Annotated in this window: 58 protein-coding genes (2 of these 58 only partly in view); 33 read left to right on the top strand and 25 right to left on the bottom strand. The window is 40.6% G+C overall.

Going from position 1 to position 57,109, the window contains the following annotated elements; all coding sequences use genetic code 11:
- The 4 genes in view from P2W73_RS15905 to P2W73_RS15890 are tightly spaced (at most 46 nt apart) and all read left to right on the top strand, a layout consistent with a single transcriptional unit that may run on beyond the window.
- Positions 1–1,115, top strand: partial view of a LutB/LldF family L-lactate oxidation iron-sulfur protein gene (locus P2W73_RS15905; RefSeq protein WP_276503061.1) — the 3' portion only. It extends 265 nt beyond the left edge of the window; only the last 1,115 of its 1,380 coding nucleotides appear in the window; its start codon lies off the left edge, out of view; it ends in the stop codon at positions 1,113–1,115.
- Positions 1,116–1,161: 46 nt separating this feature from the next.
- A complete protein-coding gene (locus P2W73_RS15900; protein WP_276503060.1) occupies positions 1,162–1,389 on the top strand; it encodes a type II toxin-antitoxin system HicB family antitoxin in 228 nt (75 codons plus the stop codon).
- Entirely contained in the window at positions 1,386–1,619 is a 234-nt protein-coding gene (locus P2W73_RS15895) for a type II toxin-antitoxin system HicA family toxin (RefSeq protein ID WP_276503059.1), read from the top strand. The genes P2W73_RS15900 and P2W73_RS15895 overlap by 4 nt, the downstream gene beginning before the upstream one ends.
- 6 nt (positions 1,620–1,625) lie before the next feature.
- Positions 1,626–2,927, top strand: a complete 1,302-nt coding sequence (locus tag P2W73_RS15890) for a polysaccharide deacetylase family protein (RefSeq protein ID WP_500691739.1) — start codon at positions 1,626–1,628, stop codon at positions 2,925–2,927.
- Positions 2,928–2,961: 34 nt separating this feature from the next.
- On the opposite strand, the gene P2W73_RS15885 is transcribed toward P2W73_RS15890, so the two are convergent.
- The 3 genes from P2W73_RS15885 to P2W73_RS15875 form a co-directional block, all read right to left on the bottom strand.
- Positions 2,962–3,969, bottom strand: coding sequence for a DMT family transporter (locus P2W73_RS15885; protein WP_276503057.1), 1,008 nt, complete (start codon positions 3,967–3,969; stop codon positions 2,962–2,964).
- Between the two features lie 114 nt (positions 3,970–4,083).
- A complete protein-coding gene (gene purH / locus P2W73_RS15880; RefSeq protein ID WP_276503056.1) occupies positions 4,084–5,649 on the bottom strand; it encodes a bifunctional phosphoribosylaminoimidazolecarboxamide formyltransferase/IMP cyclohydrolase in 1,566 nt (521 codons plus the stop codon).
- A gap of 51 nt (positions 5,650–5,700) precedes the next feature.
- Positions 5,701–7,794 carry a ComEC/Rec2 family competence protein gene (locus P2W73_RS15875; RefSeq protein WP_276503055.1) on the bottom strand — a complete coding sequence of 698 codons (2,094 nt, stop codon included), beginning with the start codon at positions 7,792–7,794 and terminating at the stop codon, positions 5,701–5,703.
- Between the two features lie 322 nt (positions 7,795–8,116).
- On the opposite strand from P2W73_RS15875, the gene P2W73_RS15870 reads away from it, so the two are divergent.
- The 3 genes from P2W73_RS15870 (at position 8,117) to P2W73_RS15860 (ending at position 10,773) form a co-directional block, all read left to right on the top strand.
- Entirely contained in the window at positions 8,117–8,593 is a 477-nt protein-coding gene (locus P2W73_RS15870) for a hypothetical protein (RefSeq protein WP_276503054.1), read from the top strand.
- 711 nt (positions 8,594–9,304) lie between these two features.
- On the top strand, positions 9,305–10,108 hold the full coding sequence (locus tag P2W73_RS15865; protein WP_276503053.1) for a sensor histidine kinase: 804 nt from the start codon (positions 9,305–9,307) through the stop codon (positions 10,106–10,108).
- A gap of 2 nt (positions 10,109–10,110) precedes the next feature.
- Positions 10,111–10,773, top strand: coding sequence for a response regulator transcription factor (locus P2W73_RS15860; protein WP_276503052.1), 663 nt, complete (start codon positions 10,111–10,113; stop codon positions 10,771–10,773).
- A 4-nt stretch (positions 10,774–10,777) separates the two neighbouring features.
- Here the strand turns inward: P2W73_RS15860 and P2W73_RS15855 are convergent, their stop codons facing one another.
- The 8 genes from P2W73_RS15855 to P2W73_RS15820 all read right to left on the bottom strand — a co-directional run bounded on the left by P2W73_RS15855 (position 10,778) and on the right by P2W73_RS15820 (position 17,638).
- Positions 10,778–11,248 carry a DinB family protein gene (locus P2W73_RS15855; protein WP_276503051.1) on the bottom strand — a complete coding sequence of 157 codons (471 nt, stop codon included), beginning with the start codon at positions 11,246–11,248 and terminating at the stop codon, positions 10,778–10,780.
- Between the two features lie 175 nt (positions 11,249–11,423).
- Positions 11,424–14,267: a carbamoyl-phosphate synthase large subunit gene (gene carB, locus P2W73_RS15850; protein ID WP_276503050.1), complete on the bottom strand. Its 2,844-nt coding sequence runs from the start codon at positions 14,265–14,267 to the stop codon at positions 11,424–11,426.
- A 264-nt stretch (positions 14,268–14,531) separates the two neighbouring features.
- Positions 14,532–14,738: a hypothetical protein gene (locus P2W73_RS15845; RefSeq protein ID WP_276503049.1), complete on the bottom strand. Its 207-nt coding sequence runs from the start codon at positions 14,736–14,738 to the stop codon at positions 14,532–14,534.
- Positions 14,739–14,876: 138 nt separating this feature from the next.
- A complete protein-coding gene (locus P2W73_RS15840; RefSeq protein WP_276503048.1) occupies positions 14,877–15,686 on the bottom strand; it encodes a TerC family protein in 810 nt (269 codons plus the stop codon).
- A gap of 38 nt (positions 15,687–15,724) precedes the next feature.
- Complete coding sequence (locus P2W73_RS15835) at positions 15,725–16,387, bottom strand: DedA family protein (protein WP_276503047.1); 663 nt, start codon at positions 16,385–16,387, stop codon at positions 15,725–15,727.
- A gap of 50 nt (positions 16,388–16,437) precedes the next feature.
- Positions 16,438–16,707: a TFIIB-type zinc ribbon-containing protein gene (locus P2W73_RS15830; protein ID WP_276503046.1), complete on the bottom strand. Its 270-nt coding sequence runs from the start codon at positions 16,705–16,707 to the stop codon at positions 16,438–16,440.
- 106 nt (positions 16,708–16,813) lie between these two features.
- The gene (locus P2W73_RS15825; RefSeq protein WP_276503045.1) at positions 16,814–17,200 is read right to left on the bottom strand and encodes a hypothetical protein; all 387 of its coding nucleotides are present in this window, start codon (positions 17,198–17,200) and stop codon (positions 16,814–16,816) included.
- Positions 17,201–17,371: 171 nt separating this feature from the next.
- Complete coding sequence (locus P2W73_RS15820) at positions 17,372–17,638, bottom strand: helix-turn-helix domain-containing protein (RefSeq protein WP_276503044.1); 267 nt, start codon at positions 17,636–17,638, stop codon at positions 17,372–17,374.
- A 159-nt stretch (positions 17,639–17,797) separates the two neighbouring features.
- Here P2W73_RS15820 and P2W73_RS15815 point away from each other — a divergent pair, with 159 nt between their 5' ends.
- The 6 genes from P2W73_RS15815 to P2W73_RS15790 all read left to right on the top strand — a co-directional run bounded on the left by P2W73_RS15815 (position 17,798) and on the right by P2W73_RS15790 (position 24,168).
- Positions 17,798–18,343, top strand: coding sequence for a hypothetical protein (locus P2W73_RS15815; RefSeq protein ID WP_276503043.1), 546 nt, complete (start codon positions 17,798–17,800; stop codon positions 18,341–18,343).
- Between the two features lie 558 nt (positions 18,344–18,901).
- The gene (locus tag P2W73_RS15810) at positions 18,902–19,810 is read left to right on the top strand and encodes a hypothetical protein (RefSeq protein ID WP_276503042.1); all 909 of its coding nucleotides are present in this window, start codon (positions 18,902–18,904) and stop codon (positions 19,808–19,810) included.
- 16 nt (positions 19,811–19,826) lie between these two features.
- On the top strand, positions 19,827–20,678 hold the full coding sequence (locus P2W73_RS15805; RefSeq protein WP_276503041.1) for a hypothetical protein: 852 nt from the start codon (positions 19,827–19,829) through the stop codon (positions 20,676–20,678).
- Between the two features lie 183 nt (positions 20,679–20,861).
- Positions 20,862–22,673, top strand: a complete 1,812-nt coding sequence (locus tag P2W73_RS15800) for a peptidoglycan DD-metalloendopeptidase family protein (RefSeq protein ID WP_276503040.1) — start codon at positions 20,862–20,864, stop codon at positions 22,671–22,673.
- 38 nt (positions 22,674–22,711) lie between these two features.
- Complete coding sequence (gene bcp / locus P2W73_RS15795; RefSeq protein WP_276503039.1) at positions 22,712–23,182, top strand: thioredoxin-dependent thiol peroxidase; 471 nt, start codon at positions 22,712–22,714, stop codon at positions 23,180–23,182.
- A 53-nt stretch (positions 23,183–23,235) separates the two neighbouring features.
- Positions 23,236–24,168, top strand: coding sequence for a DUF5777 family beta-barrel protein (locus tag P2W73_RS15790; protein ID WP_276503038.1), 933 nt, complete (start codon positions 23,236–23,238; stop codon positions 24,166–24,168).
- Between the two features lie 84 nt (positions 24,169–24,252).
- On the opposite strand, the gene P2W73_RS15785 is transcribed toward P2W73_RS15790, so the two are convergent.
- The 4 genes from P2W73_RS15785 to P2W73_RS15770 all read right to left on the bottom strand — a co-directional run bounded on the left by P2W73_RS15785 (position 24,253) and on the right by P2W73_RS15770 (position 27,529).
- Positions 24,253–24,630, bottom strand: a complete 378-nt coding sequence (locus P2W73_RS15785) for a c-type cytochrome (protein ID WP_276503037.1) — start codon at positions 24,628–24,630, stop codon at positions 24,253–24,255.
- Positions 24,631–24,724: 94 nt separating this feature from the next.
- Complete coding sequence (locus tag P2W73_RS15780) at positions 24,725–26,062, bottom strand: hypothetical protein (RefSeq protein WP_276503036.1); 1,338 nt, start codon at positions 26,060–26,062, stop codon at positions 24,725–24,727.
- 16 nt (positions 26,063–26,078) lie between these two features.
- Positions 26,079–26,660: an RNA polymerase sigma factor gene (locus P2W73_RS15775; RefSeq protein ID WP_276503035.1), complete on the bottom strand. Its 582-nt coding sequence runs from the start codon at positions 26,658–26,660 to the stop codon at positions 26,079–26,081.
- Between the two features lie 68 nt (positions 26,661–26,728).
- Positions 26,729–27,529, bottom strand: a complete 801-nt coding sequence (locus P2W73_RS15770; protein WP_276503034.1) for a biotin--[acetyl-CoA-carboxylase] ligase — start codon at positions 27,527–27,529, stop codon at positions 26,729–26,731.
- 136 nt (positions 27,530–27,665) lie between these two features.
- Here P2W73_RS15770 and rsfS point away from each other — a divergent pair, with 136 nt between their 5' ends.
- The 7 genes from rsfS (at position 27,666) to P2W73_RS15735 (ending at position 34,305) form a co-directional block, all read left to right on the top strand.
- Positions 27,666–28,070, top strand: a complete 405-nt coding sequence (rsfS, locus tag P2W73_RS15765; RefSeq protein WP_276503033.1) for a ribosome silencing factor — start codon at positions 27,666–27,668, stop codon at positions 28,068–28,070.
- A 67-nt stretch (positions 28,071–28,137) separates the two neighbouring features.
- A complete protein-coding gene (gene ftsH, locus P2W73_RS15760) occupies positions 28,138–30,225 on the top strand; it encodes an ATP-dependent zinc metalloprotease FtsH (protein ID WP_276503032.1) in 2,088 nt (695 codons plus the stop codon).
- Positions 30,226–30,326: 101 nt separating this feature from the next.
- Positions 30,327–30,962, top strand: coding sequence for a LutC/YkgG family protein (locus P2W73_RS15755; protein WP_276503031.1), 636 nt, complete (start codon positions 30,327–30,329; stop codon positions 30,960–30,962).
- A gap of 180 nt (positions 30,963–31,142) precedes the next feature.
- A complete protein-coding gene (locus tag P2W73_RS15750; RefSeq protein WP_276503030.1) occupies positions 31,143–31,565 on the top strand; it encodes a gamma-glutamylcyclotransferase family protein in 423 nt (140 codons plus the stop codon).
- 9 nt (positions 31,566–31,574) lie between these two features.
- On the top strand, positions 31,575–32,357 hold the full coding sequence (locus P2W73_RS15745; RefSeq protein ID WP_276503029.1) for a UDP-2,3-diacylglucosamine diphosphatase: 783 nt from the start codon (positions 31,575–31,577) through the stop codon (positions 32,355–32,357).
- On the top strand, positions 32,354–33,166 hold the full coding sequence (locus P2W73_RS15740; protein ID WP_276503028.1) for a hypothetical protein: 813 nt from the start codon (positions 32,354–32,356) through the stop codon (positions 33,164–33,166). The genes P2W73_RS15745 and P2W73_RS15740 overlap by 4 nt, the downstream gene beginning before the upstream one ends.
- Positions 33,167–33,216: 50 nt before the next feature.
- A complete protein-coding gene (locus P2W73_RS15735; protein ID WP_276503027.1) occupies positions 33,217–34,305 on the top strand; it encodes a mechanosensitive ion channel family protein in 1,089 nt (362 codons plus the stop codon).
- Between the two features lie 2 nt (positions 34,306–34,307).
- On the opposite strand, the gene P2W73_RS15730 is transcribed toward P2W73_RS15735, so the two are convergent.
- A complete protein-coding gene (locus tag P2W73_RS15730) occupies positions 34,308–34,820 on the bottom strand; it encodes a thioredoxin family protein (protein ID WP_276503026.1) in 513 nt (170 codons plus the stop codon).
- Positions 34,821–34,985: 165 nt separating this feature from the next.
- Positions 34,986–35,537: a MerR family transcriptional regulator gene (locus tag P2W73_RS15725; protein ID WP_276503025.1), complete on the bottom strand. Its 552-nt coding sequence runs from the start codon at positions 35,535–35,537 to the stop codon at positions 34,986–34,988.
- 263 nt (positions 35,538–35,800) lie between these two features.
- Between P2W73_RS15725 and P2W73_RS26530 the strand changes: the two genes are divergently transcribed.
- From P2W73_RS26530 to P2W73_RS15705, 6 genes are all read left to right on the top strand, one after another.
- Entirely contained in the window at positions 35,801–36,109 is a 309-nt protein-coding gene (locus P2W73_RS26530; RefSeq protein WP_369127528.1) for a rhodanese-like domain-containing protein, read from the top strand.
- Complete coding sequence (locus P2W73_RS15720; protein WP_276503074.1) at positions 36,034–36,195, top strand: rhodanese-like domain-containing protein; 162 nt, start codon at positions 36,034–36,036, stop codon at positions 36,193–36,195. The genes P2W73_RS26530 and P2W73_RS15720 overlap by 76 nt, the downstream gene beginning before the upstream one ends.
- A 263-nt stretch (positions 36,196–36,458) precedes the next feature.
- Positions 36,459–36,668: a rhodanese-like domain-containing protein gene (locus tag P2W73_RS26525; protein WP_369127529.1), complete on the top strand. Its 210-nt coding sequence runs from the start codon at positions 36,459–36,461 to the stop codon at positions 36,666–36,668.
- 22 nt (positions 36,669–36,690) lie between these two features.
- Positions 36,691–37,008, top strand: a complete 318-nt coding sequence (locus P2W73_RS15715; RefSeq protein WP_276503024.1) for a rhodanese-like domain-containing protein — start codon at positions 36,691–36,693, stop codon at positions 37,006–37,008.
- Complete coding sequence (locus P2W73_RS15710) at positions 37,009–37,218, top strand: hypothetical protein (protein ID WP_276503023.1); 210 nt, start codon at positions 37,009–37,011, stop codon at positions 37,216–37,218.
- A 441-nt stretch (positions 37,219–37,659) separates the two neighbouring features.
- On the top strand, positions 37,660–38,184 hold the full coding sequence (locus P2W73_RS15705; RefSeq protein WP_276503022.1) for a TlpA family protein disulfide reductase: 525 nt from the start codon (positions 37,660–37,662) through the stop codon (positions 38,182–38,184).
- 37 nt (positions 38,185–38,221) lie between these two features.
- On the opposite strand, the gene P2W73_RS15700 is transcribed toward P2W73_RS15705, so the two are convergent.
- Positions 38,222–38,914, bottom strand: coding sequence for a thioredoxin domain-containing protein (locus P2W73_RS15700; RefSeq protein ID WP_276503021.1), 693 nt, complete (start codon positions 38,912–38,914; stop codon positions 38,222–38,224).
- A gap of 234 nt (positions 38,915–39,148) precedes the next feature.
- Here P2W73_RS15700 and P2W73_RS15695 point away from each other — a divergent pair, with 234 nt between their 5' ends.
- The 3 genes from P2W73_RS15695 (at position 39,149) to P2W73_RS15685 (ending at position 42,372) form a co-directional block, all read left to right on the top strand.
- Positions 39,149–39,322 carry a hypothetical protein gene (locus tag P2W73_RS15695; RefSeq protein WP_276503020.1) on the top strand — a complete coding sequence of 58 codons (174 nt, stop codon included), beginning with the start codon at positions 39,149–39,151 and terminating at the stop codon, positions 39,320–39,322.
- 190 nt (positions 39,323–39,512) lie between these two features.
- Positions 39,513–40,499: a c-type cytochrome gene (locus P2W73_RS15690; RefSeq protein ID WP_276503019.1), complete on the top strand. Its 987-nt coding sequence runs from the start codon at positions 39,513–39,515 to the stop codon at positions 40,497–40,499.
- Between the two features lie 58 nt (positions 40,500–40,557).
- On the top strand, positions 40,558–42,372 hold the full coding sequence (locus tag P2W73_RS15685; protein WP_276503018.1) for a bifunctional metallophosphatase/5'-nucleotidase: 1,815 nt from the start codon (positions 40,558–40,560) through the stop codon (positions 42,370–42,372).
- A 12-nt stretch (positions 42,373–42,384) separates the two neighbouring features.
- Here P2W73_RS15685 and P2W73_RS15680 read toward each other — a convergent pair whose 3' ends face one another.
- Positions 42,385–43,356 carry a M23 family metallopeptidase gene (locus P2W73_RS15680; RefSeq protein ID WP_276503017.1) on the bottom strand — a complete coding sequence of 324 codons (972 nt, stop codon included), beginning with the start codon at positions 43,354–43,356 and terminating at the stop codon, positions 42,385–42,387.
- Between the two features lie 233 nt (positions 43,357–43,589).
- On the opposite strand from P2W73_RS15680, the gene alaS reads away from it, so the two are divergent.
- From alaS to P2W73_RS15660, 4 genes are all read left to right on the top strand, one after another.
- Entirely contained in the window at positions 43,590–46,325 is a 2,736-nt protein-coding gene (gene alaS / locus P2W73_RS15675) for an alanine--tRNA ligase (protein ID WP_276503016.1), read from the top strand.
- A gap of 535 nt (positions 46,326–46,860) precedes the next feature.
- On the top strand, positions 46,861–47,862 hold the full coding sequence (locus P2W73_RS15670) for a PDZ domain-containing protein (protein WP_276503015.1): 1,002 nt from the start codon (positions 46,861–46,863) through the stop codon (positions 47,860–47,862).
- 105 nt (positions 47,863–47,967) lie between these two features.
- On the top strand, positions 47,968–49,416 hold the full coding sequence (gatB, locus tag P2W73_RS15665) for an Asp-tRNA(Asn)/Glu-tRNA(Gln) amidotransferase subunit GatB (protein WP_276503014.1): 1,449 nt from the start codon (positions 47,968–47,970) through the stop codon (positions 49,414–49,416).
- A gap of 40 nt (positions 49,417–49,456) precedes the next feature.
- On the top strand, positions 49,457–50,638 hold the full coding sequence (locus tag P2W73_RS15660; protein WP_276503013.1) for a TlpA disulfide reductase family protein: 1,182 nt from the start codon (positions 49,457–49,459) through the stop codon (positions 50,636–50,638).
- 95 nt (positions 50,639–50,733) lie between these two features.
- Here P2W73_RS15660 and P2W73_RS15655 read toward each other — a convergent pair whose 3' ends face one another.
- From P2W73_RS15655 to P2W73_RS15630, 6 genes are all read right to left on the bottom strand, one after another.
- The gene (locus P2W73_RS15655; RefSeq protein WP_276503012.1) at positions 50,734–51,279 is read right to left on the bottom strand and encodes a hypothetical protein; all 546 of its coding nucleotides are present in this window, start codon (positions 51,277–51,279) and stop codon (positions 50,734–50,736) included.
- A gap of 174 nt (positions 51,280–51,453) precedes the next feature.
- Positions 51,454–52,041 carry a hypothetical protein gene (locus tag P2W73_RS15650; RefSeq protein ID WP_276503011.1) on the bottom strand — a complete coding sequence of 196 codons (588 nt, stop codon included), beginning with the start codon at positions 52,039–52,041 and terminating at the stop codon, positions 51,454–51,456.
- 178 nt (positions 52,042–52,219) lie between these two features.
- A complete protein-coding gene (locus P2W73_RS15645) occupies positions 52,220–53,530 on the bottom strand; it encodes a DUF4302 domain-containing protein (protein ID WP_276503010.1) in 1,311 nt (436 codons plus the stop codon).
- Positions 53,531–53,564: 34 nt separating this feature from the next.
- The gene (locus P2W73_RS15640; RefSeq protein WP_276503009.1) at positions 53,565–54,470 is read right to left on the bottom strand and encodes a zinc-binding metallopeptidase; all 906 of its coding nucleotides are present in this window, start codon (positions 54,468–54,470) and stop codon (positions 53,565–53,567) included.
- A 17-nt stretch (positions 54,471–54,487) separates the two neighbouring features.
- Positions 54,488–55,972: a RagB/SusD family nutrient uptake outer membrane protein gene (locus P2W73_RS15635; RefSeq protein ID WP_276503008.1), complete on the bottom strand. Its 1,485-nt coding sequence runs from the start codon at positions 55,970–55,972 to the stop codon at positions 54,488–54,490.
- Between the two features lie 15 nt (positions 55,973–55,987).
- Positions 55,988–57,109: the final stretch of a SusC/RagA family TonB-linked outer membrane protein gene (locus P2W73_RS15630; RefSeq protein ID WP_276503007.1), read on the bottom strand. 2,250 nt of this gene lie beyond the right edge of the window; 1,122 of the gene's 3,372 nt are visible here — the last part of the coding sequence; its start codon lies off the right edge, out of view; it ends in the stop codon at positions 55,988–55,990.

The raw sequence follows: 57,109 nt of genomic DNA, 5'->3' as shown, positions 1-57,109 counted from the left end.
AGCAGGCTTTGGAAGAAATTGGCAAGATCTGCGAAGAAAAAAATTGTAAGACCATTGTCAAGAGCAAAAGCATGGCCACCGAGGAAATTCATCTCAATAATTTCCTTGAAAAAAAAGGAATTGAAAGTATAGAAACGGACCTGGGAGAATATATACAGCAACTGGCTGGTGAACCACCTTATCATATTGTTACACCGGCCATGCATAAAAGCAAAGAAGATATCGCACAACTCTTTGCCGAAAAACTCGGGACCGATCCAAAGCTCACACCTGAGCAACTAACTCTTGTTGCCAGGGATATTTTGCGGGAGAAATATCGCCAGGCGGAAATAGGAATCACGGGTGCCAACTTTCTCATTGCTGATATTGGTGGCATTGCTATTACGGAAAACGAAGGCAATGGACGATTGAGCTGCTCTATGCCCAAAACACATATCGTGGTGGTGGGTATTGAAAAAGTAATTCCTTCCATGACAGATCTCGGTTTGTTTTGGCCATTATTGGCTACTTATGGAACTGGCCAGCGTATTACTTCATATAATACGATTGTTACCGGCCCCAGGCAACCGGGAGAATCGGATGGCCCGGAGGAGATGTATGTAATCCTGATGGACAATGGCCGCACCAACATACTAGCCAATGAAAAGGCAAGGGAAAGCCTGTATTGTATCCGCTGCGGTGCTTGTCTGAATGCCTGCCCCGTATATAAAAATATTGGCGGGCATACCTATGCGTCTACCTATAGTGGCCCCATCGGCGCCGTTATCACTCCACATCTTAAGGACATGGGTGAATGGAAACATTTAAGTCATGCCTCATCTTTATGCGGCAATTGTACCGAAGTGTGTGCAGTAAAAATAAACCTGCATGAGCTATTATTGGAAAACAGGCATGAAGCCGTAGAAGAAGGTGCAGTCGATTTTTCAGAAAAAATGGTTTGGAAAATGTGGAAGCAAGCGATGCTTCGCCGCTCCTGGATGAACATGTCAAGTGGCGGCACCAAAAGCTGGTTCATTAATAAAGTAGCAGGGGCGTGGACCAAGCATCGCGGTAAGCTTGAATTTCCCAAAAAATCATTTAACCAGCAATGGAAAGAAAAGAATACAGAGAATTAAAAAATGCTTGCATTGGTTTTTTGTAACTTTAGGTCAAAGCGGTTTTATGAAGATATTTCAATTCACAGCACATATTGAAAAGGATAGCGATACAGGCCAGTACATTGGAATTATTCCTTCTGTTCCGGGAGCGCATACCTATGCCAATACCCTGGATGAGTTAAAAAAGAATTTACAGGAAGTAGTAGAACTTTGTCTTGAGAATATGACTGAACAGGAGATAAAAGATATTCCGGAGTATATCGGAACACAACAAATCTCGGTTTCTGTATGAGCAGACTTCCCGTGATTAAATCTTCAAAGCTCGAAAAAATTTTACTTCATCTTGGTTTCGTCTTTCAAAGACAAAAGGGCAGTCACGCTTTTTACCGTCACCCTGATGGAAGATATACGACCATCCCACATCACCCAGGACAAGATTTACCAAGAGAATTATTAAGAACGATTTTAAAACAAATAAATCTTTCAACTGAAGAGTTCCTGGATTTATTGAAGCTGTTTTAATGGGATATGCTAATTTATGTTCAATCTGATAGTTCCCGCCTAAGATACATAGCTGATTTTTTGGGTAAAGAAATCACCGGTAGACCATTTGAAATAACAACTGACAAAAAATTTTATTTAGAAAGTGAAACCGAAAAGCTCAATTATACTTCGGAAAAAGTTTTAGCCAATGAGTTTTGGATAAATCCACACAGTTTGCTATTTGAAAATAAGATTTCAGGACAGTCAATCGAATGTTTTGAGACAAACGGGCAAAAAGGTTTTTTTAAAACCGAAGGCGATTATCCTTTCGATATTTTTGCCGCTTCTTTTTATTTGCTAAGCCGATATGAAGAGTATCTTCCTCATCAAAAAGATATCTATGGCCGCTATGCCCATGAAAACTCTTTGGCTTTCAAAGAAGGATTTTTAGATAAGCCGTTGGTCAATCTTTGGATAAAAAGCTTCAAAGAGAAACTAAAAAAGAAATTTCCCTCACTCATCCTTCAGCATTCAACCTTTACATTTCTTCCGACTTATGATATTGATATTGCCTGGTCCTATAAATATAAAGGATGGCGGCGCAGTTTGGGTGGCTTGTTGCAGTCACTCATTAAAGGTAATTGGAAGCAGGCGAAAGAAAGAATTGCAGTGCTTCGGGGTAAGGTAAAAGATCCTTTTGACTCTTATGGCTGGCTACACCGCCTGCACGAAGAAAATCGGGTGAAGCCGGATTACTTTTTTTTATTAGCAGAGAAGAATGGCAGGTACGATAAAAATATTTTACCCCAACAAAAAGCCTTGCAGGCATTGATCGGCGATCATATCATTCGTTATCCTGTCGGTATTCATCCTTCGTGGCGAAGCGGGGATGAGCATGAGTTGTTGGAAAAAGAAATGAATATTTTATCAAACGTTACAGGTAATAAAATTCTTTCGTCACGTCAACACTATATTCGTTTCAGTTTGCCGGAAACTTTCCGGCGGTTGATTGATAGTGGTATCCAGTTTGATTTTTCAATGGGCTACGGTAGCATCAATGGTTTCAGGGCCTCTGTCGCCACAGCTTTTTATTGGTATGATTTGGAAAAAGAGCAAACAACGAATTTGATGCTTTTTCCTTTCTGTTTTATGGAGGCAAACTCTTTCTACGAACAAAAGTATTCGGCCCAACAGGCGTTGGATGAAATGAGATACTACTATAATGAGGTCAGATCGGTGAACGGCACTTTCATTATGATCTGGCACAACCACTTCCTGGGAGCCGACAAACTCTTTACCGGGTGGAAAGAAGTGTATGAACAGTTTATTAAAGAAACAGGAAAATAGTTTACGCTGAAATTCCCCTTTAGGGGATAGGGGTTCAAACTCCCTCAGCTTCCGGCATTGTTGATACCGGTACCTTATAAGCCTGATTAACCAGGTACACGCCAAGTAACGTTACCAGGCCACCTGCAATCATAAATATGGTAAGGGTTTCTGAAAAAATAATCCAACCCAATAGTATGGCGACGATGGGATTAATATAAGCATACAAGGATGCTTGTTCTGTGGACAGCCTTTGCAGTGCGTATAAATAGGCCATAAAAGAAATAACAGAGCCGAATACTGCCAGGTAGATGATAGCGGCCCATGCTTGCCAGGGAATGGAAACAATCGGCATTGTCTGACCAGTGCCATACGCAATACCGGATAATGTAATTCCTGAAATCATCATTTGCAATCCAATGCTGAAATAAGGATTAAAACCCGCGGCATGTTTTTTTGTATAGATCGTTCCAAATGCCCACGCCCAGGTAGCAGCCAGCGACAACAGAATTCCAAATCGAAAGTCGGCGACAAAGAAATCCTGTAAGTGCTGATAGAAAATAATGCAGATCCCAACAAATCCAAGTGACAAACCGGTAATAGCCTTACCCGGAATTCTTGACCTTGCAGAAAACAATCCAATCACCACGATCCATAATGGAAAAATGGAACCGATGATCGCTCCAAGTCCGGCCGATATATATTTAACACCCCAGGTGCTTAACCCGTTTGCCAATAAAAAATTTAAGAAGCTTAATACCAAAATAGATTGCCATTCTTTCCCTCTTGGCCATCTTTCGCCCTTAGCAACAAAATATAAAACATAAAAGAGCCCGCCGAGTGTTTGACGGATGCCGGCTAACTGCAATGGCGGCATATAACGTACTCCTTCTTTGGAACCGATCCATGTTGTACCCCACAGCAAGCACACAAGCGCAAGACAAAAAATGGCCTTTGCCCTTGTTCCTTTTTTATGAATAGTAAGGGGATTCAGCGCCGACATTGTCTTTAGTGATTTGCCGGCTGGCTTTAAAATAACTTTATTGAGATCCCAAAAAGCCATCTTGTAGTTCGGGAGTTAATTTTTTTTCCAGGAATCCAGTTTACAGCGATTGAAACAGTTGTCCGCTGCCTTATCCACCTAATCCTTTTAATCCTCCCAAATCCAGGTTCACACCTAATGTTTAAAATGCCGCATGCCCGTTATCACCATCGCAAGATTATGTTCTTTGCAATAATCAATGGAATCTTTATCCCTGATAGAACCACCGGGTTGAATAAATGCAGCGATGCCTGCTTCATTTCCTAATTGTACACAATCATTAAACGGAAAAAATGCATCACTGGCCATCACAGCTCCCTTTAGGTCAAATTTGAATTGTCTTGCTTTTTCAACTGCCTGGCGCAAGGAATCGATACGACTTGTTTGTCCGCAGCCTTTACCCACCAGTTGTTTATTTTTTACCAGTGCGATCGCATTTGACTTTAAATGTTTGCAAACTATGTTGGCAAATTCGAGGTCAGCTTTTTCGGCAGCAGTTGTTTCTCTTCCGCCAGCTTCGTTCCATTCTTTATAATTTCCTTCATCAATTCCCTGCACCAACACACCATTCAAGACTGATTTATATTGTTCCTTTCCGGCTGGTCGCGATTTTAATTGCAGCAGTATCCTGTTTTTCTTCGATTTTAAAATTACTAATGCGTCGTCATCAAATGATGGGGCTATCAACACTTCAAAAAATATTTCATTAATGGCTTCCGCAGTTGCTTTATCGACGGTGCCGTTTGTAACCAATACGCCACCAAAGGCACTTTCCGGATCTCCGGCCAATGCAGCATCCCAACTTTCTTTAGTAGTAGCCCTTTGGGATACACCACAAACATTGGTATGTTTAATGATCGCAAAAACGGGCTGGCTTTGTGCGTTTGCTAAGCCTCTCCGCCAGTCGGCGGAGGAGGTTTGGTGGGGGCCAAACTCACCAATCAATTGCACCGCCGCATCTACATCAACCAGGTTGTTATAAGAAAGTTCTTTGCCGTTTAACTGGGAAAATAATTGATCAAGATTGCCGTAGAAAACACCTGACTGATGTGGATTTTCACCATAGCGCATTGTTTTTGGATCCGTAATCGATTCTAAAAAATACAATGATTCAGCAGGGTTAAAATATTTTGCGATCGCCACATCGTAATGCGCAACTGTTTCAAATGCTTTGGCAGCAAATGCTTTTCGTTGTTCGGGTGTTGTCTCGCCTTTTTGATCTTTTAGTAATTGTTCTAAAGCAGCATAGTCTTTTTTTGCAGCGACCACTACTACGTCTTTAAAATTCTTAGCCGCTCCACGAATCATGGATGGACCACCAATGTCAATTTTTTCAATAATTGCTTTTTCATCTGTTGTAGACGCAACTGTTTCCTCAAATGGATAGAGATCGACGATTACCAAATCAATTTCAGGGATATTGTATTGTTTCATTTCCTGCACATGGGTTTCATCCTCTCTTTTTCCTAAAATGCCGCCAAAAACGGATGGATGCAATGTTTTTACCCTGCCGCCTAAAATAGAAGGGTAAGAAGTAAGGTCCTCAACAGGCACTACGTTGATCCCCAATTTTTCAATAAACGATTGCGTGCCCCCGGTTGAATAGATAGTGATGCCCAATTCAGACAATGTCTTTACAATTGGCTCAAGACCATCTTTATAGAAAACAGAAATAAGTGCAGATTGAATCTTTTTTGTCATAACCAGTAATTAAAAAAGGCGGGCAAATCGCTAAAGAGCCGCAAAAGTAGTTTAATTCAGGTTCATCACAAAAGCCCCTTTCTCCGTGACATCATGATAAGGAATGTTGAGTAAGTCGCAATCTTTTTTCCAAAAATTTACCCGCCGGGGTTGAAGCGAGCCGTCGAAAACTACCTGTTTTATATCGAAGGAATTGTGAAGCTGGGAAATATACAATTTGGGATTTTTTGAAATGATCAAAACATCAATTGGATGTTTGGGACCGGCTTTGCTGTAGCGTACGGTGCTGTCAAGCAGCATAATTTTTTTGCCGCCAAGGGAGAAGTAATGACCTTGAAAATTGAGATTATCTATCTCCGAAGCCGGTTCAATTCTGTGCAGAATTCGTGACGGTTTCAAGTGAAAGTTTCTGACGAAGTCGTCTTTCAACAAATCGCTGTCACCACAAAAAATAAACTGGCGCCCTGTTATAAAATCAATAGCCTGTCGTTGCGGCACGTTATAGACAATAAGCTTTTGTTGATCAACAGCCTGCCAAAATGAAATACTGCGGATGGTAAAAAATAGAAGCAAACCAATAAGACCTGTTATTAATCCCGGTTTCTTTTTCTCCAACAACCAATAGCTAAAACCAGCTATGGAAATAAAGAGAACGAGGACCTGCATGATATTTACCTGTAATCCATCCCACAAGGAAAAAGGTAATGCCTCTATTCGTTCCACCCAGCCATTCATTAGCCAAATAAGCCAGGATAAAAGTTTGCCGATAAGTGAAGCGACAAACGGGATAAACGATAAGACGCAAAGAAAAATTTCACCAATCAGTATGGCACTGGATAACGGTACCGCCACGAAATTAGTAAGCAGGAAATGCATAGGAAACTGATGAAAATGGTAAATACTGACTGGTAGTGTTAGTATTTGTGCTGCAATCGTAACAGCATTGATCTTCCAAATAAAATCAAGCGCTTTATTCTTCACATAAAACCATTGGTAAACAGGCTTCATGAAAACAACAATGCTTAAAACGGCGGAGTAGGAAAGCTGAAATCCGACATCCCAAAGCCAATAAGGATTATAACAAAGCAATAGAAAGGCCGAAAAAGCCAATGTATTGTAAATAGAAGTTTTTTTGACAAGGCTATCTCCCAATGCCAGGCAGGTAAACATCATTGCGGACCGGAGAATGGACGGCTGTGCTCCTGCTAAAAAACTAAACAACCATAATCCACTAATAACAATAACCGGTTTCAACCACTTATAATAAGGTCGCTTTTGCAGTGGTTTTAATAATAATAGCAGCAACCAATATATCAGTCCCAGGTGAAGCCCGGAAATAGCAATAATATGTACGACGCCGGTATTGGTATAGGATTGAACAAGCGTTTTATCAAGGTCATCTTTATAACCAATCAATAACGCTTCTGCCAGGCCCAGCTCTTTTTCACCCTTGATAGTGGACCGGAGAATATCCAGCACGTTTTCTCTTGATGCATATATAAATTCCTTCCATTTTTGCTTCTTCTTTTCATTGAGTACCACAAATTCTCCGGCTTTAAGGTATACCTGGTGTGTTATACCATGGAATAGGGAATAGCGCTTGTAATCAAAACCGCCGGGGTTTCCGGAATTTTTAATTTCCTGTAATGATTTCCTGAAAAGGATCTGTGATCCATATTTCAGCGCGGATATGGATGAATCTTTTTGGAAATAGATAATTGTTTTGCCTTTAACAGGGACCGCACTTCCATTTTTTATCAGTGATGATATCGTTGCTTCAGCTTTGAATGATTTGGTTTTCTCCGCCAGGGGTTCTTCAATTGTTGCCACCACGACATCCTGTTCATAGTATTGATGACCGATCCAATTTGGATTGTTCCTGATATCGTGACGAACGACAAGAATGGCTCCCAGTGATAAAAATGGAATCATAATAAACAAGCCATTTAAAGCACCAAGATGGTATCGCTTAAAAAGCGGGAGGTAAAAAAATGCAAGGATGGCCAGAAAAGAGACAGCAAATAAAATCAACCAGGTCGCTATCGGTACCTGACAATACCATTGCAAGACAACACCAATTATCAGTGCCAGCAGCAGCCGGATAAAGGGTGCTCTTTTTAGAAAGTAATGGTTGGACGATGGCATGGGAGAAGCTACTTCAAATCTTTAAATCCAGCAACACTATTTGGTTCCGGGTGCATGGGTTATTAATGGAAAAAATCAGTTTTATCACCCCGACAGCCTTCATTTTTACACGGTCGAATTATTATTTTTTTCACGGGTAATCTTCGATCTTTTCACGGTTTTTTTTTCATAAAATCATCGCTAATATTTGACAATCTAAATGTTATAAATTAATTTAATTTATAATTGTTTGCTTTTTTATAGTTTATAAAAAAGATTGTCATGCCCTCCTTAATAGATTTACCCGACAAACAATTTTACGATCATCTTAAAAATTAAGGCCATGACAAAGACTCAAAAAAAATCGCTAATATCCGGGAAGCAGGTTGACACAAAGCATGTCGATACTGTCGTTAAAAATTACAAACAGGAGCGATGGGTACACAACTCCAGGCGTTTGGGAAAAGAGGATTCCCTGAGCGTTTGGTATAGTATTGAGGAACTGGAGTATTTTATTGAGAAAAGCAAGGAGTATGGAGCCGATGGTATCAAATTATATTTTGGGGCGTACGACCACGATTATAAAGACCAGCCCTTATATGCCGGCAGACAAACAATTGTCCTGGTGGCCACGAAACATAAAGTATCAGAAGCCGGTGAATCAAACAAAGACATATACATTAATACAGAAAAAGGATCAACTGTTTTGGCATGGAATGCAGGATCGGTATGTCCTCCTTTCTGTGGCACCAAAGATGATTTCGGGGAAATTGGAATTACAATCATTGATAAAGGAGAAGACGGAATCATTGTAGCCTAAATTGAAAACCATATAAACCTTTCCTTAGTACCTCCTGTAAAAGGGAGGTATTTTTATTTATAGTGTTAATTTTAGTGTCTTAAGAAATGTGATGTTTTCTTTCCCTTTATATATATACTTTATTGGCATCAGCTTTTTATTCAGCCTGACGGTCTATTTAAGCAGGCGACAGACGCCCCTTTACCTGTTGCTATTTCCGCCTTTTCTACTACTCACCTTAACTGTCGAGATAATAGGTGCCAGTTTATCGCACCGGCAGCAGCCCAACGTCTGGTTATATAACTTCTTTACTGTATTTGAATTTTGCTTTTATCTTCTCCTGGTAAGCTTTATTATTAGTAATCATAAAATGAAACGTATACTGCGTTATACCCTATTACTGTATGCCGCGGCGGCTTCATATAATATAATTTTCATTCAGCGGATAGGCGCTTTTCATACGTTTACGTATTCGATCGGATGCTTGTTGATAGTGGCAGCATGTGTTTATTATTTTTTTGAGTTATTCAAAATGCCACAAGCCATTAAGCTAACGAATACTCCGGCATTTTGGATTTGTTCCGGGCTGTTATTTTTTTATTGTTGCGGCTTTCCATTATTTGGAATGTTTAATTTTCTGCGTGGCATATCGAATCTTATTATCAAAAATTTCTACGCCATCATTATCATCTTAAATATATTTTTATACTCGCTATTTACTATTGCATTTTTATGCCGACTCAAAACCAGGAAATATATTTCGTAACGATCATAGGCATCATCCTGGGTCTGTTGCTGGTAGGCTTTATTGTTACCATCCTTTTTTTGTATCAACGCAGACAGCAACGGCAGGAACAGGAGTTGGAAAAGATACGGGCAATCTATGAAAAGGAAGCGTTGCGGTCGCAACTGGAAATCCAGGAAAACACTTTCAAATCCATTGCCCAGGAACTGCATGATAATATCGGCCAGATGTTATCAGTGACTAAACTTACTTTATCCATCTTACCAATTGAGAAGGGCCATCCTGCTGCGGAGCCGCTTCATCATTCGCAGGAAGTCTTAAATAAAGCGATCGTAGATCTTTCTAATCTCACTAAGGGGCTTCACACCGACCGCATTGCCCAGGTGGGCCTGGCCGAGTCTATCCAGTTTGAATTATATGCATTAAAAAATGCAGGTATATTGCAGGTTCATTTTCACCGGGAGGGTACTGAAATAGCGTTTAATGAAGAAAAATCCATTTTCTTGTTTCGTATTTTCCAGGAAACAGTCAATAATATTTTAAAACATGCCAGGGCAAGCGAAGTGGGTGTCAATTTGGACTATCAGCCGGACCTTTTTTGCCTGGAGATAAAAGATAATGGTATTGGATTTAACGTGGCGGAAAAACAACAATCCACCACTTCTTATAAGGGTGTCGGATTAAAAAGTATGTTTAACCGGGCACAACTGATCGGCGCACAAATAGCCATCGACAGTAAACCCGGGAGTGGAACCAAAACAACGATCAGGCTTCCCCTGAATGCAGAATAAAGATGACCAGAATAAGTAAAAATATACAGGTAGCAATCGCAGATGATCATAGTTTGCTGCGCAGCGCATTGGCAAAACTGATCAACACCTTTGAGGGTTACAGCGTAATAATGGAAGCGGATAACGGTAAAGACCTGTGCGACAAAATCACAAAAAATATACTACCGGATATTGTTCTGCTCGACATAAATATGCCCGAGATGGATGGATTTGAAACCACGCAGTGGCTGTATAAAAAATATCCGCAAATAAAAGTGTTGACGCTTTCCATGCTTAGTGATGAAAAATCAATTATTAAGATTTTCCGGCTGGGAGCAAAAGGCTACTTGTTGAAAAACGCCAGTCCGCAAGAGCTAAAAGAAGCTCTCGATACAATCATGAATAAAAATGTTTACTTATCTGAATATGTTTCGGGTAAGCTAATTAGCGGACTGCATAATGACGTGGTGAATGTAGAGGAAAAGGAAATAGTGTTAAACGAAAGGGAGAAAGAGTTTTTAAAATGGACCTGCTCCGAGCTATCTTATAAGGACATTGCAGAGAAGATGTATGTCAGCCCCCGTACTGTAGATGACTACCGGCAAGCGCTGTTTGCTAAACTCAAAGTCCACAGCCGCGTAGGGCTGGTGATGTATGCGATAAAAAATAAAATTATCGAATTGTGATTTTTCAGGTTAACAGTTTTGCCGCATAGGCTATTTGACCCAGATGATAAATGTTATGCTGGATCAGGCCATTTAACAAAAAACGAAAATTATATTGCCGATAATCCACTGTTTCGCTCAAAAAGAATTCATCCTTTGTTTGTAAAAGTGCAATGATTTGTTGGTGGGTGGCAATAAAGGCGGCCAATCCTTCGTCCCAATCATGAACAGCCGGATCTATTTGCCGCCAGTCTAATTTTTCAAAAGCAGCGAGATCCTGCGAATTATCTTTTTCTATTCGTTTGAGTGTAAATTCTGCCCACGTTAACATATGATACAAAAGCTCAGCCAGGGAATGAGAATTAGGTGATGGCTTTTTATATACGATCGATGGATCAATTTCACGCAAGATGCTATAGACAGGACGACCATACCATGGAGTTCCATCCAGCGTATTTTCAAGGTTGCTGATAATTGACTGAAGTTCTTTTTTCATACAAAAAAGTTACGAAAACAATTAAAGCTTTGCTTCTTCTTTACCTTTCTTTCTGGTACGAACGATAAGGTATCGGTTGAACATTTAGAGCTACTTCGACACCTAAGATGTGTTAAAAACAAAAGGATTATGGGAAGCTCCTCATAATCCTTTTTAATCTTCTTAATCGTTGTTCTTACTTACTCAGGTACATACTCCTGTCCTTATAAAGCTGCCTGAAATAAGGGTCACGAAGGTCTTTGATAAAACGTATTGCCTCACCGGTTGATTTCATTTCGGGTCCGAGTTCTTTATTTACACCGGGGAATTTGTTGAAGCTGAACACCGGTTCTTTAATGGCAAACCCGTTTAGCTTTTTCTCAAACTTGAAATCCTTCAGTGTATGAGTGCCCATCATCACCTTGGTTGCTACATTTAAATAGGGGATCTGGTAAGCTTTGGCGATGAATGGTGTTGTTCGGGAAGCCCTTGGATTAGCTTCTATCACATGCACTTTACCATCTTTTACCGCAAACTGAATATTGATCAAACCTTTAATATTGAGTTTACGTGCAATTTTTTCTGCATAGTGCTCCATGGTAGTTACCACCATCGGTGTCAGGTTAAAGGCAGGTAAAACCGCATTACTGTCTCCACTATGAATACCAGCAGGCTCAATATGTTCCATCACTCCCATGACATGAAAATTCTCTCCATCAAAGATGGCGTCGATCTCAGCCTCCTGGCAACGATCCAGGAAATGATCGATCAGTATTTTATTTCCGGGAATATGTTTCAATAAGCTCACTACAGCTTTTTCAACCTCCTCGTCATTGATCACAATCCGCATTCTTTGACCACCTAATACATAGGAAGGACGAACCAACACGGGATAGCCCACTTTATTAGCAACTTCCACAGCTTCATCTACATCGTATGCAGTACCATAGTCAGGATAGGGAACTCCCAGCTCTTTCAGCATGTCAGAAAAACGGCCCCGGTCTTCAGCTATGTCCATACTGTCATAAGAAGTACCGATGATCTTGATTCCTTTTTCATGTAAGCGTTCGGCCAGCTTCAGCGCAGTTTGTCCACCCAATTGAACAATTACTCCTTCTGGTTTTTCATGCTCAATTATTTCCCACAAATGTTCCCAGTACACCGGCTCGAAATATAATTTGTCGGCCATATCGAAATCTGTACTTACCGTTTCAGGATTACAGTTTACCATAATGGCTTCATACCCTGATTCTTTAATAGCCAATAAACCGTGTACACAGCAGTAGTCAAACTCAATTCCCTGGCCAATCCTGTTGGGACCAGAACCCAGTACAATTATTTTCTTTTTAGCCGAAACCTTTGACTCATTAGAAAGAGTGTCATTACCCGCAGGCTGGTTTTCAAAAGTAGAGTAGAAATAAGGAGTCTTCGCCTCAAATTCTGCAGAACAGGTATCTACCATTTTAAAAACTCTCCTGATTCCGGCAGCCTTTCTTTTTTCATACAGCTCATCTTCTTTTCCGTCATTCATGATGCGGCAAAGTTGCTCATCGCTAAAGCCCATTGTTTTTGCTTCACGCAGCAGTTCCAACGGAATGGTAGCAAGTTTATATTTCGCAATTTCTTTTTCGAGGTTTACGATCTTCTGTATTTCATAAATAAACCAGCGATCGATGCCATTGGTTGCTTTTGAAATGGAGCTGACGGAAATACCCGCCATCAAAGCATCTTTAATCCGGAACAGCCTGTCCCATTTTGGCACTTTGATGTATTCCAAAATCTCTTCGGCATGCATCAGGCTTTTTCCATAATAACCGAGACCTACAGCATTATTCTCCAGGCTCTGACAGGCTTTTTGAATAGCTTCAGTAAAACTTCTGCCAATGGCCATTACTTCACCTACACTCTTCATTTGCAAACCCAGTGTATCGTTGGCGCCTTTGAATTTATCAAAATTCCAACGGGGCACTTTTACGATTACATAGTCAAGAGCCGGCTCGAAATAAGCGGATGTTGTTTTTGTGATCTGGTTTTCGAGTTCATCCAGGTTATAACCGATAGCAAGTTTAGCCGCAATTTTTGCAATAGGATAACCGGTTGCTTTTGACGCCAGCGCCGATGATCGGCTTACCCGTGGGTTTATTTCGATCGCAATGATTTCTTCTGTGGCCGGGTTCAATGCGAATTGCACATTACATCCGCCAGCGAAATTTCCGAGATCCCGCATCATCGTAATGGCTGTGTTCCGCATGAGCTGCATAGCTGTATCGCTAAGTGTCATGGCGGGGGCAACAGTGATAGAGTCACCGGTATGCACACCCATGGGATCAAAATTTTCAACCGTACAAATGATACAGACATTGTTGGCGCTATCCCTTAATAGTTCCAGCTCAAATTCCTTCCAACCTAATACCGCCTTTTCCACCAGCACTTCATGTATTGGTGAAGCTTGCAAGCCACGGTTTAAGGCCTCATCCAATTCGGATTTATCATGCACAAAACCACCGCCGGTTCCACCTAGTGTAAAGGAAGGTCGAATTACCAGCGGAAACCCAATTTCCTGTGCAAATTCTTTTCCCTCCAAAAATGAATTTGCTGTTTTGGCAGTAGCTACCGGTACTTCCAGTTCAATCATCCACTGGCGGAATTTTTCCCTGTCTTCTGCTTTATCGATAGCTTTAATATCTACACCAATCAATCTTACGCCAAATTTCGCCCAGATTCCAAGATCCTCTGCTTCTTTACATAAATTAAGCGCCGTTTGTCCCCCCATGGTCGGTAACACTGCGTCAATCTGGTTTTCCTCCAGGATTTGCTCAATACTTTCTACTGTAAGCGGCAGCAGGTATACTTTATCCGCCATCATCGGGTCTGTCATGATGGTGGCCGGATTGCTGTTAATAAGGTAAACCTTAATACCCTCCTCACGAAGGCTGCGGGCCGCCTGTGTGCCTGAGTAATCGAATTCGCATGCTTGTCCAATAATAATAGGCCCTGAACCGATGATCAGGACCGACTGAATAGAAGTATCTTTTGGCATTTTCTTTTATAAGATGGCCGCCCTCCTGAACACTACGAAGGAAGCGAACCAGTCCCGTCCGAAGGCGGGGTTTTGAAGCGGTTAAAGAAATTGCGCAAAACTAAGGGAATCCATCCGGTTTGAAGTGCTATTGTGAAAAAATGTTGGCAGTATCAGAACAGGACAAGAACATAAAAAAAGGAACCAGTTTTTTAACTGGTTCCTTTCTATATATAGACGTACAATCGTTAGGTTAACTTCCTATAACGATTGCCTGGATTGATGTTAGCTATGGTAAGTAGCCATTTCAATTTCATCAAGCACTACCTCACCTTGTGGTGTTTCTGCTACGCTGTTCGATCTTCTTTCTTCATGCCTGGTCTTCATTTTACTCACCCACCTGTTACGAACTTCCTGCCCTTTTACCATTCCGATAAACAAGCCTGCTACGATGATCGAACTAAACAATAAAGTGGAAATAATTCTTTTCATAACCCACCCATTTAATTATCAATTGTGCTATACTGTTAAAATATCGTGCCAGAAATATATGGCCTGAATGATTAACAATATTACAATATGAAGGTTGGCTATCAGCATTAAAAAACTGTTAACTCCTTGTGATTATGCTTAACTCTTGCCATCCTCAACTTGAGTTACCTGGTTATCCAACGGCTGATTGGGCAGGGCAGTTTCAGCCCGCTTTCTTAGCCTGATGTTTAACATTTCTACTGCCAATGAAAAGAACAGACATGAATAGATGATACTCTTGCTTACTTCCTGGTGAAGACCACTGGCGATCAAAACAACACCAATGACGACAAGGAATGAGAGCGCCAACATTTGTAGTGTCGGATGCTGGTTAATAATCCTGGTCACTGGCCCGGCAAAAAGCATCATAATACCAATTGAGATGATCACGGCAATGATCATGATAATGACATTGTCGACCAGGCCAACGGCTGTGAGAATGGAATCGAAAGAGAAAACAGCATCCACCAAAACGATTTGAAAAATAACTGAACTAAAACCCAGATTTTTTCGGCTCTTTTTTTCATCCGATGTGGTGGGTAGTTGAAATTTATGATGAATCTCTAATGTGCTTTTGACGATAAGGAAAATACCACCTGCAATCAGGATAAGATCTTTAAAGCTTAAGGCCAGGCCGTTTTCGGAAATACCGGGGAGAGACGGTATGGTTAGCACCGGGTCTTTTAAACTGATGATCCAATTGATACTAAGTAATAAACCTACTCTGAAAAGCATAGCCAGGGCTAATCCAATATTGCGGGCCCGTCGTTGTTGATCCTTAGGCAACTTGCCGGCAACGATGGAAATGAAAATGATATTATCAATACCGAGTACAATTTCAAGAAAGCTAAGCGTAAGCAGGCTTATCCAGACGCCCGGGTTGGAAAAGTCGGGAAAGACAAAATCCATAACGCTGAAATTTTAATAAATAAGATTGAGTAGTACAATTAACCGGCCAGTGAATTTGCCGGGGCCTTCTTTTTTCTTCCCATCAGCATCTTTAGTATAACAGGCGCAGTGGTCACTACCACAATACCGATAATGATCTTTTCCAGGTTTTCTTTTACCCATTCATTTTCGCCTAATAAAAAGCCAGCCGTTACAATGCTGCCGGCCCATAAAAAGCTGCCCACAATATTGTACAGGGCAAATTTTCCCGGATTCATTTTTACAATACCGGCTACAATGGGCGCAAAGGTTCGGACAATGGGAAGAAACCTTGCCATCACAATGGCGGCACCACCTTTTTTGTCATAAAATTCCTTTGCCTGGATGAGATATTTTTTCTTGAACAGCCAATTGTCTTTCCGTTGAAATAGGAGGCCATCCGATTTTCTCCCTAACCAATAGCCTGCAAAATTGCCCAATGTACCAGCGGCAGTTATCAACACGACCCAGTAGAGGAGGTTGAGCAAAGGCAGACTGAACGGCGCAAGGGCATTGGCGATTACCATGCCTGCAATGAAAAGGAGAGAATCACCGGGTAAAAAGAATCCGAATGGGAAACCGGTTTCGACGAATACGATTAATACGACAATATATAACCCGCCATGCGCCATAATCCAGGCCGGGTCGGTAAGGTTACTAAAAAATTGTACGATCGTTTGCATAATAGTGATTAAATAATAGGTAGTTAATAATATATCCAATAGTTGAGTGTCTAATCAAAATCAAAAAGGTCGCCCAGGAATGATTTCTTTTTATAGGGTTTTTGTTGACCAAGTGGGGATTTATGCTTTTGATCATAATAGCCAGGATTTGGATCATGCCGGTGATCTGTTTGCAGGGGAGCGGCAGTTTGAGCGGCATCCAGCATTTTATCTAATTCGCCTTTGTCGAGCCATACACCGCGGCAAGACGGGCAATAATCGATTTCAATAGTATTTCTTTCAGTCATTAAAAGCGTTTCGTTACAATTAGGACATTTCATGATGAATGATTTAAAACATAAAAAAGAATGAGGAGCCGGTGGCTGGTCAGTATTATTTGGTCAGCGCAAAGGGAATAGCAGAGTGATAGCCGATCAGGAGTTATGATCAAAACAGGTGATGGAGAAAAAGAAGGCGATAATAGGCCGGTCTTACCAGAAAAGAACTGCTGGCATATTTGCGTGCCGGTTGATCAATGGTAGCGATGAAAGAAAAATCTTGTTGACTGGAGGTGCAGGAGATGCCAGGAACCCTTTGTTTGCTTCTGGTGGAATGGTGGTATTCATGTTTGTTTTCCAGCAAATGACTCAGGTGATTGTTCTCTTCCTGGTCGGATGCGTGATTTTGTGAAATAGGTCCGGTGGCATTGACCACAGTGACATTTACCGAAGCTGCATTAATGAACGGGGCTGCTGCAAGGAAAAAGTTCAAAAAAAGAAAAATAAATACAGCGATTGACCTATATCTAAACCGGGTATTTATTTTCAGCCACATTGTTGATGTCAATAAATTTTGTGTGCAAAAGTATCAGAAAATTGCCGGGATAAATGTTATTATTTTAATAAAGCCAATTAGGAAAATTAAAATATTCCTGTACATAAAATTCTATTAACCTGTATTGACAATTATTAAGGAAACTATTTCTTTAAATTTCCTTCTTCTCTGTTAATAGTTCAATTGATGTGTGTGGACAGTATGTGTTAATCTTTCATGCGGGTTTCCAAACAAATCAAAAAGATGAATTTCTAATACATCTGCAATTTCCGAGAGCCGCGAAATGGTGATTTCGGTTTTGCCATTTTCGATTTGGCTGAGAGATGATTTGCTGAGATTGATCTTTGCAGCCAACCATTCCTGCTTAAAGCCTTTAATTGTCCGCCAGGCTTTAATATTGCAGCCTACAGTTTCGTTGAGGTCGTTGTTAATTCTCATGTGATAAGGGTATATACGTAAAGTTCAATTTAACTAAAATCAGTTTAATTGAACCAAACTGAAAATAGCAAAAAAAATGGCATGGACCGAATATTAAAATGATTTTTATCAGCGGGCAACTATTGCCCCTAATATACAACAAACCTTAAAAACCTATTTATGAGAAAGCAAAAATTTCTTCTGAGTTATTTTGTGTTAGCGTTAATAATCCTTTCCTGTGAAAAAGGAATTGAAGGAGAGAAAAAGACAAAAGAAAATGATATAGCATTAAAAACAAAAGCAGGGAATGGAACGCTATACGTACCAGAATACTGTGAAGATCTGGCTAATCCATGTGATGATCCGGCCTGCGCCAAGTATTATGATTGCGATGAAACAATCATCTATGCAGGAGTGTCAATTACCTATGAAGCCAGTAGCGGCATGTTGAAATTTAATAGTATTGCTAATGTTAACACAGTGATTGAACAGTTAAATACCGATTATGAAAACTATAATACTAACTATGAAAATCAATATCCAAACCTGACAGCAGATCAGCTCGACAGCATGGATGTTGTTAATAATTTTGATGAATTCAGAAAATTCAGAGATTTTGAGAATCTGCTACCAGGCTATTTTTCAAAGCGGAAGCAGATTGAGAATACGGAAAATACCTGGCTGACTAATAATTTTCCGGGATTGATCCTGATAGTATTGACCTGACATTTGATGATGCTGAAAATACAATTTTTAATAACAGTTACTCGTTTAAGGTGGGTAGCAGTCTTTATGAATTAAGAAGTGAAGGGCTGTATATAAATGGGATACTTCAGGATGATGACGGAGTTTCAATGTCTTTTGGTACAGTATGTAAATCAAATAAAAAAAGGAAAGCATTCCCCACATTTGACAATGACACCCGAAGATTTAAAATTAAAGTTGCCATACATTCAATTGCCGTTAGAAGTGGAGTGCATGGAAAGGTAGTTCATTATAAGAAAAAAAATGGAAATTGGAAAAGAAGCCGGGCGGAAATGGCTGTTGATTGCGGAGGGAAAATATATGATGGTAGTTGCACAGATCTTTTTCAATTCACTGACAGAATCCCCTTTTCAGGGTTTAAAAAAAGAAAACAGTTAGCAACCCGGCGACATACAGCGGCACAGCCGCCGTCCAACTCTACAATTTGGAAAACATATTCAGGAGAGGTGGCCTCTTCATTCAGTACTCCCAATACGAGTATTGCCGGAACTTTACCTTTAACTTTTTAATGGTCAATAGATGTTTTATTCGGGTAAAAAAAATAAAAGAAAAAGATACCTGTCTTTTTCTTTTATTTTCTTGATGATTTCTTTCACGCAAATCACTACTGCTCAAAATCAAAATAAGTTAATCAAAGAATTACCAGATAATATTGATTCAACTAAAAATAGCTTTACAGAAGTTTTTCGGAAAAATAATATAAGCATTCAGGTAAATGGAGCTGTTTTGCCCAAAGCAAATTTTAATACCAGGGAGGGTAATTACTATTTATATTCAAGATTACATTCCTCTTTTAGCGCAGGGTTTAATTATATAATTAATCTAGATGAAGCATGGAGCCTTTATTCAGGGCTCCATTTTAATCTAACAAAAAGTAATTATTTTGGGAACATTCCGCCTGGCGACCTAGCGGGATCGGGAGTTCGGATTTCAGAAGATTCTCCACCTTTAATTTACGATAAAGAAGTATTTACCCGGTTATTTGTGCCGCTAATAGTCAAAAGAAGATTTAGATTTTCTGAATCAGGTTTCTGGGATATCCAAGCCGGTATCAATTTAAACTATAGCGGCTTTTCAAGCGACATAGAAATAGGAATGAGCGTTGGTGATACAAGTAATAGACAGATACAAATTTTTAATTCCAATTTTAAAAGCAATAACAACCTTAAGCCATGGGTAAGTTTTTCATTAGGGGCGGCAAAGAACTTTCTTTTGAAGAATAAGAATTTGATCTCAGTCGGATTGTTTTGCGAATTAAGCAACACTGATTTTCTGAAAGCTGATTATGAAATAACAATTCCAAATAAACCGGTTACCACCGGCACATACTCTGTTACAGGTTCTTGCCTGGGGCTAGCTGTAGAATATACTTTTACAGGTGTCAATAAAAGATTAGTGCGAAGTTATCAGCATAAAAAACCATTTTAAACCTTTCTGCTATCCGATGCCCCAAAAAAACCTCAACCTCTTCCTGATTTTTGTATTCTTTTTTCCAGTTGTCAATATAAGTGCACAGACAAACAATATTCGGCGTGAAAATCTGTTGAATGAAATTGTTTTTGAAGGAAACCATATCCAATTTAATTTTTCTCTTCTTTCCGCTTTTAAAGCGCAGCTAAAAGAAAGATCAGGACACTACCCGGTAAATACTACAAATGCGCCGGGATTACAGTTAGGCTTCAAATATCAGATTAATTTTAATAATAATTACAGTCTTATCACCGGCTCGGAAGCTGTACTTACCGGAAGAAATTTTAATATTGTATTTCATAAAAATGATTTTTCCCCGCCACTGATAAAAGATTACAACTTTAAAGCAAAAGACACTTATCTATCTGATCTGATATTAATCCTCCCCGTTTTAGTAGAAAAAAGATATTTGTATAAAAAAACAAAGTTCTTTTTTATCAATGCCGGAGCCCGTCTCAATATCAGCATGGGTGCAGATTTTGATATTTTTGCCTTTTCAGTGCAGAATACAACCAATGACTTCATTAATGTGGCCGAGATAAATGTTTATGCAAACAATGATGCTAAGCCCTGGATAAGCTTCCCCATAAATGGTGGTCATGGCTGGCTTCTTAAAAATAATAATATACTGCAACTTGCAATTTGTTCAAACTTATCATTTACCAGGTTTGTAAATGGGGTTTACCAGGTTAATATTCCCAACGAACCATTAACAGTGGGGAACTACAGTTCAACCGGTTCCTATATTGGCTTGTCAATGAATTATGTATTTACTAACGCTAACTATCGAATTAGAAAGGCATACGAAAAGATTAATAACAAATAGAATCAGGTACTACAAGAACTTAATATGGCCATTAATAAAAATAATAAAAAGGGACAATGGGAAATACTAAATGCCTAATTTGGAATCATTTTATATAGAGTCCATTTTTCAAAAACGGAATCACCCTCTTTTTTTCACAACATTCTTCAATCATCAATTGCGCAGGCGGGCTATTTTTGCAGCATGCAGCGATATTTTTCCATATTAATCATTTCAATCTTTTGTTGTTTATTTCTCCAGGCTCAGACAGGAATTAAAAATTATCCCAAAGGTTATTTCCGCTGGCCACTTAATTTGAAACCTGAAATCGTCGCCAACCTTGGTGAATTGCGCAACAATCACTGGCATATGGGGCTTGATATAAGGACTGCTCAAAAAGAAAATCAAATGGTATATGCAGCCGCTGCCGGTTATATTGCAAAAATCAAAATAGAGCCCTTTGGTTTTGGCCGTGCTATTTATATCAATCATCCTAATGGATTGACAACACTGTATGCCCATTTGAACGACTTCAACCCGGCGCTTGAAAAATATGTGACCGAACAGCAATATAAACAGCAAACCTGGGACATTACCCTCGGGTTTACACCACAGCAGTTCCCGATAACTAAAGGAACTTTCATTGCTTATAGTGGTAATACCGGCGGTTCCGGTGGACCACATGTTCATTTTGAGATCAGGGACACCAAAACAGATAAATGTCTCAATCCTTTACTTTTTGGACTTCCTTTAAACGATAATATACCACCGACTCTTGTAAAACTGGCATTATATGATCGGAGTTTTAGTGTATATGAACAAACGCCAAAATTTTATCCATTAAAAAAAGATCCCGGCGGATATACCATTCCATCGCAGCCAGTGCTCAAGACAGGGTTAACTAAATTGAGTTTTGCTATACAGGCGTATGATAGAATAAACGGTTCTAATAACCAGGATGGCATTTACTCCGCCAGATTATTTGTCGATAATAAGCCAGTGATCGCATTTGAAATAGATAGTATAGGGTACGATGCCACCAGGTATATGAATGCGCAAATCGATTACCGCTATAAATATAATGGCGGCCCTTACCTGCAACATCTGTCACAGTTGCCCGGAGATTTTGGACCTGCCTATACACAATACAATGGAGACGGCACGATTGTATTATCCGATACGTCTGTGCATGCTATCAGGATAGAAATAAGCGATGCTTATTTCAACAAGTCGCAGGTAAGCTTTTCGGTCCAGTATGACGGCAACCTGTCAACTGAATCCGCTCACCCGGCTGCCCATCCGCATTTTATACCCGGCGAAATAAATGTGTTGGAGAAAAAGGACTTTGAAGTCTATATGCCGGAAGATTGCTTATATGATACCGTTCCGGTTTTCTATTATACAACAAACAAACAAAGTGCGGGGAGTCTTTCGCCGGAGTATTCGCTTAATAATCCATCCATGCCTGTGCACTATAGCTTTACTGTGCGGATAAAACCTACCGAACCCTTGCCCGGTAAATGGTATGATAAAGTGGTGATACAAAGATCGTATGGTAGCAAGAAAACGATTCGCAAAGCGAAATATGAAAATGGTTTTCTTGCAGCGGATTTTAATGAATTTGGAAATTTCCAGGCTTTCCTTGATGTAGAGCCGCCCACCATTAATGAATTAGGCAATGGCGATACGGCGAATCTCAGTGCAGCATCACGAATTGTTTTTTGGCCCGACGACAATTTTGATGTGAAAAGCTTTAGCGCTGAACTGGACGGCCAGTGGTTGAGGTTTACAAATGATAAAGGCCGGGCTTATATTTATAAATTTGATGAGCGTTGCCCGTATGGTGTTCATGAGTTGCGGGTTACGGTGGAAGACCTCGCCGGCAATACTGCTACAAAAAGCTGGTGGTTTAAAAAATATCCTTACACCCCACCGCCGAAGAAAAAAGTGAGTAGGAAAACAAGAAGTGGTAAGAAGAAAGCTGCAAGCGTAAGAAAGAAAACCAGGAAAAGGTAACGTCATTATTTTCTTATAATCTTTAAATCTTAGTAATTGTGATTTTATTAAAGGAAGGCGATAAGGCACCTGCATTTACAGGTAAAGACCAAAACGGGAAAAAAGTTTCGCTGGCTGATTACAAAGGCAAAAAACTTGTCCTGTATTTTTATTCCGAAGCAGGATCTCCTACCTGTACGATCGAATCGTGCAACCTGCGTGATAACTATGGCCTGCTAAAGAAAAATGGATTTGAAGTAGTAGGTGTAAGTCCCGACGATGAATTGGCCCAAAAAAAATTTGAAACAAAATACAAACTGCCCTTTCCGCTTATTGCCGACACTTCGCATGATATCCTGGAAAAATTCGGAGTGTGGGATCAAAAGAAAATGTTCGGCCGGGAATACATGGGCGTTCTACGCACCACTTTTGTTATCGATGAAAAAGGCATCATCCGGAAGATATTTTTAAAACCGAAAAATAAAGCTCATGCAGAAGAGATCATTGCTGCATGGAATGCGCTGACCTGAGATAACAGGCAACCTCGTTTTTTCTTTTCCCGTTTAGTCGGAAAATAAAAAACATGCGCAATTTATTATTGGGAGTCTTTATGCTAGCGGGTATTGAAGCCATTTCACAGGATACTACGATAATTGAGCCGCCAAAGCAGCCCGAAACAGATTATATCTGGATATTTTCCTCGCCAAGGCTCATTAATGCTAATACAGTAGAACTACAGCCAAAAGGTATATTGGAATTTAAAGTCACCCATAATTTTGGGGATGTTGCGGGCGATAATGGCGGAATAAAAAATTTTTTCGGTTTGGATAATGCAACCGATGTCCGCATAGGCTTTCAGTATGGCTTGAGTAAACGGATTAATCTTATTGCTGCAAGGGCAAAAGGTGCGGGTTCCGTACAACAATTATATGAACTAGGTTTTAAATACAGGCTGCTTCAACAGGCCAATGATTCAAAACATCCATTGTCGCTTACATTATTTGCGAATACTGTTGTTTCGTCCATGAAGGCAAGTACTGTTGCCAACCAGGAAAACTCATTTGATGATTTTAGCGACCGTTTAAGTGAGACAGTTCAATTACTGATCGCAAGAAAGTTTGGTAACATTAGCTTGCAACTAAGTCCAACCCTGGTCAACAGAAATTATGTGCCAAGTGAGGACGACAACGCATTGTTTGCCCTTGGCGGGGCTTTTCGATTACCGGTGAGGGGTAGGTTTAGTTTATTGTTTGATTACTTCCATACTTTCCGCAGTCAAAGCAGCATCGATTATTTCAAAACACAAGGCGTTAAATTTTATGATGCAATGGGTGTTGGAGTTGAACTGTTGACCGAGGGCCACGTTTTTCATTTGAATTTTACCAACGCTACCGAAATACTGGAGAATCGTTTTATTCCAGGAACAGTAACTTCCTGGGGCGATGGTGAATTCAGATGGGGATTTACTGTCTCAAGAGATTTTGATCTTTTTTGGAAAAAGAAAAATAGGAAGTAGCTCTCACAACATGAACAGTTGGTTTACAAAAAAGGGTTCCTGTGTTTACAGGAACCCTTTGTGTATGGGACATTGATGGTCGGATTAGTCAGTTAGCCTGCCACCTGCATTGATCCAGGCGGTGATTTTATCTTTGTCGGTTTGCGAAAGTGGGCCGGTTGGTGGCATTGGTGTAGGATTGTTGTCAACGGCTCTTGCTTTGATCCTGGTTTTATTGGTCACGATATTGCAATTAGAGGTCCAGTTCATTCCTCCATTGGCAATAGTATTGTTATGACAACTTTCACAATTCGCCTGGATTACACTTTTAACAGCATTAAACAGTGGGCCTGGTGTACCGGAACAAGCTGCAGGTGGTTGTGTCGGAGGAGTATCACTTCCGCTATCTCCTTTGCTACAGGAGAATAATATAACGCCGGTCATAAGAACAAGAGAAAGTTTGGTAACAGATATTTTTTTCATCGGGTTTTTTTGTTGAGTGAAATAAATCATTACTATTGTTTCGATAAAAATCGAAATGATCAACAAAAAAGTTGCCTTGAAAAAATAGCCGGGATTAATTTTTTTTCAGGAATGGCTTCACACTCACTGTAAACATTATACCTCCACTATTTAATTTTACTTTGCCATAACCAACTCCACTAACGGGAACCTTTACATAAGGTTCTCCCATTAAAGATACACGGTCACTTACGGAGTATCTATAGCCTCCTGATAAATTAAGAACGGAGAAGAAATGGGAATTTTCATTTTTATAAGTGCGATGATAAAGTTGTGGTTGTCCCCATGAATTTTTGTAATAATAATCGTACGCTTCTTTCTTCATCAGGTAGGAGGAAAGCCCGCCCGATACAAACCAACTGTGCTTTTTACCAGGTGTAAAATTATATACAACCGATACGGGTATTTCATAAACCAGGCAATTCGCATCTATCTTTTGCAGGTTAGAATAATAATTCCAGAAATTGGCAGGTGGGTGATAATCTGCAGAGTCAGCATCATAAATTTTCTTGCCAACAAAAAATCCTGTCCGGATGCTGACTTTTTTTGATAAAGCATAACTGACCCCAATACCGTAGGGCAGGGCTAACTTGCCCGGTCTGTCAATCCCAACACTGCTGATATCAGGCCCAAAAGAAAAACTAAAACTCAAATTTTTACTAAGTGAGGAAGTTTTTTTGGTTGCTTTTTTTACAGTTTCAGTTGCTTTGTTCCCGGTTGTATCGGTTTGGGATGTTGAGGTATCTTCCGGAATTTTGGCAACAGCATTACTATCAACCTGTGGTACGTTTATTTTTTCAATATTCTTTTTTTCTTCGTTGTCTTTGACTGTTACAGTCACGTCTTGTGATGCTATTTCGTTCTTATGATCGGTAACATTACGGGGGCTTTGATTGTTATTTGGAGCCTTGTTTTTAAATGGTTGTTTGCTTTGCAGATATTTCTGCTTTTGAACAGGTGCCGTAGTCGATTTAGTACCGGTTGCTTTTTGTGAAATTAAATCGTTTTTTATCGTGGATTGATCTTGTTGATTTGAATGATTGCGGGCTGTTGTTTTGGTAGTCGTCACATCATCGATTATTAATGGTGTAGCGCTGTCGTTGTTTTTATTGGAGGATATTTTTTCAGATGGCTTAACAGTAATGGTATTTTTTGAAGAGGTGACCGGTTTTTGAACAGTGCTGTTTTGCTGTTGAGAAATTGAGTGATCAATATTGGCCCTCTTTTGAAGAAAGAATAAAGCAATACCTCCCCCAAGTAGCAGGGGAAATAAAAGATAAATAAAACGCCTTCTTTTTTTCTTTACCGGCAAATGCTCGTCTAACAACAATTCCATTTTTTCCCATGCTTTTTCATGGTTCGACGAATCGCTGTAGTTTTCGGCTTCCTCCATCTTCTTATGTAACTCGTCAGACCACATTTTTATGGGCTATTTCATTTTGATGAGACAATATTTTTTGTAATTGTTTTCTGGCTTTTGCCAAATTAGATTTGGATGTGCCTACCGATATGCCTAATTGATTGGCTATTTCCTCATGGCTAAAACCTTCGATGATAAAGAGGTTCAGCACTGTTCTGTAGCCCGGCGTTAATCGCTTTATGGCATTTATTATTTCTTCGTACGCAATTTTTGAAAAAGAGTCTTCATCGGTTGCTGGCAGGTGCATATACGACTCATTGAGTTCAGAAGTCATTTGATGCTTGTGATTTTTGCGAAAATGGTCGATAGCCGTGTAGATCATGATCTTTCGAAGCCATCCCTTAAAGGAGCTAACCGTATCGGTGTAAGCCGGCTTGAAGCGGTATATTTCGACAAACACCTTTAAAAATCCGTCATTCAGGATTTCGGTGGCATCTTCTTCGTGGTTGGTATATCGGTGGCAGATAGACATGGCATACCCATAGAAAGAGCTGTAAATTTTCTTTTGGCTCTCTCTTTTGTTCAGAGTACATCCCCTGATATGTATTTCCAATTCCTGCTCCGACAGCAAATCCGGTTGGTTTAAAAGAGTAATCGGTAATAAAAGTTAAAAGGTTGCTTTATTCCTTATAAGTTACGCTATTTTGCGGACAGGGATGGTATCACCCACTCAACTGAACCAAAATCAAATTCTTCTTCCAACGCATGTTGTACCACCAGCCGGCCACCCGGGGTCACGGTCTTAATCGTCGCCTCAAAAACACGGCTTCCCTTTTTCAATTTTACCAGTCTATTTTTTTGATAAAGATGTTCAATATAAAAATTGTAAATATCTGCAAAGCCGCCCTGGACGAGGTGTTGAAAGTTTTTGTTGAAAACAGTGCAAAATTCTTTAGCCAGTTCCACAGTATTAAATTCCTTACCCGTCAGCTGTTTCAACGAGATAGGATTTCTCAGTTCGGGTGGAAATGCTACCTGGTTGATATTTATACCGACACCTACTACTGCCCAGCGCCAAACCGGGATCCCGTTAGTCCCGGTTTTTCCGCTGCCTATCACATTCTCAATCAATATTCCGCCTGCCTTTCTGTCGTGCCAATACAGATCATTCGGCCATTTAATGCAGGTTTTCCTACCGTCATATTTATCCAGAAACTCACAGGCTGATGCCGCTACACAGGCACTTAATTGAAATTGTTGCGCCAGCTGCAGTGGAGACGGGTCGAGAACAATACTTATTATCAGGCTGGTTTCTTTCTCCGTGGTCCATGATTTGTTTCGCTGACCCTTGCCGGCAACTTGTTCATGCGCAAAAAAAGCCATTCCATGCCGTGCCAAACCTTCATGTATTTGGGTAAGGGCATAATTGTTGGTACTATCTATTGATGAAAGCTCAATAAATGGCATTCCAAGCGTCCTGTAAAAAGGAGGTTGTGGCAATTAATTGTTATTTTTGAGCAAAGTAAACTAGTTTCTGATTACAGGGTAACGGTTGTTTAAAAACGTTATTAGTTTGGCTCCCTTACCTGTAATTAATAACCCGGGAATAATAACTTCTTAAAAAATATTTTTTTATTTGGAACAACTTGCAGCCTTATCTACCCGTAAATTAAAAAGTACAAATCGGCTAACCCAACGATCAAAAATCATTAAAACCATTATTGATGCGATTAATGAGAAAAAGGGAGAAAATGTAATCTCTCTTGATCTTCGCAAAATCAATGAAGCCGTCGCTGATTTCTTTATTATTTGCGAAGCGGGTAACCAGCCACAGATCAAAGCCATTGCGGAAAATATAGAAGAGCAGGTAAAGAAAAAGTGCGGTGAAAGTCCATATCATCATGAAGGCTATCAAAACCTGCAGTGGGTATTGGTTGATTATGTGAATGTAGTCGTGCACGTAATGTTGACCGAAACCCGCAAATTTTATAAACTAGAGGAAATGTGGAGCGATGCATCCGTGCAAAATCATGAAGATTAGTGTTAAATGTTATAATCGTCAAACTTTTTCTCTTAAAAATCATTAATTAGCAGGAATATATACTAACATGTCGCAAGAACCATTTTATAACAAAAAGGAAAAAAACAGTAGCCCGAGATTCGGAAATCGCCAGAATGGAGGTGGGCCTGAAGATCCTAATCAATCGCAACGCAGAGGACCTAAATTCAGTATTTATTGGATATATGCTATCATTTTTGCCGTACTCATTGGATTTCAGCTATTCGGCCCTTTTTCACCTAATACCGCTTCCGTTGACCAGGATTATTTTCAGCAGGTTTTGAAAGCAGGAGATGTTGAAAAATATGTAGTTATCTCAAACCGCAACCTGGTAAAGATTTATTTGAAAAAAAGCTCCGTGGCTAAATATAGCGATAAGCTGGAAAAAGGCTTTGGCAAAACCAGCGCTGAAGGCCCACATCTTAGCTTTAAAATCGTTTCCGGTGATTCCTTCAAAGACGATATGCGGAAATTTTATGCCGACAACCCCGAGATAAAGGATGTTGGCACCGTTGACACCGAGAGTGACTGGTTTAGCAAATCCATTTCTTTTTTGCTTCCGATTTTGCTTTTTGTTGGTCTTTGGATACTGCTCATGCGTAAAATGGGCGGTGGCGCCGGTGGTGGTGCAGGACCCGGGGGTATTTTTAATATTGGTAAATCAAAAGCGACCTTGTTTGACAAAGGCACAAAAGTAAATATCACTTTCGCTGATGTTGCAGGCCTGGACGAGGCTAAGGTTGAGGTGATGGAAATAGTTGACTTTTTAAAGAGTCCCAAAAAATATACAGCGCTGGGAGGTAAAATACCCAAAGGCGCCTTGTTGGTAGGCCCTCCGGGTACTGGTAAAACTTTGCTGGCAAAAGCTATGGCGGGAGAAGCGCAGGTTCCTTTCTTCAGCTTAAGCGGTTCTGACTTTGTTGAAATGTTTGTTGGTGTCGGTGCCAGCAGGGTGCGGGATTTATTTAAACAAGCAAGAGAAAAAGCCCCCTGCATCATTTTTATCGATGAGATTGACGCCATTGGCCGGGCAAGGGGTAAGAATGTGATGATGAGCAACGATGAAAGAGAAAGTACGTTGAACCAGTTGCTCGTTGAAATGGATGGCTTTGGAACGGATGTAGGTATTATTGTATTGGCAGCTACAAACCGTCCTGATGTATTGGATACAGCTTTGCTTCGTCCCGGGCGTTTCGACAGGCAAATATCAATTGACAAGCCCGATGTAAAAGGACGGGAAGCCATTTTCAAAGTACACCTGAAGCCGATCAAAATATCTGAAAAGCTGGACGTACATAAGCTGGCTGAACAAACACCCGGTTTTGCCGGTGCTGATATTGCAAACGTATGTAATGAAGCCGCTTTGATCGCTGCAAGAAAAGGTAAAGAAGCAGTGGATATGCAGGATTTCCAGGATGCGGTTGACCGTGTAATTGGTGGGTTGGAAAAGAAAAACAAGATTATTTCACCGGATGAAAAAAAGATCATTGCTTATCACGAGGCGGGACATGCTATTTGTGGTTGGTATCTTGAGCATGCTTATCCTTTGTTGAAAGTAACGATAGTACCGCGGGGTACCGCCGCGTTAGGATATGCACAATACACGCCGAAAGAGCAATATCTCTATAACACTGATCAGTTGAACGATCAAATCTGTATGACCCTGGGTGGAAGGGCCAGTGAAGAAATTTTCTTTGGAAAGATATCGACCGGCGCCCAAAATGACCTGCAACAAATCACAAGGACAGCCTATGCAATGGTTACCGTTTACGGTATGAATGAAAAAGTTGGTAATGTGAGTTTCTATGATCCACAACAGGAAAATTCATTTACTAAGCCCTATTCAGAGGAAACATCGAAGATCATTGATGAAGAGGTGAGGAAACTGATCGAAGAATCTTACGAAAGAACGAAGAAGTTGTTGGAAGAAAAGAGGGAACAAGTAACAAAACTTGCTGAAGCGTTATTAGACAAAGAGGTGTTGTTCCAAAGCGACGTGGAAACTTTAATTGGTAAACGTCCCTTTGAAGAGAAGAAATCATTGGTAGATGATGAAGTGGTTCCAGCCGAACAAGGAGAGATATCCGCGGGTGTGCCGCCTTATGACAGCGACGTAACCAATAAAGCTTTGCCATAACGGATTTCAAAAGTTCAAAAGGTTTAAACGTTCAATGAACCAGGTGCCCATCATAGCCTATTAAACTTATTGAACTTCTCAAACTTCTTAAACTTTCTTGCATGAATGTTTCTGCCTCAAAAGAAAACATACTTAAAAAAATCAGGAAGGCGTTGAGTCAATCAACGCCTCTTCCTTTTCCAAAAAGTGAAGGCAATGAATCTGTTTTTCAACCTGAGCAGCAGGAGAAAGAAATTGAATTCGCCGAACAATTCACCAAATTACAAGGGCGATTTGTTTTTTGCATCAATCAGCAGGAATTGGCTTTTCAATTAAGCAGCCTTGTAAAAAAAATGGATTGGCAAAAAGTGTATTGCCTGGAAGAGGATTTGCTCAAAACAGCGGGTTCACAAATTGCCGACCGGATTGTAAAAACTGATCTTGCTAATTGTGATGTTTCGATCACCGGCTGCGAATGCCTCGTAGCAAGAACGGGTACAATAGTGATGAGTGCAGGACAACCAAGCGGTCGAACGACCAGTGTGTATGCACCCATCCATATTTGCGTTGCTTATACCAGCCAGTTGATGTACGATGTAAAAGATGCACTGCAGTATGTAAAATCAAAATATAACAATGCGCTTCCTTCCCTGATCACTTTTGCAACAGGGCCAAGCCGTACTGCAGATATTGAAAAGACTTTGGTGGTAGGTGTGCATGGTCCTAAAGAAGTTTATTTATTTCTTGTAGAGGGCTAAGAGGAAAAAGGAGAAAAAGAGCAAAAGAGTCAGTTTGGAAATTTCACTTTTGCACCAAAGGAAATCATCCAGCAATGTCTTTTCCTCTTTTCAACTTATGACCTTAATCCAATAAAAGACTTCCGGCCGTAACTCTTTTACTCTTTCCACTCTTTTAAACTCTTAGCTTATCTTTAGACCATGACAAATAATGCTTCCAATTATGTATTTGTATATGGTTCGCTGCGAAGAGGATTTCACAGCCCCGCCTACCAATACATCAGCAACTACTTTAACCTTTTTGGTGAAGCAAAAGTAAAGGGAAAGCTATTTGATACCGGTGAATATCCTGCTGCAATACCCGTACTGGAAGATTCGTTTATAAAGGGAGAACTATACCTGATAAAAAATGAAAATGAATTTTCCTGGGCGATTGCACAACTGGACGATTACGAAGGGGTGATTGTCGAAAAGGATGAGCAGCCGCTTTATCGCCGGGAAATTGTCGATGTATATATAAATGATGAGATCGTTCCCGCATGGATATATTGGTACAATGGTGACCTTACCGGAAAGCCTGTTATCAGTTCGGGTGATATTTTGGATTATCTCAAGAAAAAATGAACAGTTGAAGTGAATTTAGGTACCAATAAAAAAATTTATTTCCTTTCTGATTTCCACCTTGGCGCCCCTAACTATGAGGCCAGCCTTGAAAGGGAAAAAATAATCGTCAGATTTCTGGATGAAATAAAACACGAAGCCGCTGAAATTTTCCTGGTAGGCGATATGTTTGATTTCTGGTATGAGTACAGGCAGGTTGTTCCCAAGGGATATGTTCGTTTATTGGGAAAGCTTGCCGAATTATCGGACGCTGGCATACCCATGCATTTTTTTGTTGGCAACCACGATATGTGGATGAAAGATTATTTTCAAAAGGAATTGAATATTCCGATTTATTATGAAGCAAAGGAATTTGAGCGAAACGGCAGAAAGTTTATCGTTGGCCACGGCGATGGACTTGGGCCGGGTGACCATGGCTATAAGCGGTTAAAAAAAATATTTCGCAATCCCGCCTGTCAGTGGTTATTTGGTATACTGCCACCGGTGGTAGGCATGGGCCTAGCCAATTATATGAGCCGGAGAAGCAGGGCACAGACAGGATCGGCTGAAGAAGTTTTTCTCGGTGAGGATCGGGAGTGGCTGATAACGTATTGCAAAGACACCCTGGCAAAAAAACATATAGATTTTTTTGTGTTTGGACATAGACATTTAGCCATCGATTATCGTCTTAATGCCAGTAGCCGGTATATCAACCTCGGCGATTGGATACGTTACTTTACGTATGCAGTATTTGACGGGGACCGGCTGGAATTGAAATCTTATAAAGAGAATGAAGATAAAATCATCCGGAATTGAATAAATATCTTTTCATAACACTCTATGGTTTGCTTTTTAATCTTGTTGCCACCGCGCAAGCAGATAGTTCGTTCCGGTTTACAAAGGGGGTTAAGGGAGATATAGTTGCATTCACCGTTGATAACCTGGATAATATTTATTTATTGAGCAGCACTAATCAGGTCAAAAAGTTAAACTCAAACGGCGATTCGGTTGCTGTTTTCAATGATGTTAAAAAGTTTGGCCAGGCTTCGCTGATCGATGTTTCCAATCCATTGAAGATTTTATTGTATTACCGGGATTTTGCTACTATCGTTGTATTGGACCGTTTGCTGAATGTGCGCAATATTATTGACTTGCGAAAACAAAATATTTTGCAGGTTCGTGCAATCGGGCAATCGTATGATAACAAGATTTGGGTGTATGATGAAGTAGAAAACAAGCTGAAAAAGATTGCAGAGGATGGGGCCTTACTACAGGAAACGCCTGATTTCCGCCAGCTTTTTGGCGAGGCGCCGGCTCCACAAAAAATATTTGACCAGGACCAATTTGTTTACCTGTATGATTCCACGAAAGCCGTATTTGTTTTTGATTATTATGGGGCTTTAAAAAATAAGATTCTTATCTCGGGTTGGCAAAATTTCAAAGTAGCCGGTAAATATATCTTTGGCTCGGATACCGGCAAGCTATATCGCTACGACATCAAAACTTTCAGGACTGACGAATGGAATATGCCTACAGAGTTAATGCAGAGTCAATCCTTCAATTTTAGCTCATCCCGGCTCTATGCGTTAAAAAATGGAATGATCGAGATTTATAGTTTTCGTTAAACCAAATGCTGGAATGATTCGATAATTTCGCTACTTAATTTTATTGACGCATGAATGATTTCCTCGACCAGGTCTGGCTCGACAATACGATCAGGAGTTATCTCATAGTTGCAATCATCATTTTGTTTGTTGTCATTGTAAAAAAGTATGTTGCCCATTCGCTGGCAGCAATCATTTTTCATTTTATCAAACGAATCTGGAAGGATGTCGATAGAAAGTCATTTACAAGTCTTGTCTCAAAACCGCTGGGATTCTTCCTGGCAATTTTTGTTGCTATTGTTACTTTACATAAGCTAAAGTTCCCTCACCAGCTTGATGTCGATATATATCGCCTTACATTAAAAGAACTCATTCATACCATTGCATCGCTGGTGTTGATTATTTCATTTATCCGTCTTTTGTTGCGAATTATTGATTTTATCGCCATCATTCTTCACATTCGGGCAGATCGTACACATGATACGACGGATAACCAATTGGTTATTTTCTTTAAAGATTTTTTTAAAGTCGTGATTGGCATTATCGGCTTGTTGATGATCCTGAAATATACATTTGGCTATCAGATTACCAACCTGCTTACCGGTCTTAGTATCGTAGGTGCCGCTATTGCTCTTGCATTAAGGGAAAGCCTGGAAAATTTAATCGCCTCCTTTATCATTTTTTTTGATAAGCCTTTCAGTATGGGCGATGTGGTAAAGATTCAGAGTTTTACCGGCACGGTTGAAAAGATCGGCTTACGGAGCACCCGCATCCGTACGGATCAAAAAACTTTTATTACAGTGCCCAATAAACAAATGGTAGACGGGATTTTGGACAATCTTTCATTGCGTTCACAACGAAAAGCAGAATTGAGATTGGAAGTAGGATTATCTACACCTTCACCTGTGTTGGAAGAACTCATTGCCGGAATCAGAAAGATAACAAGCAAAACAGAGATTGAGAACTCCACTGTGTTGCTCAATGATATTACTTCCTCTGCTTTCGTCATACTGGTAGATTATTTTACCGGGCCTGTAACGCAAGCGGAGTTCAATAAAATAAAAGAAGAGGTAAACTTTGAAATTTTGAAATTGATGGAAGGAATGAAAGTCGAAATTGCAGGTGCAAGTACAGATGTTCGAATTGCCAACCAGCAATAACTTTATTTTTTGTCGGCAATTTCGGCCAACTCTTTTTCCACCATACCGTAATGACCATATTCAACTACACGGCCCAGCTCTTTTCCTTCTTTCATCACGATAACGGTAGGTACATTTATCACATTAAAAGCGTCGCTGAGATGGCTTATCGTTTTCTTATTCCTGTCTACACCAATCACAGTCAATCGGTCATTGGGAAATCCTGCCGCATCCAGGAATGGAAAAAGTTTTGGAATAATTACATGTGAGTCTTCACACCAGGTACCAAGGAAAACAACCAATTGTAAACTATCCTTGTGTCTTGCAAAAATGGCCGCATCCTTCCCCGCAGTATAAGGTTTCAGGTTTTGTTTATACCATTTGAACGAACTATCACTGGCAATAATGTCTCTTGAAATAATACCCTTCAATATCTTGCTTCCATTGTGATCTTTTAGCACTTCATATTGTGTTTGTGCAAAAGAGGCTATAGTTAGAGTGATCAGGGATACGGACAAAAAAATAAACTTCTTCATGCTTGAAATCATAATAACTGTAAAAATAATGGCTGACCTGTAAAAGATGCAATCACAATCGTTAAAGTTGCAATGATCAACAGTGCTCTTTAAAAAGAAACAGGCAATTGAGTGATTTGTTCGGGAAACAAGCGAATAAAGCTCACTTGACAATTAAACTATACGCTAGATACTGGCTTTTAGCTCGAGCAGGAAAGTTTTAATTTTTTCAAGCGATTGGATCATGGCAAATTTTTCTTCCGCTTTTTTATTCTTTTTCAGATAATCTTTGGCGCCTTCAATGGTAAATTTTCTGCGGCGGAGAAGGTCATAGATCAGTACCAGGTTCTTAACATCAACCGGTCTGAAAAAGCGGTCACCTTTTCGGTTTTTGCGGGGTTGCAGAATGTCAAATTCAGTTTCCCAGTACCTTATCAGTGATTGATTTTCGCGGAACATGGTTGCCACTTCGCCGATCGAATAGTATTGCTTTTGGAAAAGAATGTCATCTTCCGGCACCTGGATCAGATCTGCATTCAGGCCGATTTCCTTTAAAGAGCGGCGGCCCCTGGTAGAAACAGCCTTTTTCTCCAATACGGCGGCGGTCACCACTGGCTCTACCTTTTCCTCAACTGGCTCAGGAATTTCTATAGCAACTGTTTCAACGGGTGAAACTGGCTCTTTTTCTTCGGTTGCAACACCAAAATCGAACGTTATTTGTGTAAACGGTTTGTCCATCGCAGTTCAACAACAAAGATACAAGGTTGCTTGCTCCACCACAAAGGTTATACCAACTGTGGAAAAAATGAGAAAAGCTTACGGATAAGATTTGCAAATAGGATTTGGATCGTTATTCCGGCTGAAAAGCATGTCTTATCCCACGGACGGTTGCCTTAAACAGTAATTTTAAAATCGAAAAGGCCAGTGTATGACCGAAGAAAAAACAATTCAGCAATTATTTCCAGGTCCGGAAGAGGGCCTGTATGAAGAAATGATTCTGCATGGTACTGTCAAGCAGGTGTTCCTTATGGTTCCATTTCCTCTATAAGAGAATGGGAAGTAAATGGCGGGCAGTTAAAAAATCAAGGGAGATATCCCTGGAAGAATTCAAGCCGCTATATGAAAATAATGGCATACGGTTAATGGATCTGCGGGGTGAAGCTGAATACAGTCGCAGTCATATAAAGGAAGCCCAAAATGTTTTATCGGGACTATTCTTCACAATCCTGACAAGATCAGTCAGGATAAAAAAGTGGTTATTCATTGCCAGGGTGGAGACAAGGCCCCCATGGGTTACTCGCTGTTGGTAGAGAACGGCTATAACAATGTATTAAACTACTCGGGAGGAATTAATGATTGGTTAAAAGCAGGTAATCCAGTAGTAAGTGGTAATTAGTTGGGGTTGCTTTGTGACTTATGTCATAGATGGCCGAATAAATGATATTGAAATTTGCAACGTAAAGATGAGCGGCGTGGATAGGTTAATGGCATAGTGTCTCATTTTTACAAAAAGGTAGGTGTTCATGATTCGGTAGTTGGTTATGGGGGAAGGCTGTGGTGGCCTTCCCTTACTAAAAAAATCAAAAATAGAAGGATAATTAAATCAGTTAGTAAAAAAGATGAGTTTAAGAGAGATCGTAAAAAAACAATAACACTAAGATCATCGATGCAAGGAGTTATATTGAATTTAAAATGGATCACATGGAGGGGGCGTTCAATATTCCATTACATCAGCTTCCGGCCCGCTTAAACGAAATTGACAGGTTTAAGAAGGATACGATAATATTTTACTGTCGCGGCGAGCAAGCCGTTATGTTTCTTTGTCAACATGACATTGAAAATATTTATAATGAAGGCGATATTGATTGAAATATCTTTTAAAAAGTCGGGCATGTTAAACATTCTGAAAAAAATATTCACTCAAAAACCTGCTATTGATTTTTATCAGCTGGTAAGAGACGGTGCTTTGCTGGTGGACGTAAGAACCACATCAGAGTTTAAAAGTGGACACATCAACGGAGCTATTAATATCCCACTTGATCAACTCAAAAACAAGCTGAATGAGCTGGAAATAAAAAATAAGCCTGTCATTACCTGCTGTCGCAGTGGTAACCGGAGCGGTGCAGCAAAGAACATCTTGCAGGTTGCCGGTGTTGAATGTTACAACGGAGGAGCCTGGAATTTGCTCAATAATAAAATCAAAAAATAAATGAAAGATTTGTTAACGACGGGCTGGAATTTCATGCGGGTGCTGCGAATGCTGGTGGGAGTTATCAGCATTTATTATGCGGTAGACAGGGCTGATGCTATATTAGGCGTGGCTGGCGGATTATTTATACTAAGCGGAGTATTTAATGTCGGGTGTTGTGGCACGACGGGATGCAATATTCCGCAGAGTCGTAAAAAATTGGATAATTAGTAAAGACAAAAAATTAAAGATGATATCCAAATTATTCAAGCGAGCCTGGCTGCCTTTAACCGGTGTCATTATTGGTGCAGCAGCCGGTTTTTTTTATTGGAAATTTGTTGGTTGCGCCTCGGGTGCTTGTGCGATCACTTCCAGGCCTCTTAACAGCACTATTTACTTTGCGGTGATAGGGGCTTTACTCTTCAGCATGTTCCAAAGAAAAACAAATTCTGCATCATGATATTTCCAGGAAAGTGGGAAGCACCTCTTTAATAACCATTCATAATCATTCAAATTCAGACCTGCCAGATGATCCGGGACATATCATTAACAAGGTAAACATGAACTTATGGAATTTGATTTTTAACTATCATTTTTAAAAAAGGTTTTCTATACTTGTATGCAAAATGAAATGATCGAATCCGTTACTCTAAAACGCCATAAAAAAAACTTATGTTGAAAAAAGTATTCTTGTTTTTGCTCATTGTGCCGTTAGTGTACAGCTGTCTAAATAGCAATGCAGAAGAGGTAAAAGCCACAGTTGACGGCAATATTGAGGCCGGGGAGAAACCTGAGGGCGCAATTCCTTCTTTTAAAATGTTTGACCAGCAAGGCAATACGGTAAATCTTGCTGATCTGAAGGGAAAGAAGGTGTTTGTTAATATTTGGGCCAGTTGGTGCCCGCCCTGTCGTGCTGAAATGCCTTCGATAGAAAAATTGTATAGCAAAGTTGATAAAGCAAAAACAGCATTTGTTCTGCTTTCCCTTGACGAGGCTCCGGATAACGGCATAAGGTTTGCTCAAAAAACAAAACTATCGGCGCCGGTCTATTTTCCCGGTGAAAACCTTCCTGCACTTTTCAATGTGCAGAGTATTCCTACTACATTTATTTTTGATGAAAAAGGCAAGATGACGCATAGAATTAATGGTGGAGAAAACTATGATACGGAAGCCTACATCAAATTGTTTTCTAAATAAGATCAAAAGGCCATGAAGTTGTTTCATGGCCTTTTGATTATAGCTGTGCTTCAAATTCTTTTATATCAACCAGTCCTTGTTTTTGCCAACTGGCTTTTCCTTTTTTATAAATAATGAAAGTGGGGAAGCTTTCAATGCCTAGTGTCTTGCAAAGTTCTGTCTGCAAACCACCGTCAATTTTTATAAGTTGAAATTTTGAGCCATGTTTTGCCTGCAAAGAATCTAATACCGGAGCCATTTTTTTACACGGTGGACACCATTCAGCACCAAAATCAACCAGGGCAGTTTTATTGGCGGGTATTTGACTCATGTATTCCTCCAGTGTGATCTGCTTTGCCGTAGTTGCCTGAATGATGGGCTTACTATTTTTTTTCCAGGCCGTAATGCCGTCAGCAAGGTTATAGACGGTAAAACCATTTTTTCTAAGCCATTGCGCAGCATCATTGCTTCTGGCTCCACTGAGACAATAAGTATACACTGTCTTATTTTTATCCAATGCGTTAATCCTGCTTTGAAATTCTGTTTGATTGGTCCAGTCAGCCAGTAGCGCATTCGCTAAATGACCTGATTGATATTCCCCGAAAGTTCTAACATCCAGGATTTGGCTGTTGGGTTGGCTGATGGCTTTTTCAAATTCAGCCACAGAAAGATTTAATTTTTGCGCAACACTATTACAGGAGATAAATAGACCAACACTCACTACTATAAAAAGAAAACTCGCTTTATTCATGTTGTTATTTTTTCAGGGGCATCTATCCCATTTCTATTAAAACATACAAAGGGACGGGAAACCAGGATCGCTATTACAAAATGGCAACAAAAATAACTAAAATCAAACCAAGAGCTTGTTATCACTCATGGGGGATAGGCAACAAATGGTAAAAATCACTGATGGAGGTAGTTTTCAACGACAACTTTTGACACCTGGAAGTAAACACGTCGGTATTTCAGCATAACTTGCATAATGACTGTGCCGCATGTTTCCGGCCAATGTTCCTTTCTTAAAATACCATTGGAAAAAGATAGGGAGTTTCGTTATAGCATGCATCTTGCCGGAATCACGTTCGCAACACAGCTATTGGCCAATCCCAACCCGGAAGAAATAAATCCTAAGCTGGCGGTGGATCTTGCCGGTTAAGACATATCGATCCCAGCGGGATTCTACCCTCAACAATTTTTCAGTTTTGAAAACTTGTCGTATTAAAAAGCAAGGGCGACGCAAAGCAAAGACTTTAATGTGGGTGACTATTATCACTGTCAGATAAATTACGACGATGCAAATTTACCAGGTAATACAATGACAGTGTAAACAAGATAAGCGCTGTTGTATGAAACTATACCTCAAAGAAAATTGGCCATTATACCTTTTGGTTTCCGGGGTAGTGTTCGTAATAGTAAGAGAAGTGATAGATGGTAGCAATCGCCAGGAGCCGGTCATAGGTAAAGAGCCATCCCATGATTATTGGGTGGCGCCGAGTCTTTACCTGGATAATACACTGGAAGGTGAAGCAAGAAGCCAGGTTATTTATGGTGAAGATATAATTGCTAATACTTCCCGGTATTTTGGTCCGCATGGAACGGTATTGCAAATCACCAACGGTATGAATTGCCAGAACTGTCACTTGCAAGCTGGTAAACAGGCATGGGGCAATAATTACGGAGCCGTATTTTCTACTTATCCAAAATTTCGGGACAGGAGCGGCACGGTTGAAACCATTCCTAAGCGGGTGAATGATTGCATAGAACGCAGCCTGAATGGTAAAGCCCTTGACACGAACAGTAATGAAATGAAGGCTATAGTTGCTTATATAAAATGGGTAGGAAAAGATGTAAAAAAGGGGGTGAAACCCAAGGGCTCCGGTATCACCGAACTTCCTTATTTGAATAGAGCTGCAAGCCCTGAAAATGGCAAGGCAGTTTATGTCGCCAAATGTCAAACTTGTCATGGGCCCAATGGTGAGGGTGTTGCTAATGCAAATGGAATCGGATATATCTATCCTCCACTATGGGGTGAACACAGTTATAACATCGGCGCCGGTTTATTCAGACTTTCAAGATTTGCAGGTTATGTAAGGGATAATATGCCTTTCAAACAAGCATCACATTCAGAGCCCGCATTAACAGATGAGGAGGCCTGGGATGTAGCCGCCTATGTCAATTCGCAACCGCGGCCATATAAAGATTTAAGTAAGGATTGGCCTGATATTTCTAAAAAGCCAATCGATCATCCCTTTGGTCCTTACAGCGATGGATTTTCCGAACAACAGCATAAGTTCGGCCCATTCAAACCCATTGTGGAAGCCCGAAAAAAATAAAACAAAAAAATAAGAAACCTGCACTATATTTTGAAAGCTGCAGACAAAAACAAGTATTATGTCAATGAATCACTTATCCCGCTGTACCTGTCATGATTGTCACCAAACGGAAATTTCAAAGGCTGAAAAGGAATTGCATCTTACATTAAACGAAAATAGCCGCCGTGATTTTCTTAAAAAGGCGGGAAGCCTTGGCTTGGGATTAGGTATAGGTGGAGGGCTTGTCTCTTCTCCGCTTGCTGCTTCAGCATTGATCAACGATGATGCAGCTTATAAAGAAAAAAATATGTTGCAGAACAAAGCTGTGCAGAAGGGTAAGGCAACAATGCTCAGCTTGCTTCATACGGCGGATATACATGCCCAGTTGACGGTGCACGATGAGTTTTTTATTGAAAATGATAAACCGGTTTATAAAAAAAGGGGCGGCTTTGCAACATTAAAAACAATGATCAACACGTTGCGGAATCAAAATCCTTCCAATACATTGGTGCTGGATGGTGGCGATTGCTTCCAGGGAGGTGGTGTTGCCGCATTGAGTGAAGGCAAGGCGATTGTACCCCTAATGAACAATATCAACTACGACATTATGCTTCCGGGCAATTGGGAAGTGGTGTACGGAAAAGAAATGATGATGCGGGACATGTTTGCCTATAATGCCGTAAAAGTATGCGCCAACATGTTTCATGATACAAAAGATGAATTAAACGGAGATCTTATTTTCCCACCGTATTTTGTAAAACATATTGCCGGGCTAAAACTTGGTTTTATCGGTTACAATGACCCGCTTACACCCAAACGCCAGTCTCCTGCTTACAGTGATGGCATCAAATTCACTTTCCCCGAATCGAACGTTGCTAAATACATAAAGGTTTTAAAAGAATATGAACAGTGCGAACTGGTATTTCTTCTAACTCATATGGGCCTGGCACAGCAGATAGGCTTATCAAATATGTCGCAAATAAAAGGAGCGGACTACATATTGGGCGCCGATACGCATGAACGGGTAAGACAACCGATACAGGGTGAACATGCAAAAGTCACAGAGCCGGGAGCCTTTGGTTCATTTATTTCCAAACTGGACATAGTAATAGAAAATGGTATTGTGAAGGATCATAATTATCAATTGCTGGATGTGGACCCATCGAAATATAAAGAGGATGAGGAAATGAAGCGGTTGGTAGAAGAGGCAAGAAAGCCTTACGAAAAGGAATTGAACCGGGTGATCGGCAAAACTAAAACACCGTTGGTCCGGTATTATGTGATAGAAACGCCGATGGATAATTTTATTACGGATGCCATCATGTGGAAGTTTAAACCGGATATTGCTCTCAGCAATGGCTTCCGTTTTTGCCCGCCCCTGGTGCCTGATATGCAAACAGGCATGGCTGATATTACGATAGATTATTTGTGGAGCATGCTGCCGGTGGACAGTGAAGCCAAACGGGGAATGATCTCCGGTAAGCAATTATGGAACTGGATGGAAACCGAATTGCAGAATGCATTCGCCAAAGATCCTGCTCAACGATTTGGCGGCTGGGTAGTTCGTTTCAAAGGCATGGAAGTAAATTTTACGATTGCCAATGAGTTTGGAAAAAGGGTAAACTGGATAAAGGTCGGCGGCAAGCCTATAGACTTAAATAAAGAATACACTTTTATCGCCTGTGAAAGAGAAGGGGATCCGGATACTACGATTTGCCGTGCCGAAGGTGTGAAAGAACCGAGAAAACTGAATGCTACCCTTCATAGTGTTATCGAAGAATACCTGGCAAAAAATTCACCCATTGCTCCCCGGCTCGAAGGAAGATGCAGCGCCACGGATGCACCTAATTCATTGCTTACCCAATTAGTGGGTTTTGGGTATGAGTTTACTTAAATAAATGGATAATTAATCAAAACTTTGGTTAGAAGCGGCGGCTTGTTTCAGCAACCGGTCGAATTGGTCAGGTGACAGGTCATTATAGAAAAAGTACACCGGGTCGATTTTGTTTCCGTTTTTATGCACTTCGTAATGGCAGTGTGGCCCGGTTGACTTTCCGGTACTGCCAACCCAGCCTATTATTTCGCCGCGGGTTACCCGTTGCCCACCCTTGGTTTTTACTTTCACCATATGGCCATATAGTGTTTCGTAGCCGTAACCGTGATTGATGATTACATGGTTGCCATAACCATTGCCTTTATTTCCCGAAGTAGTCACCGTTCCGTTGGCTGTTGCATAAATCGGCGTTCCGGTTGGTGCCGCAAAATCAAGACCAGCATGCATTTTTACTGTTTTATACACCGGGTCGATCCGGTAACCAAAGCCTGAAGCAATTCGGTTAAGGTCTTTATTGCTTACCGGCTGAATGGCGGGTGTATGCGACAACAGTTGCTCTTTGTTTTTTATCAGGCCATCAATTTGAATATAGGATTTGGTCTGCGCCGCGATACGGCTGGTCAGTAAATTCAAAGAATTGGCGATGGAGGAATACAACTGGTTATTGGGCATACCTTCGACGGTAGCGATTTCTTTTTCTGCTTCCAGTTCTTTTGCCCTGGCACTATCCGGTATGGGGTTGGCTTCAAAAATGGCGCGGTATACATTGTTATCTCTTTTTTCGAGTTCGGCCATTTGCTTATCAAGTGAGTTGACCTTATCTCTTAGCCGGGCATAACGTTCGCTGAGGCGTTCATTTTGCATCCGCAGCAATTTTTCGTTGGGAGAGCCGACAAACTGAAAGGCGAAATAAGAGATCAAAGCAGCTGTAACGAGAGCTGCAGCTATAAACCCGAAAATGCGCAGCAGCTTTACCCGCAGAGGCACTTCCAGCTTTTCATAACGCAGTGTATTGGTGTTATAGTAATATTTGATTTTTTTCATAGTCAACCAGCCGTTATACTGGTTTTCAAAGCGTACTTACATAATGTCTGAATCTTTTACCTTTGTCCCCCGGCCGTCGAATCCGCTGTGGCGGAAATGGCGGCCGGCTTATTTAGTAAAAAATCAATATTAACAAATATAGGCGGTTCAATAGCAAAAATCAACCCAATTCCGGTAGCCAGGTGAACGAAAATTGCTAAAAATCAATCTCATTTGGCCAAAATTTTTAAAAAATGACTTCAAGCGAAATACGTAAACAGTTTCTTGATTTTTTTCAATCCAAAGGACATGAGATAGTGCCATCGGCTCCCATTGTTATCAAAAATGACCCGACCCTGATGTTTACCAATGCGGGCATGAACCAGTTCAAGGATTTTTTCCTGGGCAATAAAAAATCTTCTTATCCGAGGGTGGCCGATACACAAAAATGTTTACGTGTCAGCGGAAAGCATAACGACCTGGAAGAAGTGGGGGTCGACACCTATCACCACACCATGTTTGAGATGCTGGGCAACTGGAGTTTTGGTGATCCTGCCCGTCCGGCAGGCGGGTATTTCAAAAAAGAAGCAATTGCCTGGAGCTGGGAGTTATTGACAGAAGTTTACAAGCTGGAAAAAGATCGCCTCTACGTGACCATTTTCGAAGGCGATGAAAAAGAAGGCCTGCCTAAAGATGAAGAAGCCTATAACGAATGGAAAGAATATATAGCAGAAGACAGGATTTTGTTGGGCAATAAAAAAGACAATTTCTGGGAAATGGGTGATACCGGCCCCTGTGGTCCCTGCACCGAAATACATGTCGATTGCAGAACAGCGGAGGAAAAAAAACAGGTGGATGGAAAAACATTGGTGAACAATGATCATCCACAGGTGATAGAAATCTGGAACAATGTATTCATCCAGTTTAACCGGAAAAAAGATGGAAGCCTCGAACCCTTGCCTGCCAAACACGTAGATACCGGGATGGGCTTTGAAAGACTGGTTAGGGTATTACAGGGAAAGCGAAGTAATTACGACACCGATGTTTTCACCGGTACTATCGCTGCTACTGAAAAGATCGTCGGTAAAAAATACGAAGCCTCCCCTGTGGGGGGAGGTCGGGAAGGGGCCAAACAGGCAATCGCTTTTAGAGTGATAGCCGATCATATCCGGGCTATCAGTTTTACAATTGCTGACGGCCAACTTCCTTCTAATACCGGTGCCGGTTATGTGATCAGACGGATACTGAGGAGAGCGGTGCGTTATTATTATTCCTATTTGGATTTTAAACAGCCTTTATTAAATCAACTGGTAGTAGAATTGGCTTTACAATTCAAATATGTATTTCCGGAATTATATAATCAGGCTGAGTTTGTAACCAAAGTAATTAAGGAGGAAGAGGAAGCATTTTTGAGAACATTGGAAAAAGGCTTGAAAAAAATTGATGAGATCATTTCAGCAAACAAATCAGGAACAATTGATGGAAAAAATGCGTTTGAATTATTTGATACATTCGGTTTCCCGATAGACCTCACAAGATTAATTGCTGCTGAAAATAAATTGTCAATTGACGAGGCTGGTTTCGACACGGAAATGAAACAGCAAAAAGAACGTTCCCGTGCCGCCACACTTGTCGATACCGAAGATTGGGTTGAGGTGTATAAAGCCGATAAAACAAATTTTGTCGGTTATAATGATCTGCAGGTAGAAACACAGGTGGTGAAATACCGGAAAGTGAAGGGGAAAGGGAAGGAGCAGTATCAACTGGTGCTGGAAACTACACCCTTCTATGCCGAAAGTGGTGGCCAGGTTGGCGACAAAGGCATTTTAACTTTCGAAGAAGAGGAAATTATAGTAACAGACACCAAAAAAGAAAATGATCTTATCCTCCAGTTCACGGATAGGCTGCCAAAAAATATTTTTTCGACGGTAACAGCCACTGTAAACCCGGTAAACCGTCAAAACATCACTTATAATCACACCGCTACCCATTTATTGCATGCAGCCTTGCGGCAGGTATTGGGAACCCATGTTGCACAAAAAGGATCATTGGTTTCACCGGATGTGTTGCGTTTCGACTTCTCTCATTTCTCAAAAATGACGGACGAGGAAATGAAGCAGGTGGAATCATTGGTGAACGAAAAGATAAGAGCCAATATCCCGGTTGTTATAAAAGAATTACCGAAAGATGAGGCATTGAAGCTTGGGGCAATGGCCTTGTTTGGTGAAAAATACGGTGAAACGGTTCGTGTGGTGATTATTGATCCGGAATACTCGATTGAACTATGTGGGGGGACGCATGTTTCAGCAACTGGTGAACTAGGTATATTTAAAATAAAGCAAGAAAGTGCTATAGCAGCCGGCGTTCGCCGAATTGAAGCCGTAAGCGGTGCAGAAGCTGAAAAATATATTGACAATGAACTTTCAATAATAAAAAGGATTAAGCAATATTTAAAGAACCCGCAAGATGTTATTAAAGGACTTGAAAAGGTATTATCCGAAAAGGATTTATTGGAAAAGCGAATATCAAGTATTGAAGCATCAGCAGCTAACAAGCTAATAAATGATATTATATCAAATCATGTCGAAAAAATAGGAGAATATACTTTTATTAGTGCTATGGTTGATGGGTATTCTATTGACGTGTTGAAGAATATTGTCTTTTCGATCAAGCCTAGATATAAAAATTCGTTACTAGTAATATCTTCTGAAATCGAAAAAAGTTTTTGCTTTTTTATACATATAAATGCAGCAAAAGATTCATTTATGTTTAATAATTGCAATGTTGACAATATAATTAGTGTTGTTGAACCACATATGCAAGAAAGATATTATGGAGGGAATAAGCTTGCTAAACAAGGCTCAGCTAAATTTAATCTTAACAGTATTGATATTTTCAAAATGTTAAAAGAAGCGGGAAGATCAATGTTAACTCAACTGGTTGATGACCAAAAAGGGTTTGATGATTTTTGGAATGAGAAAGGTACTTAAGCCCCTTTAGGGGTTTGGGGTTTCAAAGGTGGCGGTGGTGGTCAGAAAACTTTGGCGACAGCAGGCGGACAGGATGTGGGAAATTTGAAACAGGTGCAGGTGATCGAGGCGGTGAGGGAACTTTTGTAGATCAATAAGGGTTTTTCTTCCCTTTTTTTGGATTTTTATAGTTGCGTGACTCCATGTAGATGATGACAACGTAGGTGATGATTATGACACACAAGACTATACAGCTTATGGCTAAAATCTTTAACATAGAGTATCACAGTTCGTTTTGGTGGCGATGTCAAAAATGCTATTTTATTTGCGAAATCCCGCATATTTAGACGACGGAAATTACTTAGTAAAATTACGGCAAATGGTAGGCCAGGCCTGATCTTTTGTAACCGAGTGTTATATATCTCTGCCCACTTATCCCTGAAATTTTCCTTTCGCTGATGAATGCTATTTAACATTTCCGAAACGCTTCGTATTTAAAGAAATGTATTTATATTTGATCTACGAAAATTAACGTAGTTAAATAAAACAACAACAAATGAAACAGCTTATTAAAACGATTTCCTTCACGATATTGGCTGCCGGCCTCATGGCGCCAGGTTCGTTGCTGGCCCAAAAAGAAAAAGAGGATAAGGAGAAAAAAGAAGCGGAGCAGATCATTATTACCCGCAAAGGCAAAAAGGATGATAAAGTGGTGGTTGAGGTGATTGGTGATAAAGTAATTGTAAATGGTAAAGAGCTTAAGGACGATGACAAGGATGGTGATATTTCGGTTAAGCGCCACAAAATAAAAGATGTATGGGCATTTGGAGGCAATGACAACTTCAGCAGCACCTTGAATGGTGACCATTTCAAAATGTTCAATATAGACGAAAATAAGGCCATGTTGGGCGTGTCCACCGAACAGGCAGACAAGGGTGCAGAAGTGGAAAATGTTACAGAAGGTAGTGCGGCTGAAAAGGCAGGTTTGAAGGAAGGAGACGTCATTACAAAAATTGGGGATTCCAGGATCGAAGGTCCTGATGATCTTTCAAAAGCTATAAAAGCCCGTAAACCCGGCGACAAGGTAACAGTTACTTTCCTGAGAGATAAAAAAGAACAAACAGTTACTGCTGAATTGACCAAATGGAAAGGCGTAAATGTGTTTACTACTGTTCCGGGTATGGAAGGTTTTAAAATGGATATGGGCGATTTTGCTCCCCATGCACAAACGCTGCCCCGGATCACTACGCCCCGTATGAACTGGAGTTGGTCCGGTGGTGGTCCAAAATTAGGCATCTCAGTTCAGGACACAGAGGATGGAAAGGGTGTAAATGTGCTTGAGGTAGATGAAGAAGGCAATGCGGCAAAAGCTGGTATAAAAGAAGATGATATCATTACCGAAGTAGATGGCAAAGCCGTAAATAGCGCAGATGAAATTGCGAAATTGATGAAAGAAAATAAGGACAAAGTTTCAGTAAAAGTGAAATTGCTTAGAAAAGGCAAGACAGAAAACGTGGAGGTAAAAATTCCCCGTAAGCTGAAAACAGCAGATCTTTAATCATATATACATCGAGCATGCGCACCCCGTTCAAAAGACGGGGTTTGCTTTTTTTATAACAGTTCAGCCCGCCAAAATGGGTTATTTTTGCTGACTTTTAAAAAAATGACCAACCAGGATATATATGAGATTGTAGTTGGGCTGGAAGTACATGCTCAATTGCTTACCCAAAGCAAGCTTTTTTGTGGCGATAGTATTGCCTATGGTTCCGAACCCAATACACAGGTAAGCCCGATCACCCTTGCACATCCGGGGACGCTGCCCAAAATGAACAAAAAGGCCATTGAATTTGCCATTAAAATGGGCCTTGCCTGTCATTGCGAGATCGAGCGACAAAATTATTTTGCCCGTAAAAACTATTTCTACCCCGATCTTCCCAAAGGTTACCAGGTTTCGCAACACACTACTCCTATTTGTAAAAATGGCTTTGTTAAGATAAAAGTAAATGGCGAAGAGAAAAGCATCCGGCTCAACCGGATTCATATGGAAGAGGATGCAGGTAAAAGCCTGCACGATGTAGATGAAAACAATACTTGTATCGACTACAACCGGGCCGGCACCCCGCTGATCGAAATAGTAAGCGAACCGGATATCAGGAGCAGTGACGAAGCATATAGCTACTTGACTGAATTGCGTAAGCTGGTGAGATACCTGGAAGTTTGTGACGGTAACATGGAGGAGGGAAGTTTTCGCTGTGATGCAAACGTGTCAGTGCGCCGCAAAGGCGATCCCAAACTGGGGACAAAAGTGGAAGTAAAAAATCTCAATAGTATCCGGAACGTCAAACGTGCTATTGACTTTGAAGCAAAACGTCTCATGGGTATGCTGGATAAAGGCGAAACTATTTTGCAGCAAACGAGAAGTTTTGACGCTAATAACGGAACTACATTCGCCATTCGTGACAAGGAAGACGCTGATGATTATCGCTATTTTCCTGATCCCGATCTCACACCATTCAATTTAGAGGAAGATTTTATTGAATCGATCCGTCGATCAATTCCGGCATTACAGGAGGATAGGGTAGGAAAATATGTTTCTGCCTGGAAGCTTCCTGAATATGACGCCTACGTTCTTAGTGATGAAAAAAAGATCGCTGATTATTTTGAAAAAATTGCTGAACAAACAGCTAATTATAAGGCTGCATCCAATTGGATGCTGGGACCGTTGAAGTCATGGTTGAATGAAAATAATAAGGGAGTTGAAGAATTTCCGTTGAACCCCGGGCAGATAGCCAAATTGATAGGATTAATTGATAATGGCAAGCTCAGTTTTTCTGTTGCTTCCGGCAAATTACTTTCTCTGTTATTAAATGATCCGGCAGGAGATCCCGAACAGATAGCAATCAGTCAAAATCTTATTCAACAATCGGATGCTGGTAGTCTTGAGCCGATTATTAATGAAGTCCTGGAGAAACATGCTGAGAAAGTGAAGGAATATAAAAAAGGTAAGAAGGGTTTGCTATCCTTATTCGTTGGTGAAGTAATGAAACGATCAAAAGGAAAGGCCGATCCAAAAGCTACTAACGAGATATTGTTGGAGAAACTTAAACCATAATAAAACAGCACCGGACTGTTGTCATTTTAAATTATAAAGCATGCGCAGTTTTCTTGTTGCTGGATTAGCAACGACCATATTGATTTCGTGTGGCGGGGCGTCTAAAGAGAAAAAATTTTCAGTAAGCGGAACTGTTTCCAACAGCAACGCAAAAATGATTTACCTGGAAAAAATTCCGGCAGCTACTATGCAGCCAACGCTGGCTGATTCAGCTGCATTGGGCAAAGACGGAAAATTTTCTTTGACAACTGATGCGGGTGAGTCTGTTGTTTATAATCTTCGTCTCGATCAAAATAAATACCCCGTTGCTTCGGTGATCAATGATGTAGAGAAAGTTAAATTAACTATTCAACTGAGCAAGGAAAACAGTGAGTTTGCTGAAAAGTATGAAGTAGAAGGTTCACCTGCAAGCCAGCAGATGAAAGACTTTATGTATGCTTTTAATAATGACCTGCAAAAAATATTTGGAATAGCCCGCCAGGCCGATAGTCTACAAAGAACAGGTGCAGCTGATAGTTTACTTTTCCCATTAATGGCAGAGCAAAAATCACTGGCTGGGAAAATTAAAAGTTATTCTGAAGAGGCCTTAGTGAAAGCAAATAACCCGGCCCTCATCATGTTTGAGTTGGGTTACTATCAGTCAACAGCCAATAATGCCGGCTTTGGATTGGAGCCATTAAGTAATGAGGAGGTGACAACTATTGTGAATGAAGCAGCAAAAAAATATCCAACACACCAAGCGGTAGCCGTCATCAAAGCCACATTGGATAAACAGGCTCAAAAAGAAATACTGGCCAATTGGGTGGGTAAAGAGGCCCCTGATTTTTCTATGCCCGATGTGAATGGAAAAGAAATAAAGTTGAGTTCATTCCGCGGCAAATATGTACTGGTTGATTTTTGGGCAAGCTGGTGTGGGCCTTGCCGAAGAGAAAATCCTAATCTCGTAAAAGCGTACCAGCAATTCAAGGATAAAAATTTTACTGTACTCGGGGTATCACTTGACCGGCCAGGTCAAAAAGACAAATGGTTAAAAGCGATCAATGATGATAAACTGACATGGACTAATATCAGCGATCTGCAATTCTGGAACAGCCCGGTTGTATCCTTGTATCGATTTGATGGTATTCCGTTTAATGTATTAATAGATCCCCAGGGTAAAGTGATTGGGCAAGCATTAAGAGGTCCAATGTTGGAACAGAAGTTAACTGAAGTACTGCATTAGAGAATTTATCACTTTGAATAAAATCAACAAAGCCGGTCAGTATGACCGGCTTTGCTATTGATGCGCCGTGAAATAGTATTTTGAAAAAAGTCTGTTTAATCCTTTAGGCCGAGGTATGCCTGCACTTCTTTGTAATTATTCCAGTCAATTGTTTTTCCTCCTGGTGCAGCCCGACCTGCTGTGCCGCCGGGAATGAGAATATACCTGTATTGATAACGTTTCTGTGCACCTTCGTCAAATGTTCCCATGTTATAATTTGATGATAGATAAATTAATCCCGGATTAAATTTCGGGTTTAACACTACTGCCGGATCAAAATAAATGGGATCGAAATACGGAAGGGGTACCACATCAGGCTGGGTAGGAACACTCTTATTAAAATACACTTTTATTTCACCTTTTGCTATAATTGAATCGACAAGCCGGGGAGCCGGGATAGTAGCAAAAAACCTTATAGTATCACCGTTTGAATCGGTCTCGGCATTGTAGTCTACATTAAACCATTCTGTATAAAAAACATTGGCAGTCCCGGAGGGTCCTGCAGGGCCTTGCGAACCGGTATCGCCTTTTTTACAAGAGGCCAGTAGTATAATAATTGCTATTATCGGATAATAGGGGATTGCAAAAATCTTTTGTTTCATAAAGTCTGATTTTATTTTATTACGTTCAATCCGTGTTCACCTAAGCGATTGAAAAATGGGGGCACACAGTGATAAATCTATCGAACATGAGCAATCCGACGGTTGCCGGACCATCGGATTGCTCATGTATCTCTTAAATGTGCTTTGGTGAATTTAAATTCTGAGATTCTATTTCTAATCCTTTAATCCCAGGTACGCCTGCACTTCCTTATAGTTATTCCAGTCAATTGTTTTTCCTCCCGGAGCCGTTCTACCGGCGGTTCCACCGGGGATGAGTATGTATCGAAAAGGCGTCTGACCCAAAGCAGCCTGCAAATTGGGTGACTTTGAACCACTTGAATATATTTCAACAGTATTCAACAAAAAAATCGGTTCTATATATACAGCACCTAAAAAAGGAAGAGGATAAACAACCGGTTCAGCAGGAGTGCCAAGATTTACATACACTTTCATTTCTCCTCTATCCAGCATAGCTAAGTCTAATTTTGGAGCATCAATATCGACATAAAAACCAGCTGTATCGAGAACGTTTCCTGTAGTTCTGAATGTATCAGCCTTAAATGCTGAAGTTAGCCACGCAGAATAAATCACATTAGCCGTTCCTGCAGGCCCGGCAGGTCCTGCAGCTCCGGCCGGCCCAGCAGGTCCAGCAGGACCGGCAGCACCCGCGGGTCCCTGATCACCATCTTTTGCACAAGAAGACATTACTATTGCAATTGCTGAAGCAAACACGAAAGTTATTGGGAACAATTTTAGTCTCATAGCTTTAATTTTTTATTATTTAAAAGTTAGATGTTACGTTTTGGGAAAAATTACCAGGCGATCTGGCTTAATTACAATCAATTTATGCAAACTTTTAAAATATAATTTGGTTGATCAGAATTATTTTATTTCCGACTTTAAAAAATTGTCTCCAGGTTATTTTCGAAAAATTCTTCCATTAAAAAAGCCATTGCCAGGTAATCCAGGCCCTGGCGTCTGCGGCGCTTACCATATCATAGCTGGTTGGACTGGTTTGAATGAAATAGTAACCCTGTGGTATCAGGAGTTGATTTCTGCTCAACCTGGCTGGTCCGGTTGATGGATAGGTGCCATATTGAAAGTTCAGTGATGTAAAAACAGCTCTTCCGTCTCCTGTAAACTGGGGGGTATCTGGTGCTGCGCCATACTGCAATTCAAGCCTATCACCTGCAGTGTTTAAGAAAATTGGAGCAAATAAGTCATTTCCTGTTTCAAATTCAGGCCAGTATATTAAAAAATAATACCTGTTGAGAGAGGTAATGTTGTAGGCATCCGGCACTCCATCTACTGTAAAGCCATTGAATGATACCCAATAAAGGCTGTCATTATTGGTAGCAAAATTCCACCATCTCCTGGGTGCCGTCAGGTCAACTTTAAGCGGTTGCGCAGCGCCGGCAATTGTAGCTGCGGTACCATTCACTTTTACATTTATCAACAAGTTGGTCGCATCCCACCCGGTAATTTCCAAACCGTTCACTGTTTGCGAACCAGCATTAAATGGCGTGAGAAAAACGATACCCGAAGAGTTGTAGTTATAGCCGGTAGTGAATTGTTGCAGGTTGCCGCTTCCATCTACCCACGTAAAAGTAATGGTTCTGCTGACGAGATCAACTCTTACTTCGTAGTTAGTGCCGCCGATATTTATTCGCTTAAAGTACGTGGGGATCTTATTGATATTTTCAAATGCCAGCACTCTTGCCCACTGGCCGTTTTGCCAGGCGTCCAGATCCTGTTGCGTCGCCCTTACCAACGTCACCTTGGTATTATTAACTCTGCCGGTAAGTTTGATACTGTCAGTGGCCAATGAATCAAGCGAAAATTCGAAATCGGAAGAAAGACCTAAACCAAAATTCCCGCCATTAACTCTGGCATCAGGGTCTGATAAAATATGCAGGTAAGAATACGTATCAAAAATAAGTGCAGGTGTTTGCAGGGCTTTCAGGCGATAACTGCTTTCTCGTACAGTTGAAGCGGTTTCCAGGTTTATGTCAGCAAACATAAATACCCTGTTTGTTTCATTAAACCGAAAGTGAAAATGATAAATGCCGCCATTACCTGTTCTGATAGTTGCATTCCAGCCTGTTGCCGAACCTGTCAGCGCCGATTGATATTTTGCTATCGCTTCATTGATACGTTCATCGGGTGATTGTTCAAAGGCAGTATCATCATCTTTTTTACACGATGAAACAATCAACACTATCGGTAGAAAAAATAAAAAAATTCTCTTCATGTAATTTCTTTTTACAATCATCACAGATTGTCAATTAATAAATCTCATTTTGAATAGCAGTCCTTACCCTGGTTTGCAGGCTGTAAAAATCAATGGACCACGCCTGCTTGAAATAATTTACCACTATTGATTCCTTAAGCCTGAGTCTTGCTTTTGCTTCTTCAGGAGTCGTTCCTCTTACACTGGTACCGGTTATACCGTTTACCATCCTGTCAAAGCCTGATCTGCCTTCTATCAACATGATAGAAACCATTTCTACAAAATCTTCAAACGGATTCGACAAAGCATAAGCGGTAATAAATCCATCTTTCATAGCTTCCGCATCATTGGTGTTGATCCAGTCGCTTGAATAAAAGCCGGCACAAACGGCATCAAACTCCACCGGTCGACGAATAGTTTGGTCGAGCACATGGCCAAATTCATGATGTATTACATGAAACATCTGCTTCGGTACCACAGAATCTGCAGGCACATAACCCGGCATCGTTTTATTTTTGAAATCATTTAGCAGGTATAAAACAACTTTACGGCCGCCTTCAGCGGTGCCAAGCGTTATGCTCCCGTCCAGATTCCAACTGGCACTGCCTGCCAAAACAAAAAACTTTGGAGAATATTTTTTGAAGAACAATTCACCAGCCTGGGACACATAGGGATCAATCCACGTTTTCTTTACCGCCCGCATTACCGGTATTACCTTTTCTTCTTTTGGTGGAACGATGGTTTTATTTACTTCCAGTTCAAACTGGTCCCATTTGTATTTGGTGGCAATATTAAAAGGCACCGTCAATGTATCATATAACCATTGATCAATCGGGCCCTTCACCCAGGTATCGCCACCGAGCCCGGGAATATCATCCACATTCAGTGCATCTTCTTTTTCACAGGAAGTCACTGCAAAGGAAAATAATATTACGGTTAAGGATATATTTAAAAAACGCATAGTTATCTTTTATTAAGTTATCTGGGGTTTTGTTCTATTCCTGATTGTTTTACAGTTGCCGGCAATTGAAACAAACGACGTGGATCGTCGGGTGTTAAAACATGTTGTTCGCCACTCGTTGTGGTATGTGTAACAGTAAATTTGTACCGCTGTATGTCGAACCAGCGCATTCCTTCATGTACAAACTCACTGCGCTTGTAAGCAAGTATTGTCTTCAGTAGTCCTTCCTGGGTATTTGTTGTATTGTAATAAGCATTGATTTTAGCAGCGCTTATATTATGGGAGGTGCTATATCCTTCTATCCTTGTGCTGAGATAGACATTCAATAAAGCTATCGCCTCATTCAACTGGTTGTTGTAGGTATAGGCTTCGGCGAGGTTAAATAATACTTCTTCTACTGTAAAGAGGGGAACCATTACATAGCCATCACCAATTTCTGCATTGACAGAAACCAACACAAAGTATTCATCAATTTTAGGAACTACAAAATGGTTGTCGACATAGCTACCGGTGGGGAAAGCCCATTGACCGCCTGATACCGGAGCATTTCTCAATAAAAGATCTCTGACTGCTGCCGTCATCGCATAGCGGGCTGCGATATTTGTGCGGAACCAATACGATTTAGTCTCCGCCAATAAAAGGTTAGCATTTTCTGTAGCTTTTGCATAACGTGGCCCGATGTCATTTAATCCAATAGATGTATAGATCGTATTCCAGGGTCGCAGGTTGGGTAAAAAATTATTATTTGGAACGGCTTCGCGGGCATACTGAATTACTTTGGCGTAATCTTTTTTGTAAAGAAAAAACCGGGCGGCAAAAGCATTGGCTGCGGCTTTGTTGAAATGATACTTTGGAATTTTATAGGTCTTGTCATCGATATAAGGAAGTCCCGCCAACAAATCTTTTTCAATCATCTCATACACACTTGCCACCGTTCCTCTTGTATACTGTTTAATAAAGTTTTTTTCAGGCTCTGTAACATAAGGAATGCCGGGGTCTGATGCAGCCGTTGCAGGATCATAAAATTTGGAATATAGATTTACCAGCATGAAATGAGCATAAGCTCTTGCGACCAAGGCTTCGCCTCTTAATGCAACGTAATCGTTTTGATTTTGCGCCTTGCTGATCGTTTCCAACGCCTGGTTACAAGCAGCAATGGCTTTATAACAGGCAAACCAATAAAACTCCGGCGTGTCTTCACCAATGGATCGGGTATCTCTGAAAAAATAAGCATCAGCATTTGATGTGTTAAGATCCGGGGAGCCTGCATCACCAAACCCGATGTCACCGACATTATCAGAGTAGGTTTCTGTAAAAGGAACATAATTAGCCTGCGGGTAAGCGGTGCCCAGTAGTTGTGCAATTTTTTCAGGCGTCTCCAGCGTAGCCCTGTTATCTGGTTCTTTCTCCAAATATTTATTGCACGATGCAGTCAGCAATGCAATTGCAGCAAACAACCCGGGTAGGTAATTAATTTTGTGTTTTATTTTTCCTTGTTTCATGAGTATGAAAATTTTTTAAAGCCCAACTTTAAGTGATAAGGTTATTTGCTTCTGTATGGGCTGTGCTACACCGCCTGCATTAAAAAACTCTGGATCCTGTCCTTTTAATTTTTTGTCAGAATAAATCAACCAGAAATTAGAAGCTGCCGCTGTCAACGAAAAGGTTTTAAAAACAGACAAACGTTTTAATGCTGCTTCTCCAAGCCTATAAGTAAGTGCTACTGTTTTAAGCCGAACAAAACTGCCGTCCACCACTCTTACATCTGAATAGTTATAGTTATTATAAGGATAAGCCCCGGAAGCACTGGTGATATAATCAAAATATTTATCGGAAATTGCTGGAACATTAGTCACTTTCTCATCACCCCGCATTTCCCAGCGGTCAAAAAATTCTTTTGGCATTGCGTCCAGGTCAACATACGAACTGCGGAAAGCCGGATACAATCTTATTTTGTTACCTGCCTGGTAAGTAATAAAAACGTTTAATGATAGATTTTTATAATCGAACGTATTTGAAAAGCCTCCTGTAATAGTTGGGTCAACAGGGCCCTCATACACGAGGTAATCGATATTATCATCCTGTAGAAACACACCTTCGTTTACCTTACCCGTTTCATCGGTGAAGCGGGGAATACCGTTTTCCGGGTTCAGCCCCTGGAATTTTAATGAAAAAAGACTGTTAACCGGGAAGCCAACTCTGTTACCTCCCTCCGCCTTTACCAAATCAAAAATAAGTGGCACATTCTGGGCATTGGTAATTTCAGTTTGGTTATAGCCAAAAGTCAATGTTGTTTTCCAGTTAAGATTTTTTTGACGCAAGATTTGCCCGCCGATGAGAAATTCGAATCCACGGGATTCCATATCTGCATAGTTGGCAGCTTTATAAGCCTCTCCGCCTATACCTGATGTTTTAATACGACTGATCAGGTCAAAACTCCGGCGTGAATAACCATCCACACTAACATTCAACCTATTTTTAAAAAATCCGGCGTCAACCCCAATATTTGCCTGGTAGTTTTTTTCCCAGGTCAGATCGGCGTTTTCGAGATTGATGAGATTGATGATCGATTCTCTTTCATCGGGATAAGGCCGGTTAGTAGTGGCACTTCTTAACACAATAGCGGAGTTTGTAGCAGG

Origin of the sequence: Terrimonas pollutisoli (assembly GCF_029360765.1) — a bacterium.
In the GTDB taxonomy this organism is placed as follows: Bacteria; Bacteroidota; Bacteroidia; order Chitinophagales; family Chitinophagaceae; genus Terrimonas_B; species Terrimonas_B pollutisoli.
Note: the sequence above shows the minus strand (reverse complement) of the source record. Positions and strands in the feature narration are given on the sequence as shown.

What these genes read in the sequence shown, in the direction of transcription:
- P2W73_RS15820 (WP_276503044.1), bottom strand. Translation starts at nt 17,638, where the DNA reads ATGAGAATTAACAACGACCTCAACGAAACTGTAGGCTGCAATATTAAA.
- P2W73_RS15870 (WP_276503054.1), top strand. Translation starts at nt 8,117, where the DNA reads ATGACAAAGACTCAAAAAAAATCGCTAATATCCGGGAAGCAGGTTGAC.
- alaS (WP_276503016.1), top strand. Translation starts at nt 43,590, where the DNA reads ATGACTTCAAGCGAAATACGTAAACAGTTTCTTGATTTTTTTCAATCC.
- P2W73_RS15710 (WP_276503023.1), top strand. Translation starts at nt 37,009, where the DNA reads ATGAAAGATTTGTTAACGACGGGCTGGAATTTCATGCGGGTGCTGCGA.
- P2W73_RS15690 (WP_276503019.1), top strand. Translation starts at nt 39,513, where the DNA reads ATGAAACTATACCTCAAAGAAAATTGGCCATTATACCTTTTGGTTTCC.
- P2W73_RS15885 (WP_276503057.1), bottom strand. Translation starts at nt 3,969, where the DNA reads ATGGCTTTTTGGGATCTCAATAAAGTTATTTTAAAGCCAGCCGGCAAA.
- P2W73_RS15865 (WP_276503053.1), top strand. Translation starts at nt 9,305, where the DNA reads ATGCCGACTCAAAACCAGGAAATATATTTCGTAACGATCATAGGCATC.
- P2W73_RS15725 (WP_276503025.1), bottom strand. Translation starts at nt 35,537, where the DNA reads ATGGACAAACCGTTTACACAAATAACGTTCGATTTTGGTGTTGCAACC.
- P2W73_RS26530 (WP_369127528.1), top strand. Translation starts at nt 35,801, where the DNA reads ATGGTACTGTCAAGCAGGTGTTCCTTATGGTTCCATTTCCTCTATAAG.
- P2W73_RS15845 (WP_276503049.1), bottom strand. Translation starts at nt 14,738, where the DNA reads ATGAAAAGAATTATTTCCACTTTATTGTTTAGTTCGATCATCGTAGCA.
- P2W73_RS15730 (WP_276503026.1), bottom strand. Translation starts at nt 34,820, where the DNA reads ATGAAGAAGTTTATTTTTTTGTCCGTATCCCTGATCACTCTAACTATA.
- P2W73_RS15900 (WP_276503060.1), top strand. Translation starts at nt 1,162, where the DNA reads ATGAAGATATTTCAATTCACAGCACATATTGAAAAGGATAGCGATACA.
- P2W73_RS15645 (WP_276503010.1), bottom strand. Translation starts at nt 53,530, where the DNA reads ATGAAGAGAATTTTTTTATTTTTTCTACCGATAGTGTTGATTGTTTCA.
- P2W73_RS15890 (WP_500691739.1), top strand. Translation starts at nt 1,626, where the DNA reads ATGCTAATTTATGTTCAATCTGATAGTTCCCGCCTAAGATACATAGCT.
- P2W73_RS15680 (WP_276503017.1), bottom strand. Translation starts at nt 43,356, where the DNA reads ATGAAAAAAATCAAATATTACTATAACACCAATACACTGCGTTATGAA.
- P2W73_RS15875 (WP_276503055.1), bottom strand. Translation starts at nt 7,794, where the DNA reads ATGCCATCGTCCAACCATTACTTTCTAAAAAGAGCACCCTTTATCCGG.
- P2W73_RS15700 (WP_276503021.1), bottom strand. Translation starts at nt 38,914, where the DNA reads ATGAATAAAGCGAGTTTTCTTTTTATAGTAGTGAGTGTTGGTCTATTT.
- P2W73_RS15825 (WP_276503045.1), bottom strand. Translation starts at nt 17,200, where the DNA reads ATGTGGCTGAAAATAAATACCCGGTTTAGATATAGGTCAATCGCTGTA.
- P2W73_RS15635 (WP_276503008.1), bottom strand. Translation starts at nt 55,972, where the DNA reads ATGAAACAAGGAAAAATAAAACACAAAATTAATTACCTACCCGGGTTG.
- P2W73_RS15895 (WP_276503059.1), top strand. Translation starts at nt 1,386, where the DNA reads ATGAGCAGACTTCCCGTGATTAAATCTTCAAAGCTCGAAAAAATTTTA.
- P2W73_RS15685 (WP_276503018.1), top strand. Translation starts at nt 40,558, where the DNA reads ATGTCAATGAATCACTTATCCCGCTGTACCTGTCATGATTGTCACCAA.
- P2W73_RS15785 (WP_276503037.1), bottom strand. Translation starts at nt 24,630, where the DNA reads ATGAAAAAAATATCTGTTACCAAACTTTCTCTTGTTCTTATGACCGGC.
- P2W73_RS15670 (WP_276503015.1), top strand. Translation starts at nt 46,861, where the DNA reads ATGAAACAGCTTATTAAAACGATTTCCTTCACGATATTGGCTGCCGGC.
- P2W73_RS15840 (WP_276503048.1), bottom strand. Translation starts at nt 15,686, where the DNA reads ATGGATTTTGTCTTTCCCGACTTTTCCAACCCGGGCGTCTGGATAAGC.
- P2W73_RS15835 (WP_276503047.1), bottom strand. Translation starts at nt 16,387, where the DNA reads ATGCAAACGATCGTACAATTTTTTAGTAACCTTACCGACCCGGCCTGG.
- P2W73_RS15715 (WP_276503024.1), top strand. Translation starts at nt 36,691, where the DNA reads ATGTTAAACATTCTGAAAAAAATATTCACTCAAAAACCTGCTATTGAT.
- P2W73_RS15780 (WP_276503036.1), bottom strand. Translation starts at nt 26,062, where the DNA reads ATGGAGGAAGCCGAAAACTACAGCGATTCGTCGAACCATGAAAAAGCA.
- P2W73_RS15830 (WP_276503046.1), bottom strand. Translation starts at nt 16,707, where the DNA reads ATGAAATGTCCTAATTGTAACGAAACGCTTTTAATGACTGAAAGAAAT.
- P2W73_RS15860 (WP_276503052.1), top strand. Translation starts at nt 10,111, where the DNA reads ATGACCAGAATAAGTAAAAATATACAGGTAGCAATCGCAGATGATCAT.
- P2W73_RS15805 (WP_276503041.1), top strand. Translation starts at nt 19,827, where the DNA reads ATGCCCCAAAAAAACCTCAACCTCTTCCTGATTTTTGTATTCTTTTTT.
- P2W73_RS15640 (WP_276503009.1), bottom strand. Translation starts at nt 54,470, where the DNA reads ATGCGTTTTTTAAATATATCCTTAACCGTAATATTATTTTCCTTTGCA.
- P2W73_RS15660 (WP_276503013.1), top strand. Translation starts at nt 49,457, where the DNA reads ATGCGCAGTTTTCTTGTTGCTGGATTAGCAACGACCATATTGATTTCG.
- P2W73_RS15655 (WP_276503012.1), bottom strand. Translation starts at nt 51,279, where the DNA reads ATGAAACAAAAGATTTTTGCAATCCCCTATTATCCGATAATAGCAATT.
- P2W73_RS15800 (WP_276503040.1), top strand. Translation starts at nt 20,862, where the DNA reads ATGCAGCGATATTTTTCCATATTAATCATTTCAATCTTTTGTTGTTTA.
- P2W73_RS15650 (WP_276503011.1), bottom strand. Translation starts at nt 52,041, where the DNA reads ATGAGACTAAAATTGTTCCCAATAACTTTCGTGTTTGCTTCAGCAATT.
- P2W73_RS15855 (WP_276503051.1), bottom strand. Translation starts at nt 11,248, where the DNA reads ATGAAAAAAGAACTTCAGTCAATTATCAGCAACCTTGAAAATACGCTG.
- P2W73_RS15695 (WP_276503020.1), top strand. Translation starts at nt 39,149, where the DNA reads ATGACTGTGCCGCATGTTTCCGGCCAATGTTCCTTTCTTAAAATACCA.
- P2W73_RS15705 (WP_276503022.1), top strand. Translation starts at nt 37,660, where the DNA reads ATGTTGAAAAAAGTATTCTTGTTTTTGCTCATTGTGCCGTTAGTGTAC.
- P2W73_RS15735 (WP_276503027.1), top strand. Translation starts at nt 33,217, where the DNA reads ATGAATGATTTCCTCGACCAGGTCTGGCTCGACAATACGATCAGGAGT.
- P2W73_RS15815 (WP_276503043.1), top strand. Translation starts at nt 17,798, where the DNA reads ATGAGAAAGCAAAAATTTCTTCTGAGTTATTTTGTGTTAGCGTTAATA.
- P2W73_RS15750 (WP_276503030.1), top strand. Translation starts at nt 31,143, where the DNA reads ATGACAAATAATGCTTCCAATTATGTATTTGTATATGGTTCGCTGCGA.
- ftsH (WP_276503032.1), top strand. Translation starts at nt 28,138, where the DNA reads ATGTCGCAAGAACCATTTTATAACAAAAAGGAAAAAAACAGTAGCCCG.
- carB (WP_276503050.1), bottom strand. Translation starts at nt 14,267, where the DNA reads ATGCCAAAAGATACTTCTATTCAGTCGGTCCTGATCATCGGTTCAGGG.
- gatB (WP_276503014.1), top strand. Translation starts at nt 47,968, where the DNA reads ATGACCAACCAGGATATATATGAGATTGTAGTTGGGCTGGAAGTACAT.
- P2W73_RS15790 (WP_276503038.1), top strand. Translation starts at nt 23,236, where the DNA reads ATGCGCAATTTATTATTGGGAGTCTTTATGCTAGCGGGTATTGAAGCC.
- purH (WP_276503056.1), bottom strand. Translation starts at nt 5,649, where the DNA reads ATGACAAAAAAGATTCAATCTGCACTTATTTCTGTTTTCTATAAAGAT.
- P2W73_RS15810 (WP_276503042.1), top strand. Translation starts at nt 18,902, where the DNA reads ATGTTTTATTCGGGTAAAAAAAATAAAAGAAAAAGATACCTGTCTTTT.
- P2W73_RS15755 (WP_276503031.1), top strand. Translation starts at nt 30,327, where the DNA reads ATGAATGTTTCTGCCTCAAAAGAAAACATACTTAAAAAAATCAGGAAG.